Genomic DNA, 57,671 nt, shown 5'->3' with positions numbered 1-57,671 from the left:
CAATTGACCTTGGTTTTTGCGGGTTTCAATCGTGCCGACGCACAAGACAAATGGGCGAGTTAGGTTGTATTTTTGTTGAACTTCGTTGTAAGACGAGGCCGAAATGGAGTTGTTAGCGTGAAAAACCTCGTGACAATCTTGGTAAATGACCTTGATTTTATCGGGCGAAGTACCGTAAAAATCGACGATGTCTCGTTTGGTTTGTTCACTCACGGCCACAATGCAGTCGGCTTCGACGCAGGCTTTTTTGAACTTACGTTGGTAAAAAAAACGGTCGGTGGCGGGGTATAAATGCGGGTAACGTAAAAAAATCAGGTCGTGAATTGTAACGACAGATTTGATGTTGCCTAACCCCTGCGGAAGTTCATTGCTGAGCCCGTGAAAAAGTTGAATGTTATCTCGTTGTACCTCAGACACCACCCCATAACTTCGCCACCAAGCGCCGTACAAGGCGTTGGACGACGCAGGCGTGCGGATGAGCGACGTGGGAAACTCGTCGAAAAGCCCCAATTTTATTTTAGGCGTATAGGCCGTGTAAGTGTGCGTAGGGGCAAAAGTGCGTAGTGCATTGAGCACAAAACGGCTGTAATTGCCCAAACCCGTTCGGTTATTAAACGCCCTTTTGGCATCAAATCCAATCCGCATCAGTGTTTTTTAGGGTCAGGTTTGTGAATATGAGCTACTTCCTGCAAGTCGATAAGCTCGTCGCAGTGGGGACAGCGGACGTATTTGCGGCCTTTATCGCGGCGTATTTGCTCCATAAAACCCGAAGCAACAATACCCGTTGGCAAAGCAAAAAGGGCAATACCGAGCATCAAAACAATGCCCCCAAATAGTTTACCAGCGGCCGTGACGGGGTACATGTCGCCGTAACCCGTGGTGGTCATTGTAATTACGCCCCACCAAAGGGTGGCAGGAATGCTTTTGAAGCGTTCGGGTTGGGCGTTGTGTTCTAAGTAATACATCACACTCGACGAAATGACGAGGGTAAAAACAATGAACGACAAACAAATCAGCAGTTCTTCTTTGGTTTCGTAGAAGACGTTTCGAATCATTTTGAGGGCACGAGAATAACGCGATACCCGAAACAATCGGAATAGCCGAAAGACGCGTAAAATACGAATGATGCCAAAGTCGGAGGTAAGGAGGGTGAAATAAAAGGGAAAAATTCCTAGAAAATCGACAATGGCCCAAAACGAAAAAATAAACTGCAAACGCCCCCGCCAATCGCTTCGGTACCGAGGATTTTCGACGCAGGACCAAATCCGCAGGAAATATTCGATGGTGAAAATACCAACGGAAAAAATCTCGAAATACTGAAAAATGTGTTCGTAGAGGCGATTGTGACGGATTTCGGGGACGGTGTGCAGGACAATGGCGAGGGAATTGAGCACAATGACCGACACCAAACCGAGGTTGATGTACAAGCTCAACCCACGTCGTCCACTGGCCGAGAACTCAAGGGTATTGTAAACTCGTTTGCGGAAAGTCACGGGAAGTACAGTTTTTCCACAAAAATAGCAAGAAGTTGCATCAGGTACTGCCTATTTGACGAAAGATGGCGCGAGGTTGCGCCTCGTGCCGACTATTTTTAGGCTTCCAGTCTGTTGTGTGAAGATGGCTAGAAGCCTGTGAATAGTGAGCACGAGCAGAATGCTCACGCTATTGGGATTTATAATATCTAATATGTAGTGAAAGATGGCGCGAGGTTGCGCCTCGTGCCGCTTATTCGTAGGCTTCCAGCCTGTTATGTGAATATGGCTAGAAGCCTGTGAATGGTGAGCACGAGCAAGATGCTCGCGCTATCGGGATTAGAAGTGATAAGAGAAATTTAAAACCTGCATAGGGCTAATCTCTAATACAAAACTTTTAAGGTTTGTGCTGTAGAGAAATGCCCAACTGCCGCTACTTGTGTAATTGTTATCGGTGACAATTAGTAACCCACCACTATAATGATTTGAACTAAATTCCCGATAGTAAGATGCTAAACTCGCTTCCGTTGATATTGAAAACTGTTTACCTAAATAATAACGAAACCCCAGAATAGCTACCCCCCCTAGTTGCCAACTATGATCTGGGTAATAAAGAGGATTTACTTGAGGTAATTGAATTAGATAGCCTTCTATATTTTCTCTACGAAAGTGGGCATCAATTGCCCAAAATACACTTGAATTTTTAGCAATTTTTTTTTGTCTTTCATAACCCAACCTAAATAAAAAACTAGCTTTTTCAACCCCCAGACCAATATTTCTCGGATCTGTCTTTATATCGGCCCCTATTCTAAATCTAAGAGCACTATTTTTTGATAAAGTTCGCCGAGCAAATATGGAATATTTGGGTAAAGAATTCTTATCCAATAGCCAGAGCAAATCAGTACCTATTTCCCATTTGAGGTTGAGAGTATCTTTACTCTGTGCCCTGAGTTCACTCCCAAACCCAAGGATAAAAAATGCTAGGATTAAAAGGATATTTTTCAAAAAAGAAATGGTGGTTTTAGTGGTGCCTACTTGCTTGTGGGCGTTTGGGCGGTGGCCGTCGTTGTACAACGATACAATGTTAGGAGCTGTCACTGCAAACGACTTGCAGTGGCGTGATTTTTTTTGGAGCGTTTTCATGGTTTGAAATGGTAGATTTTGATAAAAAATAAATGGAAGTAGTGTTGAGAAAACGTTGAAAATGACAATCCAAATATCTTAGTTTGTAGTTGTAATTGCAATATTTTAATATAAAATAAAACAAATAAGCGGCACAAGGTCTTGCCTCGTGCCGCTTATTTTTAGGTTTTCAGCTTGTTATTTTCGTTCAAAAACCTTTTCGCCCGCTACGTAGGTTTTGTTCACTTTTAGCTCACGGAGTTCGTTGGCGGGGGCAGTCATCAAATCTTTTTCAAGGATAACAAAATCAGCAGCTTTGTCTTTTTCGATGCTACCGAGGCGATTTTCTTCAAAATTACCGTAAGCCGACCAAATCGTCATACCGCGCAGCGTTTGCTCACGCGTCAGGGCATTTTCTACTTGATAGCCTCCCGCAGGAAAGCCCTTGGCATCTTGCCGATACACCGCCGAATGGAAGGTATAAAAAGGCGACACGGCTTCCACGGGAAAGTCGGTGCCCAACGCAATTTTCTGATTTTGCTCCATCAAAGTTTTGAAAATATACCCATTTTTTTCGCGGTCTTTGCCCAAACGCTGCCCTGCCCAGTACATGTCGGAGGTAGCGTGTGTAGGTTGGGCAGAAGGTAAAATCGAATAATCTCCAAATTTTGCCACATCGGCCGCGTCCACGATTTGGGCGTGTTCAATCCGCCAACGGCGGTTGTTTTTGCCTTTCAAATACTTAGCGTAGAGGTTTAGCATCAAGCGGTTAGATGAATCCCCGATGCAGTGCGTATTGGCCTGAAACTCGCTATTGGCCAATTGAGAAATCCATTTTTCAAGCTCGGTAGGACTAAAAAGCAGAAAACCCGTTGTTTCGGGGGCGTCGCTGTAAGGTTTGAGCAAACAAGCACCGCGCGAGCCCAACGCGCCATCGGCATAAATCTTAAACGAACGAACGTTCAATCGGTCAGAGACATAAATGCCTTTTTTGAGCATCTTTTCGATGTTTTCTTGACTCACGCTCACCATCGGATACAATCGAATTTTGAGCGTTCCAGCTTTTTGAAGGCTATCAATGTGGTCGATAATATCAGGCGATAACCCCGCATCGCCGACGTTAGTGAGGCCGTATTGAAAACACATCGCCTGCGCTTTGAGAAGTTTAGACGTAATCTCATCTTTCGTGGGCGTAGGGTTAAGGGCGCGAACAAGCTGCTGGGCACGGTCGATGAGCACGCCCGTCGGTTGTCCATTTTTTAGAACCACCAAGCCACCTTCTGCCTTTGTTTCGGCGGTGATTTTCGCCAATTGTAAAGCTTTAGAGTTGACCCAACCCGCGTGCCCGTCGATGCGCGTCAAATAGACAGGGTTGTTGGGAAATGCTTTGTCTAAAATGTCTTTGGTCGGAAATTCCTTTACAGGCCAGTCGTTTTGATCCCACCCACGGCCAATAATCCACACGGCGTCGGGGTGTTCGGCTTGGTATTTTTTGAGGCGTTCGACAATTTCTTCGGGCGACTGCGTGTCCACCAAATCGGCTTGATCAAGCATTTGACCAAGGCCGTAGAAGTGGGCGTGGGCATCGTATAGGCCAGGGTAAACGGCTTTGCCTTGGGCATCGACGAGGGAGTCAGACTGGAACTGAGAAAAGACCGTGGCTGAATCTCCCACGGCCACAAATTTGCCATCTTTAACGGCAAAAGCCGAGGCTTTGGAGAAGGTCGAATCGACGGTATAGACCGCTGCATTATAAACAATTAGGTCGGCTTTCTTCTGGCCTGAACATGCCGCTAAAAAGGCGGCACAGAGCGCGTAAAAGTAGTTTTTCATCGTGTCAGGGTTAAACTGTGCCTAAAGCTACGCTTTAAAAAGCTATTTTTGAAGCAGTGCGAAAGTTTTATCGCAATCCATTAAACGAACTTTCTGCCATTTCTGTTATCGAAAGAATGGCAGTTTGCCCTACATAAAAGCCCACTAATTTCGTTTTTGCTGGTATGAAATACTTTTTTCTTGCGTTCCCCATCGTTTTTTGTTTATCGTTGGATTCGTCTTCCCAAGAGCTACTGACGCTCGAAAATGCCGTTTCTACCGCACTCGAAAAAAGCTATTCCATTAAAGTTGTCCAAAGCCGTGAGGCCATTGCCCATAATGACAACACCCGAGGGAATGCGGGGATGTTGCCCGTGGTATCGGGAACGGCTCTCCAAAACTTTACCCATAATAGCATTAACCAATCGTTTTTTAATAATATCCGTGAGCCGCTGGTGCAGAGCGGAATTGATAACCGTAATAACAACGCGGGAGTGACCATGGTGTGGACACTCTACGACGGGATGGGGATGTTTGCCGCCGCCGACCGTTTGAAAGAGTTTGAAAAGCTGGGTAAAACCAACGTCCAGATTGCGATTCAGAACACAGTTTCGCAGGTGGCCAATGCGTATTATGAAATTGTTCGCCAGAAGCAGCGCCTCAAAGCACTCCAAAATGCGTTGGATATTTCGGCGACGCGCCAAGAGCTTGCCAAAGCAAATTATGAAGTAGGAACAACGTCAAAATCGGAATACTTGGCCGCGCAGGTGGATTATAACCAAGACCAAGCGGCGGTGCTGGCACAACAGCAGGTGATTCAAAACGCTAATGTCAACCTGAATGCGTTACTTTTTCGCGATTTTGAAACCAAATTTGCGGTGATTGATACGATTGTTTTCCGTAATGATTTGGCCTTGGGTGATTTGAAGCAAAAATTGGTCGAAAACCCCAATTTACTGGCGGCGGCTCAAAGCCGTACCTTGGCAAAAATCAACGAAAAAGAAGTTAAATCAACCAAATACCCACAGGTGGATTTGGTGACGGGTTATAATTATACTTCGTTCAATAACGAAGCGGGTTTTGGAGCCCAAAAAGGGCAGTCGCGGGTGTTAAACTACGGAGTGCGCCTCAACGTTCCGATTTATGATGGCTATAATCAACGCCGCCGTGAACAAAACGCTAAAGTCAACACCATCATTACTGAATACCAAGAAGCAGATTTGAAAAACCAGTTGCTGTCGGCCCTTGAGCGGACGTACAACAGTTATCAAAATAGTTTGCAACTGTTTGGTTTTGAGGAGAAAAACTTGAAAATAGCGCGTCAAAACGTGGATTTGGCCTTTGAGCGTTACAAATTTGGAAACTCGACGGCCATCGAATTTCGCGAAGCCCAACGCAACGCCGTTGCCACAGAATCACGCTTGATTGAAGCTGCTTTCAGCGTCAAACTCGCCGAAATCGAACTCCTCCGCCTCAGTAGCTCTATTGTGAGCGAAGTGAAATAATGCGAACTCAAGTTGGGTTGTGAGCAACCCAACACACGAGCCTTCTCAATGCTTACTAAAACGATTCTTAAACGCTAGGAACGGCGTTTCAAAGTAGCGGTACGACAATGCTGATACACCAATGGTAAGCAAGGCCGAAAGTGGATACAGAATCAGGTTGAAGGTAAGCACGGACAGCGTATCGCCAAACGTCCACTGAATGAGGTGGATACTGGCGACAATGAAGGCAGTTTGGTAGATATAAATTCCGTACGAAATCTTGCCCAAATAAGAAATCCAGTTGTACTCTAAGTTGACAATGGAGGCGGGATTGCTCGATACATTGAGGATAAAATAACCAAAAAACAGCCCGTAAAACTCCAAATTTAGGCTGCTCACGTGAACGCCTGTGACAAGGCAAATCAATAAAACAGCATATACCACAAGCTGCATATCTTTGCGGAAAAGCAGTTGTAGTAGCTTTTCTTTTTGGTAATAGACCAACGTCGCACATAGCCCGCCCGTCATCAAGGTAATGATTCGAAATTGGCTGAAGAAGAAACGTGTAATTTCAGGCACGTTGTTTGCATACTGCGTATGACCAACCCAATTGTAATAAATGTAAAAAACGGCAAACGTCCCGAAACAAAAGATAAAGACAGTGATGATGAGGCGTTTCCAGCTAAAGTCTTTGACAATCCAAGGCCAAAGGTAATAAAACTGCTCTTCGACGCCGATGGACCAAGTTTGGGCGGCTAAGTAAGGCGCATTGTAAAGAATAAAACCAATGTTGGGTAAAACAAGCAGGAAAAGCGACAAGCGCCGAAAAACGTTGTGCGCCATGAACGAAATTTCGTTGTTGGGCGGAACAAAAAGGGAAATCTGAGGAAAGACAAAAAATGAGAGCAGTACAATCAGAAAATAAAGTGGCCAAATCCGTAAAATCCGTCTTATGTAGAAATTACGCGTATTGATAAACCCAAATCGGCCTTTCTCGTGTAGCAGTAAATAGGTGATAAGGAAGCCACTAAGTACGAAAAATAAATCGACGCCTAATTTCCCCATGCTCTTAATGAGGTGATTGTCGTAAAAATTCGGAACTTTGAAAACCTCTTTCACTTGTTCGATGTGGTGAATCAAAACCGAAAACGCGGCAATAAAACGAACCCCATTGAGGTTAGGAAAATAGACTGAGGTAGAAACTTTGCTCAAAAGGATAATCTTTTTTGGTTTTTGAGAGTAACCATACCACTCTCAGAATGGCAAAATTAGCTTAATTTGCCCAAGTGATAACTAACGCTATGCAATTTAGAATTTATACGTTGATTGTTTGTTGGTGTTTTTTCCTGCAAAATGCGGTAGCCCAATCACAATACATCCCGCTCAATGATGATTACTACCATCTGATAGATCGGTATGAAATTCGCCGTGGGCGATTGAATGAGGATTTTCACATTGGGGTAAAACCTTTTCAGCGCTCGGCGGTGATTAACTTCTTGGACAGCATCAAGGCAGACCGCACGATGCCGCTCAATGATACTGATTTTTTTAATTTAGATTACCTGCGCCAAGACAGCTGGGAGTGGTCGTCGGACCAAACACCCATGAGCAAAAAAACGTTGTGGAAACGTTTTTACCGCAAACCTTCTGATTTTTACTACGTTCAGAACAAAAACTTCGACCTACACCTCAGCCCCGTCACGCATTTGATTTTGGGAGGCGAAAACAATTCAAAAGATTATTTATGGCTAACAGCACGCGGGGTAGAATTGCGGGGAACTATCGGGAAAAAGCTGGGCTTTTATACCTACGTTAGTGATACCCAAGCGATGTTTCCGCAGTATGTACGTAATTACACGCTAAATGTGCGTGAAATTTATTTAGGTTACCCACTGTATGTGATACCAGGAGAAAGCCTGGTTAAAAGCTTACGTACCAATGGTGTAGATTTTATTTCGGCACGTGGATACCTTACTTTCAATCCGATTAAGCAAATCAATATTCAGTTTGGGCACGACCAAAATGTTATTGGAAGCGGGTATCGTTCGATGCTTCTGTCAAATTGGAGTGCACCTTATTTGTTTTTAAAGGCAACGGCACAATTGGGGCGCTTCCAATACACCAACCTTTGGTGTAATATGTTGTATAACCAAACGCCCCGTACTCCTGAAGAACCGTTAGAAAAGAAATATGCAGCTATTCACCACTTGAGTATTAATTTGAGTAAAAATATCAGTCTAGGAATTTTTGAGGCGGAAATGTATGGTCGTACCAATGGCAAATTGGATGCAAATTATTTCAATCCGATTATTTTTTATCGGTATTTGGAAACGTATCTAGGGAGTTCTGACAATGCTATGCTTGGGTTTGATTTCCGTTGGAATTTCTTGAAAAAATTTGGCTTCTACACGCAATTTATGCTAGATGAATTTAAAACATCAGAGTATTTTGGTAAAAAAGGCTCGTGGGGGAAAAAGTTTGGTTTTCAGGCAGGACTTAAATATGTAGATGCCTTTAAGATTCCGAACTTGGATTTACAAGCAGAACTAAACCTCGCCCGACCTTATACGTATGCGCACAAGTCGGGATACACTAACTATGTCCATTATGACGTGCCCTTGGCGCACCCACTTGGGGCAAATTTTTGGGAAGTCGTAGGACTTGCTCGCTATCAGCCAAGTCGTAGATTAACCCTTTATGGAACGTTTCAGCGCTCGCGCAAAGGAATTGACATTGATGGGCGAAACTGGGGAGGAAGTATTTATCGAAGCTACCAAGATAGTCGTCCGAGTGACGTCAATAATTTTTTGACGCAAGGCACACCCGTCGATGTTACTTTTTCGGACGTACGGGCATCGTACATGCTCAAGCACAATTTCTTTATTGACGGACGAGTTATGCTGCGGAATCAAGTAAGCCCAGCGGCTTCGGTAAACCTCAAAACCAACTTAGCCACCGTTGGTTTTCGGTTCAATCTGCCTTATCGTCAACAGGTGTTCTAAACCCCAAGTCGAACTTTTTTGACGAAAATACGCTTGTTTTCACAACCCACACACTAAAAACCATTGATGTCCATTCTCCGTAAACATATTCTCTCACGACTCGTTTGGGTGTTTATGGCATTGCACATCCTCAACTGTAGTATTGACTCTCCTGACGCCCAGCCTGATTATGTTCCCGAAAACCTCAGCTATAACGACATCGAAAGTGTGGCCGAGTTGATTATCGAGCAAATCATGGGTTTTGATAACATCATTCCAGAACAAGACGAACACGATACCGAAGACGGCGGGAGTATCTCCATCGCCAAAATCCTTTTTTACTGTCAGCCGTTCAGTGTCTTCTCACTGACTACGACCGAAGCCGTACTACCTTCGGCCGAGCGGCCAATTCACTACCGCGATACCTACGCGTCCCAGTTTCACCCCGACATTGTACCTCCACCTCCCAAAGAAATGACTTCGTAAGGCTTTTGGCCTAAAACCAGTCATTCGACTGAGTTAGCTCATTTTCTCATTTTTTTTATAACACAAAAGCATAGCTCAAAAAGCTACGCTCGGTTGTGCTTTTTATCCAACTATTATGAAACCATTCGTAGTGTTGGCGGGTATTTCTACCTGCCTAATAATGCTTTGGTCGTGCGCCAAAGAAACAAAAACCGCCCAAGTTACCCAAGAAATATTGCCTGTGACCCAACCTATTATAGTTGATACGACGTACACGCAAGAGTATGTCGCTTCTATTGCTTCACTCCAAAACGTAGAGGTACGAAGCAAAATCGGCGGGTACATCGAGGCCGTTTTGGTGGACGAGGGCAAACCTGTACGGGCGGGTCAAATCTTGTTCCGTATTGGAAGCCAAGTCTATCGTCAAGAACTTCACAAAGCAAACGCCATCCTCAAAAGTACGCAAGCCGAAGCAAAAACGCTGGCGCTTGAAATCAAAAACACCCGTCTGCTTGTAGAACAAAACGTGTTGTCGAAGGTGGAGTTAGACATTGCGGAATCGAAACTTGAGACACTGAAGGCCAAAATCGAAGAAGCGGAGTCGGACGTTTCCAACGCCCAATTCCAACTGTCGCTTACCGAAATCAAAGCGCCCTTTGGTGGTGTCATTGGGCGGATTCCTAACAAAACGGGGAGTTTGGTGGATGAAGGAACGCTACTTACTACACTCTCCAACAACCAAGATGTGTTTGCTTATTTCAACGTCACGGAAAAAGAATACTTGGATTTTACGGAGCAAAACGAGGTAAATCAACGGCGTCCAGTCAAGCTTTTGTTGGCCAACGGTCAACCCTATTCTCAAACGGGTGTCATCGAAACTGTTGATAGCCAATTTGATAAAAGTACAGGTACGATTGCTTTCCGCGCCAAATTTCCGAACCCTAAACAGGTGTTAAAAAACGGGGCAAGTGGAAAAGTTCAGCTCACCAATACGCTTAAAAATGCGCTGATTGTCCCTCAAAAATCGGTGTTTGAGGTGCAAGACCGAAACTGTGTCTATGTGGTTGATGCTGAAAACAAAATCAGCCAGCGCAATGTGCAAATCATGCAGCGATTACCGCAACTCTATGTGATAGCGACGGGATTAACCGCGACGGACAAGGTTTTGTACGAGGGTATTCAGCGAGTGACCGATGGCGATTTCGTTTCGCCTAAGTTGGTGCCAATGCGTGAGGTCATGGCAGAGATGGGACAAAAATAGTGCGCAATTCAAACCAAAGAAATCCATGTTTAATCAATTCATACATCGACCCGTGTTGTCGGTAGTCATCGCCATGATTATCACCCTGCTGGGTTTGTTAATGCTCACCCGACTGCCCATGACACAGTTCCCGAGCATTGCCCCTCCTGAAGTAAACGTAACCATCGAATATACGGGTGCCAATGCCGAAACGGTCACCAAAGCGGCGCTTGTTCCCATTGAACGGGCTATCAATGGCGTACCAGGAATGAAATACATGTCGTCGGATGCGGGAAACGATGGGGTGGGGGTAGTGCAAGTTATTTTTGAAGTAGGCACTGACCCCGACGTAGCTGCGGTCAACGTTCAAAATCGTGTAGCAGCCGTGATGGGAGAGCTTCCTGCGGAGGTGATTCGGAACGGCGTAAAAATAGCCAAAGAAGAAAATGCCATGCTGATGTACCTCAACATCTACAGCCAAGATAGTACCATGGAGGAAAAATTCCTTTACAACTTTGCGGACATCAATGTCTTGGCCGAACTCAAACGGGTGAAAGGAGTAGGGTATGCCGACATTTTGGGAGCGCGGGAGTACGCCATGCGTATTTGGCTTAAACCCGACAAAATGCTCAATTATGCCATTTCTACGGAAGACGTACTAGAGGCATTGGAAGAACAAAATGTGGAAGCTGCTCCAGGAAAAGTAGGGGAGAGCAATGACAAAACGCCGCAGGCTTTGCAGTATGTTATTAAATACGGAGGAAAGTACAATACGCCCGAAAAGTACGAGAACATTCCCATCAAGTCCAACGCCGATGGGCAGATTTTACGCATCAGAGACGTTGCTGAGGTAGAGTTTGGAACGACGTATTTTGACGTAGAAGCCAAAATCAACGGTCGCCCCACGGCCGCCATCATGCTCAAGCAACTTCCTGGCTCGAATGCCAGCGAGGTAATTGCCCAAGTAAAAGAACGAATGGCCACCATCAAAGAAAGGGTTTTCCTGAAAGGAATGGACTATGAACTAAGCTACGACGTATCTCGCTTTTTGGATGCGTCTGTCCACGAAGTGGTCAAGACTTTGATTGAAGCGTTTATTTTGGTGGCGTTGGTGGTATTTTTGTTTTTACAAGACGTTCGTTCTACGCTTATTCCTACTGTTACGGTACCCGTTTCGTTGATTGGGACGTTTTTCTTTATGCAGTTGTTTGGGTTTTCACTCAATCTTATCACGCTTTTTGCGCTGGTGTTGGCCATCGGAATTGTCATTGACGATGCCATTGTGGTTGTTGAGGCGGTTCATGCAAAGCTAGAAACGGGAAAATACTCCCCCCGAAAAGCCACCGAAAAAGCCATGAAAGAAATCAGTGGGGCAATTATCGCCATTACCTTAGTGATGTCGGCGGTTTTTGTTCCTACTTCGTTTATGACGGGGCCCGTGGGGATTTTCTACAAACAATTTTCGCTGACGATGGCCATCGCGATTGTGCTCTCAGGGGTTAGTGCCCTGACGCTTACGCCTGCGTTGTGTGGCTTGTTTTTAAAGAATACCCACGGCGAACACCGTAGTCAAGGATTCATGGCGCGTTTTTTTGCGGGGTTCAACCGTTGGTACGAAGGGCTTTCGGTTCAATACCAGCGCTTGCTGTCGGTCATCGTCAGCCGCCGAGTGGTGACGTTGGGAATACTGCTGGCGTTTTGTGCTGGGACGGGTATGTTGGGGAAATTAATTCCGTCAGGTTTTATTCCCAACGAAGACCAAGGGACGTTTTATGTGAGTATTACGACGCCGTCGGGCTCAACCCTCGAACGTACCAAGGCCGTAGTAGATGAAGTGCAGCGAGCATGTCAAAGCCTAGAATCGGTGGAGTCTATTTCTACCTTGGCAGGTACCAACATCCTTTCGGATGGAACGGGAGCTACTTATGGGACGTGTTTAATCAACCTCAAAGACTGGGAAAATCGGAAAGAAACGGTGGACGAAGTCATCGAACAAGTCATCGAACGAACCAAACACATCAAAGATGCCCGCCTTGAGTATTTTCCACCGCCTGCCGTTCCTGGTTATGGCAATGCGAGTGGATTTGAATTGCGATTGTTAGACAAAACGGGGAGTGGCGACCTAAAAGCAATGGAGGTTGTCGTCACGCAGTTTATCAAAGACCTCAAAGCTCGTCCCGAAATTGCCTCCGCTTTTACCATTTTTGATGCGAGTTTTCCACAGTACCTTTTGCACATTGACGAAGACAAAGCCGCGCAAAAAGAAGTGACCATCAACAAAGCGATGGGCGCCTTGCAGACCCTGTTGGGAAGTGAATATGCCACCAACTTCATCAAGTACGGACAAATGTATAAAGTAATGGTGCAGGCACTGCCGCAGTACCGAGCCAAACCCGAAGACATCCTCAACCTGTACGTGAAGAATAACAAAGGAGAAATGGTGCCTTTGTCGGCCTTTGTGCGTATCGAACGGGTATATGGGGTCGATCAAGTAACCCGTTACAACATGTACCCTTCGGCAGAGCTAAACGGTGAAGCTGCCGAGGGATACAGTAGCGGAAGTGCCATTGAAGCCGTGCAGGCAACGGCGCGCGAAAAACTCCCAACGGGTTATGACATTGACTGGGCGGGGATTAGCCGCGACGAAGTAGAAACGGGTAACCAAGCCGTTTACATTTTTGCCATTTGTTTGTTGTTCGTGTATTTGTTGTTATCGGCCCAGTACGAAAGCTTCTTATTGCCGCTACCTGTCGTGTTTTCGCTCCCAACGGGTATTTTTGGAACCTTCTTATTTCTGCATTTTTTTGGGTTAGAAAACAACATTTATGCCCAAATCGCGATGGTCATGCTGATTGGGCTGTTGGGAAAAAATGCGATTCTGATTGTGGAGTTTGCAACACTTCGCCACCGTGAAGGTGCTACCGTGGTTGAGGCCGCGATTGAGAGCGCGAAAGCCCGTCTTCGACCCATTTTGATGACTTCCTTTGCGTTTATTGCGGGTTTGTTGCCGCTGATGTTTGCGACGGGGGCAGGAGCTGTTGGTAACCGAACTATCGGCACGGCGGCCGCAGGAGGAATGCTCTTTGGGACTGTTTTTGGCGTGATTGTCATTCCTGGATTGTACGTCATTTTTGGCACATTGGCCGAAAAATTGAAAAAAAATACCAAAAAAGAAGAAAAACCACTTACCGAAGAGCGCCTAAAAAAATGGATATAAAACCAATAAAACTGCTAATCATCCTGCTGTTGGGGGGAGTTATTGCGGGGTGTAAAGTGCCACCTACGGCCAACCAACGCGAATTTAAGGCGCTGCCTGAGACGTTTGTAAGCGGAAAAGACACGGCAAATAGTGCCCAAATTCAGTGGAGACACTATTTTCAAGACACTACCTTAACCGCGCTGATTGACACAGCTTTGGTCAATAACCTCGATGCTTTAACGGCGATTCAACGGATTGAGATGTCCCGCGCCAACGTTAGGGCAATGGAAGGACTACTACGGCCAACTGTTTTTGGGGGAGGTTCGGCGGCGTTACGCCGATTTGGGCTTTACACCATGGACGGAGCAGGAAACGCTACTACTGACATTGTGGAAGGAAAAGTTGTTCCTACCCACCTGCCCGATTTTTTTGTGGGCTTGACGGCTTCGTGGGAGGTGGATATTTGGAAAAAACTTCGAACGCAGCGAGAAGCTGCCTTGGCGCGCTATTTGGCAAGTGTTGAGGCGAAAAATTGGATTACGACCAACTTGGTAGCGGGTGTTGCCAATGCCTATTATGACTTATTGGCACTTGATAACGAGCTAGAAATTATTCGGCAAACCATTGGTTTACAGGAAGAAGCCCTCAAAATTGTAAAAGTCCAAAAGCAAGCAGGAGCGTCCAATGAACTGGCCGTAGAACAGTTTGAAGCCCAACTTCTGAATAGCCAACACGCTGAAGTGGCTATTGTGCAAGCAATTATTGAGACTGAAAATGTCATTCACGGGCTTTTGGGACGTTTTCCACAGCCAATTGTTCGGGATAAAAACCAACTCTCGCGAGCGATTGCCGCGCAGATTCAAACGGGGGTACCGTCAGATTTACTCAAAAACCGACCCGATATTCGGGCGGCGGAGTTAGAGCTTATAGCAACCAAAGCCGATTTGGTGGCAGCGAGAGCGGCTTTCTTTCCGTCGTTTAGTTTGACAGGAATGGTAGGAATGCAGGCATTTAACCCGACATTTTTGGTGAGTACGCCTCAGTCGTTGGCTTATTCGGTCGTAGGAAATTTGGCAGGACCCATTATCAACCGTTCGGCCCTCATAGCACAGTTCAAAGGGGCACAAGCCGTGCAAATTGAAGCGTTGTATAACTACCAAAAGACGATTTTAGATGGGTATATCGAAGTCAACAACCAAGTGGCCAATCTACGAAACTTGGCTCAGATGTTTGACCTTAAAAATCGGGAAGCGCTGTTGCTAACTCGCTCAGTAGAAACGTCTAATAAACTGTATCGGACAGGGAGAGCTACTTACTTGGAAGTACTTTTTGCCCAACAAAATGCGTTGCAGGCGAAGTTGGTGCTTATCAATACCCAAAAACAGCAGCAACAAACGACGGTTAATTTGTACCGTGCCTTGGGAGGAGGCTGGAAATAGCGTTCATTGCCTGTCGGTTATGATTAAATCTGACCGACAGGTTTATTTTTTCCTTACCTTTGTAGCCATGTATAAGTGGCTCATCCTTCCGATTCTCTTCCGTTTTGATGCCGAAAAAGTGCATCATTTTATCTGTGGAACCCTCAAGTTTTTCTTTCAAATTCCAGGGGTTCCGTTTCTTTCAAGGCAATTATTCAACTTTGAAGACCCGTCCTTGGAACGAGAGGTGTTTGGGTTGAAGTTTAAAAATCCTGTAGGATTAGCGGCGGGTTTTGACAAAAACGCCGAATTGGTGGATGAATTGGCGTGCTTGGGTTTTGGTTTTGTGGAAATCGGGACGGTAACGCCCAAACCACAAGACGGCAACGACAAACCGCGTTTGTTTCGTCTCAAACCCGACCGCGCCATTATCAATCGGATGGGTTTCAACAACCACGGTGCTGCCGCCGCTGCCCAGCGCCTTCGGAAGCGAAAAACAAAAATTTTGATTGGTGGAAACATTGGTAAAAATAAACTGACTCCCAACGAAGAGGCGCTCGACGATTATTTGAAGAGCTTTGACACCCTTTATGATACGGTCGATTATTTTGTCGTCAACGTGAGTTCCCCTAATACGCCTGGCTTACGCGATTTGCAAGAAAAAGAGCCATTGATGAAAATTTTGGCGGCGCTCAAGCAAAGAGCCAACGAACTAGCACAGCACACTTCATCACTCATCACTCATCACTCATCACCTGTTGCGAAGCCCATTCTGTTGAAAATCGCGCCCGATTTGACCGATAGTCAGTTGGACGATATTATTGAGATAGTCACCACGACTCAGATAGCGGGCGTTATTGCCACAAATACGACCATCAGCCGCGCCGATTTGAAAACAGACGAAGAGTTGGTGAAAAAAATTGGGGCTGGAGGGTTAAGTGGTGCTCCCCTAACGCATCGTTCTACTGAGGTAATTCGTTATCTTTGTGAAAAATCCAATCGGGCTTTTCCCGTTATCGGAGTAGGAGGGATTTCTTCTCCCGAAGACGCCAAAGCAAAATTGGAGGCAGGAGCAAGCCTTGTCCAAATTTATACGGGCTTCATTTACGAAGGCCCCGCCTTGGCAAAGCGCATCTGTCAATCCCTCGTTTAGTGCTTCACATACCCCATTTGTGCGTCAGCACACCTTCATACTGAGTGAGTTGTGTACTGTAGAATGCTTTTTTTCTACGGTCTCAATAACTGTGTCTATTCTTCGTTAGCATTTTTTGATAAAGTAGTAACTCGAAAAGAATTAGTAACGAAACCCTACAACGAGTATCTAATGGCCAAAAACGTTATTCCTCCCAATTCGTCGAAGCAAGACCGCAGGACGACGCCACCCCCGCCTACCCCACCCAGCGGAGGAGGCAGGCAAATGAAAATTCCGTTTAATCCAAGCCCACGCAGTCGTAAAGTTTGGGGTTGGGTATTGCTATTTTTATCGCTTTATATTTTTGGTGCTTTTGTTTGGTACCTATTCACAGGCGCGGCCGACCAGAGTGTGGTCGATTCGGCTTTTACCACCAAAATGCGGGTATCAGTCAAAGAAACCGAAAACATCATGGGCTTTTTTGGGCTCTTGCTTTCTCACTTCTTTATTTTTCGCTGGTTTGGAATCGCCGCTTTGGGATTACCGTTTCTCCTATTTTTAATAGGGGTAAAAATCGCGTTTGGACGTGAATTATTGCCTTTGCAGCGCACTACTCAGTTGGTATTGATTTACCTGATGTGGCTTGGGTTGTTTTTTGGCTTCTTCGTATTTCAGACCGATACGGCTGGCTCGCTTAGTTTTTTATGCGGTGGCATTGGCTACGAAATCAATGCCCTGCTCAACAAATACATTGGTTTTGGTGGTTTGTTTGTTGTTTTGGGTTTATTAGGGATTATCATGGTCTATTTTCACGGTATTTCTTCTTTTGATGAATTTGCCGAAATGGTTGAAAGCCCCATCAAAAAGCGTGTTCAACCCGTGGATATTGAAGTAGTGTTGGAGGAGAAAGAGGAAGCCGCTGTGCCAAAAGAACGCCCTGCCCCAGCCACTCCGCCGAAAGTGGAAACAAAACCAGCAGATGAGCCTGAAGAAAAAGCACAAATGGTTGATTTTACGGCCAATAGTTCAGTCTCTAAAACGCCAAAGGCAACCCCTAATTTGACACTTATTGTCGAAAATGCCGACGAAGTGGTGGCAGCCAAAGAAGATAGTACAGATGATACGCCAATTTCGGGGACGACGACCAAGATTCCTGTAGTGCCTTTTTCCGATGCTGACAAAGCAGCGGATGAATTGGTGGAGTTACACGGGCCGTATGACCCTACCCTCGACTTGGCCAATTACAAATATCCTACGCTTGATTTGCTGCATAACCGAGGCGAAGGCCAGTCGAAGGTGACGGCAGAGGAATTGGAAGCCAACAAAGACCGAATCGTTGAAACGTTGGCTAATTATGGCATCAGCATCGCAAGTATCAAAGCAACCATCGGGCCGACGGTGACTTTGTACGAAATCATTCCAGAAGCGGGGGTGCGTATTTCTAAAATCAAAAGCCTCGAAGACGATATTGCGCTGAGTTTGGCGGCGTTGGGGATTCGTATCATTGCGCCAATGCCAGGTAAAGGAACGATTGGAATTGAAGTGCCTAACAAAAACCGTGAAATGGTGTCGATTCGGTCGGTATTGGCTAGTAAAAAATTCCAAGAAAGTACGTTTGATTTGCCAGTAGCTTTGGGAAAAACAATCTCCAATGAGTTTTTTATCACCGATTTAGCCAAAATGCCCCACTTACTGATGGCAGGGGCAACTGGCCAAGGAAAATCGGTGGGGCTAAACGTGCTTTTGGCCTCGTTGATTTACAAAAAACACCCTGCTTTGCTCAAGTTTGTGCTTGTGGATCCTAAAAAGGTAGAATTGACGCTGTTCAACAAAATTGAACGCCACTTTTTGGCCAAACTCCCCAACAGCGAAGAGGCGATTATTACGGATACCAAAAAGGTGGTTTATACCCTCAACTCGCTTTGTATTGAAATGGATACCCGTTACAATTTGTTGAAAGAAGGGGGTGTGAGAAACATCAAAGAATACAACGCTAAGTTTATTCAGCGGCAGTTGAGCCCCGAGCGGGGTCACCGTTTTTTGCCTTATATCGTATTGGTAATTGATGAATTAGCCGACTTGATGATGACGGCGGGCAAAGAAGTAGAACAACCAATTGCTCGTTTGGCGCAGTTGGCGCGTGCCATCGGAATTCACTTGGTGGTAGCTACGCAGCGCCCATCGGTCAACGTCATTACGGGCTTGATTAAGGCCAACTTCCCTGCCCGTCTTTCGTTTAGGGTTACGTCGAAAATTGACTCACGAACGATTTTGGATACGGGAGGTGCCGAACAACTCGTCGGGATGGGGGATATGTTACTTTCGACGGGCTCAGACATGATTCGCCTTCAGTGTGCTTTTGCCGATACCGACGAGATTGATGAGGTATGTGAATTTATTGGTAGTCAACGTGGCTATCCTTCGGCCTATCATTTGCCTGAATTTAGCGGTGATGACGATGAAGGAGGCAAAGAAACGATTGATTTGGCCGACCGCGACCCGATGTTTGATGATGCCGCACGCGTGATTGTCGTGAGCCAACAAGGAAGTACGTCGCTGATTCAGCGTAAACTAAAGCTAGGGTACAACCGCGCAGGGCGTATCATGGATCAACTCGAAGCCGCAGGAATTGTGGGGCCATTTGAAGGCAGTAAAGCCCGTGAAGTGCTCATAACTGATATCGCAACCCTTGAGCAAATGCTTAAAAACATGGGGTAAAGTCTTATTGTCTCGACAGATAGCAGTGTTCTGCCGACCAATTATTATTGAACACAATGCGACTTGTTGTAACTTTGCTCCATCAAGTTTGGTTATATAGGCGTGCTGTTTTAAACGTTTTCGATGAAAAGCCGTCTATATAGCATCTATAACAAAAACAGATATTAAATGAGAAAAGCCCTAGTTGCAACGGCTCTTTTGATGAGCCTTTTCGCGAATGCCCAAAATGACAAGCGTGCTGCGACCATTTTGGATGCAATGAGCAATAAGTACAAGACGATGACGTCGTTCAAAGTTGCGTTTACATACATCAATGAAGGAACAAAAGAAACCCTAAAAGGGGATGCCACCGTGAAAGGAACGAAGTTCCGTTTGAAAATGGCAGGTCAAGAGATTTTCAACGATGGAAAAATCATGACTACCTACATCAAAGAAAGCAACGAAGCAACTGTTAATAACTACGACCCGAAAGAAACGGGGGATATTGACCCAACGAAGGTATATACTATCTATAAAAAAGGGTACAAATACACCTTCTTGGAAGAAGTAACCGAAGCTGGCAAAGCCTACGAAGTAGTAGAACTTACACCTGAGAAAAAAGATTCGAAAGTGGCCAAACTTCAAATCAAGGTCGATAAAAAAGATAAGTCAGTGAAAAGCTGGAAAATCTTCCAACGCAGCGGGCAACGCCTTGGTTTTAAAGTAGATAGTTTTGTACCAAACGTCAAAGTGGACGACAAGTCGTTTGCCTTTGACGCTTCAAAATACAAAGGGGTAGAGGTAATCGACCTCCGATAAGTAAGAATAAGATTCGTCTTATAGACCTTTATAGACCTTCCAAGTTTTTGAAACTTGGAAGGTCTTTTTCGTTGGAGGGTCTTTTTGTTGGCAAGGACTACACAGCGACTAATTCCGAGGAGGTTTTCCACCCGTAAGTAGCCCTTGAATACGTTCTAACGTTTTCTTCTCTCCCGTCAATGATAAGAAAGCTTCGCGCTCCAAATCAAGGAGGTATTGTTCGGTGACGTTTTGAGGATAGCTCAAGTCGCCACCACAAATCACGTACGCCAACTTATCGGCGATTTTGGCGTCGTGCTCTGAGATGTAATTCGCCATGCGCATACTTCCAATTCCCGCTTTAAACAAAGCTAAGCCCGTTTTTCCCTGTACTTTGATGTCGGTGCGGTGTTTCGGTTGCGTGTAACCGTTTTCGGCCAAATCTACCGCTGCTTGTTTGGCTTCGGCAATTAAGCGGCTGCGGTTAAGCACAATTTGGTCACGGTCGGCTTTGATGTAGTTCATTTCCACTGCCTCTTGCGCCGAGGTCGAAACCTTCGCTTGTGCGATGTTCATGAAAGCAGTTTGTAAAATGTTGAGCTCAGGGTCGCCTGCTTGGTACAAGTCTGAGCAACGGAGTGCCATTTCTTTAGTGCCACCTCCCGCAGGAATCAATCCTACTCCGAGTTCTACCAATCCCATATACGTTTCGGCGTGAGCCACGACTTTGTCGGAATGTAAGTTTAATTCGCAACCACCTCCGAGCGCCAACGAGTGGGCCGCCGTTACGACAGGAATCGACGAGTAGCGTGCGCGCATCATTGTTTGCTGGAATTGCGCAATCATGAGGTTGATTTCGTCATATTCTTGCTCAATGGCAAACATAAACAACATGGCCAAGTTGGCTCCCGCTGAGAAAGCTTCGTTAGAGTCATTTCCGACGACCAAGCCACGGAAATCTTTTTCGGCAATGGCGTACGCGCGATTAAGCCCTTCGACGACCTCGGCGCCGAAGGTGTTCATTTTTGAATGGAATTCTACGCCCGCAATGCCGTCGCCGAGGTCGTAAATCGACGCTCCAGCGTTTTTCCAGATGATGTTTTGTGATTTATTTTCAAGAATGATAAACGACTCTTGGCCTGGAATGGCTTTGTACGATTTAGAAGGAATATCGTAGTACAATTTTTTGCCATCCTGAACCTTATAGAACGTTTCATTCCCTGCTTCCAGCATTTCATATACCCACGGGGCAGGGTTGAGCTGAAGCGACTCCATGATGCCTACCATGTTCTTAACCCCAATGGCATCCCAAGTAGTAAAGAGTCCCATTTCCCAACCAAAACCCGCACAGATAGCTTGGTCAATGCGGTAAAGCTCATCCGAAATTTCGGGGATACGATTGGAAGCATAGCGGAAACCGCTCGCAAACGTGCGACGATAAAACTCACCCGCTTTGTCAGTTCCTTTTAATAAAACACTAAATCGCTTTTTGAGGTCGTCAATGACTTTGGTTTTTTCAAGGGTTTCAAACTTGACTTTCACTGAAGGCTTGTACTCTAACGTGTTTAAGTCAAGGGCTAAAATGAGCGTTTTTCCTTTTTCGTCTTTTGATTTTTTGTAGAAACCTTGGCCAGTTTTATCGCCTAACCATTTGTTTTCCATCAGCTTGGCCATAATCGGCGGAAGTTCAAAGGCGGCCCTTGATTCATCGTGCTGCATTTGCACGAGGTTATTACAAACGTTGACCGTCGTATCCAAACCTACCACGTCCGACAAACGGAACGTACCAGATTTGGGGCGACCTACCACGGGACCCGTCAATTTATCAACTTCTTCGACTGTAAGACCCATTTCGGCCGCCACGCGAATCGTTTCTACGAGTGCATGAATCCCGAGACGGTTGGCAATAAAGCCAGGGGTATCTTTACAAAGTACGGTAGTTTTGCCCAAATACAAGTCTCCGTAGTGCATCAAGAAATCGAGGATAGACTTGTCGGTTTGGGGACCTGGAATCACCTCAAACAATTTGAGGTAACGAGGAGGGTTAAAAAAGTGCGTTCCGCAGAAATGCTTTTGGAAATCATCGCTGCGGCCTTCCGACATCAAATGAATCGGAATCCCTGACGTATTTGATGTAATGAGTGTTCCAGGTTTGCGAAGCGCATCTACTTTTTCAAACAACGACCGTTTTACGTCCAAACGCTCCACAATCGCTTCCAATACCCAGTCGTAATTTTTGATTTCGGCGAGGTTATCGTCAAAATTACCAAGTTTGACCCGACTCGCAAATTTGGCACTGTACAAGGCCGCAGGGCTTGCTTTTAGGGTATTTTGGAACGCGTCGTTCACAATACGGTTACGAACCGCAGGGTGTTCGAGCGTCAAACCTTTGGCTTGCTCGGCCGCGTTGAGTTCTTTGGGAACAATGTCTAACAACAATACTTCTACGCCGATGTTGGCAAAGTGGCACGCAATACGCGACCCCATGATGCCTGAGCCTAACACGGCTACTTTCTTAATGCTACGGTTCATTGTATCTAAATCAGTATGTGTTGAATGAGATATTTTTGGTGAACCAAAAGTAGAAAAAAATAGTATGCAAGCATAATATTTTTAAAAAATATCTCTGACAACTACTTCAAGTAGCTAAGAATCCAACGGCCCGCACACCAAGTTCATTTGTTGGCGGTATTCGTCGGGGGTGAGAAGGGTATGTTGGTAGAAGGTTTTGAGGAAGTTGCTGTGCGAAAGATACCCCAAGTGAGACGAAATATTTTCGAGACATATTTCGATGTTATTGGGATTGGCAAGAATTTTCTTGGCTTCCTGAACGCGGTAATAATTGATAAGTTCCAAAAAATCTTGTTCGATGGTTTCGCGAAGCGCTTTGGACAACAGCGATGGGGCCACGTTGAGGCGAAGGGCCAGCGAGTCGAGCGAAAAATGCGGAGAGAGGTAGAGCTTTTCTTGATTCAACAAAAAAAAGAGCCGATGAACGAGCTGACTGGGACGTTCTTGGGTGCGTTCTCTGAGAAAACCCAGTGACACGCGCCTGAACAAATGCCCAAAATGAAATCGCTCCCCCGTCATAATGCTGCTCATTTTGTAATAAGATGCAAAATGCTAGGGGAACGTTGCATGAATGGGCTATTTCATTTAAAAATCTTGATAAAACAAGGCTGCTAATAGGTGTTTGGAAACCTTGTGCAAACATCAGAATTTTTCATAATTCTGAGATTATTGAGGAAGTTAAAGAATGTTAAATGGGTAAAATAGCCGTAATTCGTACATTTGAATAAAAATACCAAATCAACTTTTACCTTCAATGAAGCAGATTCTCCTCATGGATGGGCCAGACCACAAAGGGCTCATCTACCAAGTTACGCATGTGCTGTACAATCACAACCAAAATATTATTAGTCAGGACGAATACGTCAGTCCGTCGGGTCAGTTTTTTATGCGTACTGAATTTGAGGGAGAGGGAAATCCGAAAAGTATATTGGATGATTTAACGGCGACGCTTCCTGCGGGACTTAACTTGCGGTTGAACCCCAAGAAAAAGAAAGACGTGGTGTTGTTTGTGACCAAAGAGCATCATTGCCTTGGGGAGTTGTTGATACGGTACGCTTTTGATGAACTTGACGCAACGATTCAGGCGGTGATTAGTAACTACAACGTCCTTCAGCCGCTAGTCAGTAAGTTTGGGATTCCGTTCCATTTTATTTCGCACGAACACAAAACTCGGGAAGAGCACGAGGAGGCAATTTTACGCACGCTCGACATCTATCAGCCTGAATATCTGGTGTTAGCTAAATACATGCGCGTGTTGACCTCTGACTTTGTAAAACATTACCCCAATCGAATCGTCAATATTCACCACTCGTTTTTACCTGCCTTTATTGGGGCTAATCCATACCGACAAGCGTATGACAGAGGCGTAAAAATCATTGGAGCTACGGCGCACTTTGTAAACGATAATTTGGACGAAGGCCCCATCATCGCTCAGGATGTGAAGGAGGTTGATCACCGTTTGAGCGCTTTTGACATGGCAACGCTTGGAAAAGATACCGAAAAGTCGGTGTTGTCGAAGGCATTGAAGCTGGTTTTCAACGACCGTGTATTTATTCACGGCAACCGAACGATTATTTTGTAAAATAGTATTAAAACGGTATTTTTTCTACTTTTTTATGGACGTTTCCGTATCTTGCGACGTATTTGACCCTAATAACAACTAACCTCCCAGCAATTAAAATGCAAAAACTCCAAACCCTAGACTACTTAGTCTTTCTAGTGTATTTTGTCGTAGTCGCAGGCTACGGTTACTGGATTTACCAACGAAAAAAATCAGCTGAAGCAAGTACAACCGACTTCTTCCTCGCCGAAGGTTCACTGACTTGGTGGGCGATTGGTGCTTCTCTCATTGCCTCCAACATCTCGGCCGAGCAGTTTATCGGAATGTCTGGGAATGGATTTTTGATGGGACTTGCCATTTCTACTTACGAGTGGATGGCGGCGGCAACGCTGCTGGTCGTGGGGATATTCTTTATGCCTATCTACCTCAAAAACAGGATTTTTACCATGCCTCAGTTTTTGAATCAACGCTACAATACCACTGTTAGTTTGATTATGGCAATTTTTTGGCTGTTTTTGTACGTATTGGTGAACCTAACTTCAATCCTGTTTTTAGGAGCTTTGGCGGTATCAACCATCTCGGGAATTGACTTTACGCTTTGTATGTGGTGCTTGGCCATTTTTGCCGTTTTAATTACGGTAGGAGGGATGAAAGTAATTGGTTATACCGACGTAATTCAGGTATTTTTCTTGATTTTAGGAGGCTTGGCTACGACGTATCTTGCCATGGATTTGGTGTCTCAAGAGTTTAATGCGCCAGGTTTGGCAGGGGCATTTAAAACCATGATGGAACATTCGGAAGACCACTTCCACATGATATTTAAAGAAGGACACCCCCAATACATGGCACTTCCAGGTCTTACGGTGCTTATTGGCGGAATGTGGATTGTGAATCTTAACTATTGGGGATGTAACCAGTACATTACGCAACGTGCCCTTGGTGCCGACCTCAAGACAGCCCGTGAAGGGATCTTGTTTGCGGCATTTTTGAAGCTTTTGATGCCAATCATTGTGGTTTTACCAGGTATTGCTGCTTATACGTTATATCAGCACGGTTTGTTCCAAACCGAAATGCTTGAAGGTGGAGAGCTAAATCAAGACCGCGCGTATCCAGTATTACTTAACTTGTTGCCAGTAGGTTTGAAAGGACTTTCGTTTGCAGCGCTAACGGCGGCGATTGTGGCGTCGTTGGCAGGAAAAGCAAACAGTATTTCGACCATTTTCACGTTGGATATTTACAAAAAATACATTACGCCAGAAGCTGATGAGAAAAAGTTGGTATGGATTGGTCGGGTGACAATTGTAGTAGCGATGATCTTGGCCATTGTGATTTCTCCTTACATGGGTATTGATAAAAAAGGTGGATTCCAGTTTATTCAAGAAATGACAGGATTGGTTTCGCCAGGGGTATTTGCCGCTTTCTTGTTAGGCTTCTTCTGGAAAAAGACTAACTCAGCGGGTGCTATGTTTGCGATTGTGGGCGGTTTCTTGTTGGCGTTCTCGATGCACAACAACTGGCTTCCTGGGGCAGATTGGTCAACCGTTCCGTTCCTCGACCGCATGGGAATCGTGTTCCTTATTTGTGTGGCAGTAATGATTGCCCTGGGACTTTGGAAACCAAGCGACAAAGGACTTGAAATTGATGCGTCGATGTTCCGCGTAAAAGGAACATTTGCCGTTGGAGCAGCGATTGTAGTAGTTGTTGTCGCTATTCTTTACACGGTATTCTGGTAAATCAATAATTCGTTTTTTCTAAAAATCCCCTGTTAGCCAGTCTAGCAGGGGATTTTTTAATGTGGGTATATTAAACCTATTCCGTCCGAGTGGTTCTAAGAAAAAAACAGTTCAAGGAAAACACTATGGAAGCAAATTCACACCAGCGTCAGCTTCAACATTTTTTTTGGCGGGCAGGATTTGGGGCTTCTCCCGATGAGGTAAAAGCAGCGCTCTCGGCCCCGAGGCAACGGGTTATCAAGGATTTTATTCGAGATAGCAAAGAGGTTCACGACTTCAATGTCGTTGAGCCAATGCCCTATTTTTCATTGCGGAACGATAAACGCGACATGAAAGGCAGTCCGACCCAAGAACTTGACGGAATCAAAGACAAGTTAAAGGCCGTAGCCGAAGAGCGCCGAGAAAGCATCGGAAATCTAAACGATGCGTGGGTGGCTCGGATGGGGCAAGGAACGGGGGCTTTTCGGGAAAAAATGACCTTCTTTTGGCATAATCACTTCGCTTGTCGTAGTAGAATGGCATTGTTTGTTCAGCAGCAGAACAATACGTTGCGCCGCCACGCGCTCGGCAAGTTTAGCGATTTGCTGATGGCTATTTCCAAAGATGCGGCCATGCTTCAATTTTTGAATAATCAACAAAATCGTAAAAAAAGCCCCAATGAAAATTTCGCCCGTGAGGTGATGGAATTGTTTACACTGGGGCGCGGAAATTACACCGAAAACGACGTGAAAGAGGCGGCAAGGGCGTTTACGGGCTGGGGTTTTAACGGCTCAGGCGAGTTTGTATTTCGGCCACTATTCCACGACGAAGGGGGTAAAACTATATTTGGGAAAACAGGCAATTTCACGGGCGAAGACGTGGTGGATATGCTGCTGGCCAATCCTAAAACGGCGAAGTTTATCTCTACCAAACTGTACCGCTATTTTGTCAATCAAAAAGTAAATCCCGAGCACGTTGAGGCATTGACAAATCGCTTTTTACGCACTGATGGTGACATTTTGGAGGTCATGGAGTATGTATTTACTCAGGATTGGTTTTACAACCCTGCCAATATTGGGGCGCAAATCAAGTCGCCCGTGGAGTTACTAGCGGGAATGCAGCGGACGCTTCAGATGGATTTTGTGGATAAAACGCCCGTCTTGTATGCCCAAAAGCTATTGGGACAAACGTTGTTCAATCCCCCCAACGTGGCGGGCTGGCCATCGGGAACAGCCTGGATTGATAGCTCAAGTTTGCTGACCCGAATGCAGCTGCCAAAAGTGCTCTTTCGCAACGAAATGCTGGCGGCAAGCGTAAAAGAAAGCGGGGATGCGAACGAAGAAACGGTGAAACGGAAAAATAAATTTGAGGTAACGATGAATTGGGAAAAGTTTGCCTCCTTTTTTGATTCTTTTTCTGAACAAGAACTTACCGAAGCGCTGGCATCACATTTGATACAAGTACCTATTAACAGCTCTTTATTAAAACAAATTGATAAACAAGGAAATGCGTCAAGTCGTGTCGAACGAGTGAAACAGCTGACGGTAGCGCTGATGTCAATTCCTGAGTATCAAGTATGTTAAACACACTATCTAACTACCACCAGCACCATGAAACGCCGCGAATTTTTAAGAAATACGACTTTTACGACCGCAGGCTCGTTATTAGTCCCTCAGTTTTTGAAAGCCTACGAAACGCAGTACTCTGCACCTTCTACGCTCAACGAAAAAGTGGTTGTCATCATCCAATTATCGGGAGGAAATGATGGACTGAATACTGTGGTGCCGTTTCGGAATGATATTTATTACCGTGAACGGCCGTCTATCGCCATAAAATCAACGAATGTACTGCGCTTGAACGACGACATTGGGCTGAATCCCGCCCTGGAAAAAATCAAAGAATTGTACGACAACGGGTTGGTGTCGATTATCAACAATGTAGGCTATCCTAATCCTGACCGCTCGCATTTCCGTTCGATGGATATTTGGCAAACGGGAAGCAGTGCCAGCGAGTATCTATCAACAGGCTGGATTGGACGTTATTTAGATGCACAATGTGCGGGTCAAAGTGCCAAAATCGCTCCGCACCAAGCCCTCGAAATCGACGATACGTTAAGTTTGGCGTTGAAGGGGAAAGATTTGAATGGGCTGGCACTTCAAAATCCTGAAAAGTTGTTTTCCCAAACCCAAAACGGTTTTGTAAAGGCTAATTCAAAACTAACCCCTGCCCACGACCACGAAAATGTGGCGTATCTGTACAAAACCTTGGCAGAAACCGTTTCGTCGGCCGAATATGTTTACAACAAAGCCCAAATACATAAATCTAGTAAGTTATATCCGACAACTGAGTTGGGAAAAAGCCTCAAAACCATTGCGGAGCTGATTACCTCGGGCGTAAGCACCCGGGTGTATTATGTATCGTTGTCGGGTTTTGATACGCACATTCGTCAAAACGACCAACAAGACCGTCTGTTGCGTCAGTATGCCGAAGCCGTGGGTGTATTTGTGGATGACTTAAAGTCGAATAATCGCTTGGATGATGTGATGGTTATGACGTTCAGTGAGTTCGGGCGTCGCGTCAAACAAAATGCTTCCAACGGTACTGACCACGGTACGGCCAACAACGTATTTGTCATTGGGGGGCCACACCGCACGAAGCCAGTATTGTCAGAAGCGCCTGATTTGACAGATTTAGACAACGGAGATTTAAAATACAAAATAGATTTTCGTCAAATATACGCTACGTTGCTTGATGATTGGCTCAAAGCGGATTCTCGATTGGTTCTCGGCCAAGCGTTTGAACCTGTGCGATTGTTTGGGTAAATTACAGCACCATGACAAACGTGGTGCCCTCGCCAACTTCTGAGGTAGCTGTCAGTGAGCCACCATGTTGCTGTAAAATTTGCCTTGATAGGCTCAGACCAATCCCTGAGCCTGTTTTTTTTGTGGTATAAAATGGAATAAAAATACGCTCCAATGCCTCAGGCTCGATGCCCGAACCATTATCGGCGACTTCAATGTAGGTTCGTTGGTTGATGTCCGAATGGGCTTTGACGGTAATCAGAGGCTCGGGGTTGCCCTGCAAAGCCTCGATGGCGTTTTTAATGAGGTTGATGATAACTTGCTCAATCTGATCCGCATCGGCATTGAGAAGAAGGGTGTCGGGAATGACACTCACTTTTAATTGTACCGACGATTCTTGTAAGCTTTTTTGGAACAACTGAACCACCCGCTGAAGAAGTTCTTTGACCGAAATTTCGGCAAAAGTAGGTTTGGGTAACGCCGTAAAGTCGCGGTAAGCATTCACAAACTGAATAATCCCTGTACTGCGCTTTTCAATGGTTTGCAGTGCTTCGGTCAAATCTTGAAGTCCTTCGTTTTCAGGGATTTCTGGTTGAATATCTAGCTGGACAATCTCTTTCATGGTGCCAACTAACGACAAAATCGGTGCCAACGAGTTCATAATTTCGTGCCGAAGTACGCGCGTCAGGTTTTGCCAGGCTTCTACTTCTTTCTGTTGTAATTCAGACTGAATGTTTTGAAGAACCACAATCCGAAGGACTTTGCCCCGTAGCTGAATTTGGGTTGCTTGTACCGAAAGCGATTCATCGTCGGGGGTTTCGTAGAGTTGTTTTACGCCCGTTTTGATGTTTGCTATAAGCGAAAAAAGCTGAGGGTGAGGTTCTTGTAAATCTTCAAGTTGGCGAAGACGATAAATACTTAGCATTTTTAACGCAGCACTGTTGACCAGTTCGACGCGGCCGTCGCTGCCAAAACTTATCAAACCCGTATTGATTTGCTGAACGATGGTGTTGAGGTACTGCAAATTGGCTTCCTTTTCGGCCCGAGCGACACGGAAGGCTTCGAGTACTTCGTTGAATTGCTGATTAATTTCCCGAAAACTAGCCCCCATTTTGTCGTCGGAACGAAACTTTACTGCAAAATCAGAGTAACGAACCGATTCAAAAAAGCGGGAAAGTTTTCGGTTAATGTTCGTGACATAGTGGTACAAGTTAAACATGGCGGCAGCGCCCAATAACCCAAGCAGGGATACGGCCGTCCATTGTTCTTTGTTACCAAAATACACTGCCAACCCTACAAAAAACACAAGTAGGACGATGCGCCAAAGAATACCAATAGAGAAATGTCTCATAGTCCGTATTTTTCCATGCGCCGATACAACGCTTGCCGTGAAAGACCCAATTCGCGCGCTACTTCTGTGATATTGCCGTTGTATTTCTTCATGGCCTTCACAATCAGTTGTTTTTCCATTTCTTCCAACTGAAACGTTTCATTAAACTGCGATGCTTCGGTAAAGGCATTTTGGAAGAAATCTTCGGGTTGGAGGGTGGAGTTTTGGGTCAAAATAATGGCTCGCTCTACCGCACTTCGCAATTCGCGCACATTTCCAGGCCAATTGTAGCGTTGGAGCTGTTTGACGAGTGCCGCACTGAATGCTGTCACTACTCGTTTGTACTGATGACGGTATTGTTTTAAGAACAACTCGGCCAATGGAACAATGTCTTCGGGGCGTTCGCGAAGCGGAGGAAGGCGAAGCTCAATGGTATTGATACGGTACAGCAAATCTTGACGGAAAGTGCGCTCGGCTACCATTTGGGCGAGGGGCTGGTTGGTGGCACAAATCACGCGGACGTCGATTTGCTTGGGCTTGTTAGATCCGACGCGCGTCACGAGGCGGCTTTGCAAGACTGAAAGCAATTTGGCTTGCATGGGAAGCGATAAATTTCCGATTTCGTCCAAAAACAACGTTCCGCCATGGGCTTCTTCAAACCGTCCTGCGCGGTCTTCTTTGGCGTCCGTAAACGCTCCTTTGACACTTCCAAAGAGCTCACTTTCAAATAAACTTTCGGGAATAGCCCCCAAATCGACGGTAACGAATGGCTTTTCGGTACGGTTTGATTTTTGGTGAAGAAGTTGGGCCAAATCACTTTTTCCCGTCCCGTTTTCTCCTAAAATCAAGACTGTTGCATCGGTAGAAGCCACGCGCTCGACGGTAGCGTACAGCTGCTGCATGATTGGGCTAGTTGCCAAAAAAGCAGATTGGGTCGGTTTGTTGACGTTTTTGGGCGGCGCAGTGGGCGTGGCGGAGGTAGGTTGCACATTGGCATGTGCTTTATTTTCTGCCCGTTTTTGGACGGCAGCTTGCAGCGTAGCCAGCAATTTGTCGTTTTCCCAAGGCTTTAAAACAAAATCCATCGCCCCCGATTTCATGGCTCGAACGGCCATTTCTACGTTTCCGAAAGCCGTAAAAAGTACGACTACCGCCAACGGATCTATGTCTAAAATACGGTCGAGCCAGTCAAACCCCTCTTTGCCACTGATGACGTCGCGGGTGAAGTTCATGTCCAGCAAAATCGCGTCATAGTCGCCATTGGTGACCAAAAACGGAATTCGTTGCGGATTTTTTTCTATATCTATTTGGCTAAAATGGCGTTTGAGCATCAATTTAGCGGCGCTTAGTACATCTACGTCGTCGTCAACAATGAGGATTTTGGCTGAAAGCATGGGGTATTTATACGATTGTTGTTTACAGAGGGTTTCAAACTCTAACGGAGTTTACCCAATAAGAGTGCCAAGTTACAAAATCCCTCATAATCAATCAGTAAGAAAATACGTACTTTTTAATCCTGTCCACCGCCGTACAATGCTTGTCCGAAAACGGACAAAATTAGAAATGGCATTTTTGAATAATTGTCTAAAATTCAACTACTTATGGTTCTGGCACGGGTATTGGATAAAGAGAGGTACAGTACTCATACAGCCATAAGAACACATACAATTGAAGGATTTTAGTTTAGGTTAGAGAACCGTGAGCCAGACAAGGCGTTGTTTTTAACAGCCATTATTGTTTAAAAAAATTAAATTCATCAGAATTAACAAATGCACCCATGGAAGTCAAACATCCACTTAGCAACCAAACTTCAAACAACAGTACACAAGGATCAATGGATCGCGTTCGGAAAAAGAAATTTTGGAATACACAGCGTATCATTTTGGTGGTAGGCGGGAGCGCCATCATCGCCTTCATCGGATACCAAGTATTCTTTTCAGATAAACGTTCAAAACTCAACGTAGAAGCCGATAAACTGACGGTATCAAGCGTCTCAACGGGCTCGTTTGATGAGTTTATTGTGGTAACGGGGGTAATTCAGCCGCTCAAAACGATTCGCCTTGACGCGATTGTGGGCGGATACGTGAAGGAAAAAATAGTAGAAGGTGGCAGCATGGTAAGCCAAGGCCAAGTGCTTTTGCGCCTTGAAAACCAAAACTTGAAGCTCAACTTCTTGCAATCGGAAACCGAAGCGAGCCGATTGGTCAACGACCTTCAGAATACGCGTCAACAGTTGCGCGTCAACCGATTCAATATGCGTCGTACGCTCAATGAACTCGATTTTAAAATTGACCAAGCCAAAGATATTTACGACCGTAACCAAAAGTTGTTCAAAGACAAGGTCATTCCCGAATCTGACTTTTTGAAGTCGAAACGCGATTATGAATTGTTGGTAAAGCAACGTGACATTGAAACGGAGTCGCAAAACTACCAAGAAGAAAACGCCAAAATGCAGATTTCGCAGCTGGAGGGAACCTTGGTGCGTACGCAGAAAAACGTAGAGCTGTGGCGTCAAACCCTTGATAACTTGGTCGTAAAAGCCCCCGTGAGCGGGATGTTGTCGTCGATTGACGTAGAAGTAGGTTCAAACATTAGTCAAGGACAAAATATTGGCCAAATTGATGACTTGGACGGTTTTAAAATGCGCGTAGCGATTGACGAACACTATATTTCACGGATTTTTGTGGGGTTAATGGGACATTTTGATTTCAATGGTAAAGAGCATAACCTCCAAATCACGCGCATTTATCCTGAAGTACGCAATGGCCGTTTTGAAGTAGATATGAGCTTCCCCAAAGGAGCACCAGAAGGCATCAAACGTGGGCAATCGACCCCGATTCGCTTGGACTTGGGTAAGGCCGAAAAAGCGATGTTGCTACCAGTCGGTGGGTTCTTCTCCGATACGGGTGGAAACTGGGTGTATGTCTTAGACAACAGCGGCAAGCGTGCAAGCAAACGCAACATTACCCTTGGTCGCAAAAATCCAGAGTATTACGAAGTACTCGAAGGTTTGCAGCCAGGCGAGAAAGTAATCACCAGTTCGTATGCTAACTTTGGAGACAAAGAAGTACTAGAAATGAAATAACTAAGCCCCCAAACCCCCGATGGGGGCTTCAACAGCCAAGTCTCGGGGAAAATAAACACACAAAAACGCTTACCCTGGCGTTTCTCCATTGGGGGAGTAAAGGGCCTAACATGATCAAAATAACCAACCTTCAAAAAATCTTCTCAACTGAAGAAGTTGAAACTACAGCCCTGAACGGAATAGACTTGGAAGTAAAAGATGGCGAGTTTGTGGCCATCATGGGGCCATCAGGCTGTGGAAAATCTACGTTACTAAATATAGTGGGCTTGCTCGACAATCCTTCGGGAGGAAGCTACGACTTCCACGGAACCGAAGTGGCTACCTTGTCGGAGCGCCAACGGGCACAACTACGCAAAGGAAACATCGGGTTTGTGTTCCAAAGCTTTAACCTTATCGACGAACTTACGGTGTATGAAAACGTTGAGCTTCCGTTGCTTTACTTGAAAGTACCTGCCAACGAACGCAAAGAGATGGTCGAAACCGTATTGACCCGCATGAACATTATGCACCGTCGCAATCACTTCCCTCAACAACTATCGGGGGGGCAACAACAACGTACGGCGATTGCGCGGGCGGTCGTTGCCAAACCCAAACTAATTTTGGCCGATGAGCCTACGGGTAACCTCGACTCTGCCAACGGCGAAGAGGTAATGAAACTCCTTATTCAACTCAACGACGAAGGAACGAGTATCGTCATGGTAACGCACTCTCCGTACGATGCGGGCTTTGCACACCGTATCGTCAACTTGTTTGACGGTAAGGTAGTGACCGAAAAAATGCGCGTGTAGGCATCTATGCCTATCCATTATATTTTTGAGTGAAGGGCACTGAGTTATTACAATTCGTTGCCCTTTCTATTGCCTTTTACCCATACAGCTATGATAAGAAATTATTTCACGATTGCATTCCGCAACCTGCTCAAAAACAAGGTTTATTCGTTTATTAATATCATGGGGTTGGCCCTTGGTATGGCTTGCAGCCTGATGATTATGCTTTGGGTGCAAGATGAAATACACATGGATGGTTTTCACGCCAACGGCGCTCGCCTCTATCGCGTGATGGAAAACCAATATTATTCAGGAAAAATAGAGACTTATCCTTCTACGCCAGGGATTTTGGCTGAAAACATCACCAAAGACATCCCCGAAATAGAAATGGCAAGCCAGTTTTTGTGGGAAGAACAGCCGCTATTTTCCGTAGGAAATACCTTTGACAAGGAAAAAGGACGTTACGTTCAAGGCGATTTTTTGCGTTTGTTTAGTTTTCCCCTAGAAAAAGGCGACGCTAAAACAGCCCTCAAACGTCCTGATGGCGTGGTGATTTCAAAAAAATTAGCTCAAAAGTATTTTCCTAACCAAGACCCCATTGGCAAAATCATCAAGGTGGACAACAAAGATGCGGTAATGGTAACGGGAGTACTCAAAGAAATTCCCAAAAATAGCTCAATACAATTTGACTTTTTGATGAGCTATGACCGCTGGCAAAAAACCAACGCATGGTCGAAAGAGTGGGGGAATAACGGCCCGCGTTGCTACGTGTTATTGGCCAAAAATGCGTCTTTGGAGAAAGTAAACGCCAAAATCAAAGGCTACATCAAAACGAAAAATAAAGACAGCAACGTCGAATTGTTTTTACAATCATACCCCGAATCGTACTTGTATTCAAAATGGGATTCGGGAAAGCAAGACGGTGGGCGCATCGAATACGTGCGGATTTTCTCGATTGTTGCCATCGTTATTTTGCTCATTGCCTGCATCAATTTTATGAATTTGGCGACGGCACGCTCCGTCAAACGTGCCAAAGAAGTAGGCGTTCGGAAAGTAATTGGTGCTATTAAGGGTGTTTTGGTGGGACAGTTTATGGGAGAAGCCATCCTGATTACGTCGTTGTCGCTGCTGATTTCGATTGTGTTGGTCTTTTTGTTATTGCCAACATTCAACCTTCTTACCGAAAAAGAACTGACGCTCAACTTCACCGACCCGCGCATTCTAGCCACTTTGTTGGGCTTGACCGTGTTCACGGGCTTAGTAGCGGGTAGTTACCCTGCGCTTTTTATGTCTTCGCTCAACCCCGTAGTGGTGCTCAAAGGTTCATTGAAGTTTAAACCGAGCGCTACTTATTTCCGTAAAGGCTTGGTGGTGTTTCAGTTTGCGTTGTCGATTATGCTCATTGTGGGCATGGTGATTGTACATGAACAATTGGATTATCTTCAAACCAAAAATTCGGGATACGACCGCGAAAACCTGGTGTATATGCCGTTAGAGGGCGACTTACAGACCAATTTCTCTTCGTTCAAACAAGAACTTCAACGTCAGCCAGGCATTAAGCACGTTACGCTCTCGCAGGCCAATCCGTTGGAAGTCGGCTCATCGACCCAAGGGGTGACGTGGCCTGGTAAAGATACAACGCAGCTATTGTTGTTTGCCCAAAATGCCATTTCGTACGATTACATCCAAACCATGGGCATTCAGCTGGTAGGCGGACGTGATTTTGGCGAGCAATACGGCATGGATACGACCAACTACATCATCAACGAAGCAAGTGCCAAAAAAATGGGGTATAAAGACCCCGTTGGCAAAGAAATGACCATGTGGGGACGCAAGGGAACCATCGTGGGCTTGATGAAAGATTTTCACTACAACTCGTTACACTCTACCATCGAACCCTTGATCTTACGCTTACAACCCAAAACCGAAAATTGGGGGGTAGTGATTGTGAGGGCAGAGGCTGGTAAAACCAAGGATGCGTTGGCGAACCTTGAAAAAACATTCAAGAAGTTTAATCCGAGTTTCCCGTTTAAGTACTCGTTTACCGACCAAGAATACGCCAAACAATACAAAAGCGAAGAGGTGGTCAATCAACTGTCGAATTTCTTTGCCTTTTTGGCCATTTTTATTTCGTGTTTAGGGCTGTTTGGGTTGGCTGCTTTTACTGCCGAACAACGTACCAAAGAAATCGGCGTGCGAAAAGTGCTCGGCGCCAGCGTGACCAACTTGGTAGGTATGCTGTCGGCGGAGTTTATCAAATTGGTGTTGGTAGCTACTTTCATTGCCTTTCCTATTGCCTGGTATTTCTTAAAAGGTTGGCTCGAAAAATACGCCTATCGCATCGAAATCGAATGGTGGTATTTTGCCTTGGCGGCCATTGTGGCGGTTTTTATTGCCCTGCTCACCGTGAGTTCTCAGGCCATTCGTGCCGCTTTGATGAATCCTGTAAAATCATTGAAAACCGATTAACCTTTTTTGCTATGAAAGCTTTATCAATTGTAGGGTTATTGTTTGTGAGTTCAATGGCCCTGGCCCAACAACACCGCTCTATCAGTAGCAGTATTGATGACAATGGTCAAACGATGTCAATACGGGTCAAAGGAACAATAGACGGTCGGGCGATTCAGTATGACCGTACCTTCGACGTCGCTCATTTGAGCAAAACCGAACGCAAAGAATTGCGTGATCATGTGCTGGATTCGTTGGGAATTCAATCCCCTACGCCTCCTGTACCTCCCACACCGCCGACTCCTCCCACTCCACCTACACCACCCGTACCCCCAACTCCTCCGACCCCACCCACTCCGCCAACGCCCCCAAGTGGAGTCGAGTTTTCAGATGGGTTCCACGGAAGTGGCCATACCATTCCTAAACCATTGAAAGATGGGTTTGAAAAAGAGGTAAAATATAACTCGGAAACGGGCGAGCTTTTTATGCGTTACCGTTTTAATAAAGACGGTGAAGAAGTGATTTATGAGCGAACAATCAATGCCGCTGATAAATCGGAAAAAGAACGCAAAAACATCATTGAAAAAATAGAACAAGAATTGGGCTTGAAAAAATAGCCTTGGGTGTTTGAAGAAGGCTCAACCTTTGTTTTTGAGGTTGAGCCTTTTTTGGAAGTATTAATTCTACAAAAGTTGAAGTAATACGGCTCCCTCCTTTTGGAATAATAATATTCAACTATGAAACGAACGTATTTAGGCGAGTTTGAAGAAGTGGTACTCTTGACCGTAGCTATTCTTGGTGAAGGAGCCTACGGGATAGCAATCACCGACGAGTTAGACCGACAAACGGGACGAAATGTGAGCATTAGTGCGGTACATGCGGCTTTGCATCGGCTTGAAGAAAAAGGAATGCTATCGTCGAAAATGGGGGATGCAACCGCCGAACGTGGTGGGCGCCGTAAGCGCCTGTTTAGTGTGACTGTGCTGGGGAGTAAAACCTTACAGGAAGTGCGCGAACAACGAAACCGTTTGTGGGATGCCATTTCACCCCAGACGTTACCTGCATTGGGAATCTAACCTGATAATTTATGCAAAACCATCCACCCCGTTGGGCCGACCGCCTGCTCGAATTCTTTTGCGCGCCTCACCTTTTGGAAGAAGTGCAGGGTGACTTACATGAGCGTTATCAGCGACAATTAGCCTTGTTTGGGGCGAAAATCGCTCGCCGTCAGTATGTATGGAATGTGTTGAGTTTTATCCGACCATTTGCCTTAAAACGTAAATCAACTTCGTATTCAATCCCTTTTATATACAGCCCAATTATGATACTCAATTATTTAAAAATCGCTTTTCGGAATCTTGTTCGCCACAAGATGTTCAGTTCGCTCAATATTCTCGGTCTGACCGTCGGGACGGTGTGCTGTTTGTATATTTTGCTGTACGTCAAAGACCAGTTTGGCTACGATAATCACCACAAAGACGCCGAGAACATTTACCGACTTCAAACAAACATTTTACACAACGGTGGCGATGATCCGATGTTCAACAGCGGAACGAGTTCGCCCATCATCTCGCCTACCATGAAAAAGGATTTTCCCGAAGTGGTGGAATATACGCGGGTGCTCAATTTTTTTACCGCAAAAAATAACCTTTTGGGGGTAGAAGGGAAAACCGAAACGTTTATTGACGACAAAGGCTTTTTGGTGGACTCTACGTTTTTCAATGTCTTCACATACCAATTTGTAGAAGGTGCACCAGAACACTCATTGGATGCACCTTATACCGTGGTGCTTTCAAAGACGATTGCTGAAAAGCTTTTTGGCCAAGAAAAAGCCATCAACAAACGCATCAAAGTGGGTAACAATCTCAATACTACTACCCTCACCGTGACAGGTGTGTATGACGATAGTTTTGGCAAATCGCACCTTCGTCCCAGCTTTTTGGTAAGTCTAAACAGCGGTGGGCTTGGGGAGTTTGCCCGAAATAACACCGAATGGGGCGGTAATAACTTTATTTATTCGTACGTAAAGCTCAAACCCAACGTCAGCGCCGAAAGCGTTAACGCCAAAATGCCTGCGCTTTTGCAGCGATATGGTGGAAAAAGACTTGCAGAATTGGGGATGAAAAAGACCGTTGTTCTGCAAAAAATGACGGATATTCACCTCTATTCCAAAGGAATCACCAATCAAGCGGGTAAGGTCTCAGACATTTCCTTTTTGTATATTTTATTGACCATCGCTGCTTTTATTCAACTGATTGCCTGCATCAATTTTGTTAATCTTACCACGGCACGTTCGGTGCGCCGCGCCAAAGAAGTAGGTGTTAGAAAAGCCGTCGGTGCCTTTAGGTCGGTGTTGATTGGCCAGTTTTTGGGCGAGTCGATGCTGATTGCTTTTATCTCTATTTTCTTGGCTTTGCCAATTGTTAAGCTTCTTTTGCCGTTTCTAAACTCGCTTACCGACAGTACGTTAGCACTTAATATTACCCAAAACCTTGATATTTTATTCATAACGGTGCTGGTAGCGTTGGCGACGGGTTTGTTAGCGGGCATTTACCCTGCCATTTATTTATCAAGTTTTAAACCCGTAAGTGTGTTGAAAGGAACGTTTAAGTTCAATCCCGCTTCGGTCGTTCTTCGCAAAGGCTTGGTGGTGTTTCAGTTTTCGATTGCCATTGTGCTCATTATCGGCGTGTTGGTGATTTCGAAGCAGTTGGATTTTATGCAAAACAAAGATTTGGGTTTTGACAAAAAACAGAAAGTGGTGCTGTCTTTGTCCAACGAAAATGCTCAAAAGCACTTTACGGCGCTGAAAAATGAATTATTGACCCAACATCAGATTAAAAATATTGGAGGAGTACGGTATTATCCTTCGCAGCAGTTTTTGCAGGATATGTTGGTTTTCAAATCGGGGGGCACAATGGACAAAGGCGTTTTAATCAAAAACAACGTCGTTGACGAAGGCTTTTTCAAAACCCTTGGTATCAAGCTCATTGCAGGGAGAAACTTCACGCCAGCTGATACCAATAACCAAGTGATTTTGAGCGAGAAAAGTGTAAAAGACTTGAACTTGACGGTGGAGACGGCCGTGGGTACGCAGGTATTTACGGGGACGAGAGAGAATATCGAAGCTTACAACGTCATTGGGGTACATAAAGCGTACATCAACAATTCGCTCAAAGACGAAATGACACCCGTGATGACGCATTATAGTGCGCAACCTGAGTACATGGTGCTTGATGTGCAAGCCGAGAACTATGAAAGCCTGTTTGCCAACGTAGAAAAAATCTGGAAAAAACTCATCCCGACCGTACCGTTACAATATTCGTTTCTGGACGAAGACATTCAGAAGCAGTATTCAGAGGAAAAAACGCTCCGTAAAATTATCAATTCGTTTACGCTGATTGCCATTCTTCTCAGTTGTTTGGGGTTGTTTGGGCTGGCCATGTTTACCGCCGAGCAGCGTACCAAAGAAATCGGCGTTCGGAAAGTGCTGGGTGCCAGTGTGGTCAGTATCACGACGTTGCTTTCCAAAGAGTTTCTAAAACCCGTTTTGATTGCGCTCATCATCGCCTCTCCGCTGTCGTATTATGCCATGAATAAATGGCTCGAAGGTTTCGTGTATCGCACCGAAGTGGGTTGGGAGAGTTTTGCCGTTGCGGGCATTGCGATTGTGACTATTTCCTTGTTTACGGTTAGCTATCAGACCTTAAAAGCAGCGTTGGTAAATCCTGTGACTACGTTGAAATCGGAATAAATTATATGCACAACCATCCGCCTCGCTGGGCTGAACGCCTGCTCGAATTTTTCTGCGCGCCTCACCTGCTGGAAGAGGTACAGGGAGATCTGCATGAGCGTTTTCAGCGCCAGGTTGGGCTATTCGGGGTAAAAATAGCGCGCCGTCAGTATGTGCTGAACGTCCTGAGTTTTATCCGTCCGTTTGCTTTGAAACGTAAACCATCACCCTATCCATTCACTTTTTCATACAGCCCTTCTATGTTACGTAATTATTTAAAAGTCGCCTTTCGAAACCTCACCAAAAACGCGGGGTATTCGGCCATCAATATTGGCGGATTGGCTGTCGGTATGGCCGTGGCCATGATGATTGGCCTGTGGATTTACGATGAATTGTCGTACGATAAGTACCACCAACACTACAACCGCCTTGCGCAGGTGATGCAGAAACAGACCTTCAACGGCAGCAAAATAACTGGAAGTGCTATCCCAATGCCATTGGAGCCAGAGTTGCGTGCAAAGTACGGTACTGATTTTAAGCATTTGGCCATGGCTACTTGGCAAGGAGACCGTATTCTGACGTATGGCGAAACCAAGATTACGCGCTCGGGCAACTACATGGATGTGGATATGCCCAGAATGCTTTCGTTGAAAATGCTTAAAGGAAATCATGAAGGATTGAAAGAATTGAATTCGGTGCTTTTGTCGGCTTCAACGGCCAAGTCTCTTTTTGGAACCGCTGAGCCGATGGGCAAACTGATGCGGATTGATAACAAGTTGGACGTCAAAGTCACGGGAGTGTATGAAGATTTGCCGCATAATAGCCAATTCCGCGACCTCACGTTTATTGCCCCGTGGAAACTCTACGTTTCTTCGCAAAAATGGGTACAACGTGCGCTCGACGAAGGGCAGTGGGGCAATAATTCGTTTCAGTTGTTTGCCCAAATTACCGACTACGCTGATATGGACAAGCTAAGTGCCAAAATCAAAAATGCGAAGTTGGACAAAGTTGACAAGGAGGAAAAGAAATTTAAGGCGGAGATTTTTCTGCACCCGATGAGCGATTGGCATTTACGCTCTAATTGGGAAGAAGGGGTACAAACGGGTGGTTTTATTCAGTATGTGTGGTTGTTTGCCATTGTTGGGCTGTTTGTGTTGCTGCTGGCCTGTATCAATTTTATGAACCTAAGCACCGCCCGCTCCGAAAAACGGGCCAAAGAAGTAGGGATTCGTAAAGCAGTAGGGTCGATTCGCGCGCAGCTAATCAATCAATTTTTCAGCGAATCGTTTTTGGTGGTAATTTTTGCCTTTCTAGGAGCGGTGCTGCTGACGTTGGCTGTTTTGCCGTTGTTCAACGAAATTACTGATAAAAAAATGGTCTTCCCGTGGGCTGAACCTATATTTTGGCTGGTAAGCGTAGGTTTTATTGTTCTCACGGGGGTGTTGGCAGGAAGTTATCCCGCGCTGTATTTGTCGTCGTTTCAACCCGTGAAAGTACTCAAAGGTACTTTTAGGGCTGGCCGCTTTGCCTCGGTGCCGCGTCAGGTGTTGGTGGTAGTGCAATTTACGGTGTCTATCACGCTGATTATCGGAACGTTGATTGTCTATCGTCAGATTCAACATACCAAAAACCGCCCCATGGGTTACGACAACAACGGCCTGATTATGATGCAAATGATGTCTCCCGATTTTTATGGAAAGTTTGATTTGCTTCGTACGGAGCTGAAAAACAAAGAAGCGATTGTAGAAATGGCCGAATCATCAAGTCCACTGACGGGGGTTTGGTCAAACAACGGCGGGTTTGAGTGGAAAGGCAAAGATCCGAGCCTCCAAGCAGAGTTTGCGACGATTTGGGTCACGCACGATTTTGGTAAAACAGTAGGCTGGAAATTCAAAGAAGGCCGTGATTTCTCTCGGAGTTTCTCCACCGATACGGCAGCGATTGTCATCAACGAAGCCGCTGTGAAATTTATGGGGTTGAAAAACCCATTGGGAACGGTTGTTCAATGGGGACAAGGAAAAGACGCTGGGCATTTTACCATCGTGGGAATTATCAAAGACATGCTCATGGAGTCGCCGTATGAACCAGTGAAGCAAACCATTTATTTTATGAACTATGAAAACGTGAATTGGATGACGATGAAACTCAATCCAGCGCGTAGCGCCTCCGAGTCGGTGGCGATGATTGAAGCCACGTTCAAAAAATACCTTCCCGCCGCTCCGTTCGATTATAAATTTGCCGACCAAGAGTTTGGTAAAAAATTCCAATCGGAAGAACGTATTGGTAAACTTGCCGCCATTTTTGCTTTGTTGGCCGTTTTTATCTCGTGTTTAGGGTTGTTTGGATTGGCGTCGTTTGTGGCGGAGCAGCGCACCAAAGAAATTGGCGTTCGCAAAGTGCTTGGCGCTTCGGTACTTAACCTGTGGGGAATGCTTTCCAAAGACTTTGTTGTATTGGTGATTATTTCGTGCCTGATTGCCATTCCGATTGCCTATTATTTCTTGAGTGACTGGCTGCAAGATTATAAATACCATACCGAAATTTCGTGGTGGATTTTTGTGATGGCTACGCTAGGAGCGTTGGCTATTACTCTGTTGACGGTTAGTTATCAGTCAATTAGTGCCGCGATGGCGAATCCTATAAAATCGTTGAAATCGGAATAAATTTATTGTCGCGTAGAGACGTTGCATTGCGGTGGAGACGTTGCATTGCAACGTCTCCACATCATTATCACAACAATATGATACGAAATCATCTAAAAATTGCCTTGCGGAATCTTTGGAAAAACCGCCTTTTTACGGGTATTAACTTACTCGGAATGTCTATCGGCATGGCTTGCGTAGTGGTGCTGGTATTGTTTGCCCAAAAAAGCCTCACTTTTGATGCTTTTCACGAAAAATCTGACCGCCTTTTTTATGTTCAAACGGAATCGGAAGGTAAAACCCGTACCAACACGGTCTATCCTATTTTGGGACAATTACTAAAAGATTATCCCGAAATCGAAACAGGAACCCACGTTCAGTCGTGGTATTGGCCGTGGATGCACCACGCCACCAAAGACGTGCAGCCGCGCTCGCTGTTTGTTGATTCGACTTTCTTTGATGTTTTTAGCTTCTCGCTCAAATACGGAAATCCTGCTACTGCCCTGCGCGACAGGAATTCGCTGGTGATTGGTGAAAAAACGGCTTTACATCTTTTTGGGGAGGGAAATCCCGTCGGGAAAACGATTGTGCTTGATGATACACTCCCCATGAAAGTGTCAGGCGTATTGGCCGAACTACCTGCTAATTCGTCACAGCAATTTGAAGCGTTGCTACCGATAGCGATTTTGGAGCAGCAACCTTCGTTTAAGGAAAGTGCCGATTGGTACAATACGTTTGCCAATGTGTTTGTGGTACTCAAAAAAGGGGCAAACAAAGCGGCTTTAGAAGCGAAGCTACCGACCTTGGTCAAAACCCATTTTTCGCCCGATTCCCAAAAACAAACCTTACACCTAAGTGCTTTTACCCACTACATTCATGACCAAAATCCAACGTTTAAAAACTTGATTTATGGCGCGGTGGGTATCGCCGTTTTTCTATTGCTCATTATCAGTATTAACCTCATTAACCTCAACATGGCGTCGGCGTTGCCTCGGGTCAAAGAAGTGGCCGTGCGACAAGTGGTAGGAGCGAGTAGGGGCATTGTGTTGCGGCAGTTTTGGACTGAATCGGGCATTGTAATGCTGCTTTCGTTGCTATTGGCGAGTGCGTTTGCGGTGTACTATTTGATTCCGTCGTTCAATGAGTTGCGTAAACAAAACATGCAATTACACGTCTCTTGGACGGACTATCCGACGGTTTTAACCATTGTAGGAATTACGTTGTTGGTGACGTTCATTGCTGGTACGTACCCCGCGCGTTATTTGATGAGCCTCAACACCACTGATGCCGTCAAAGGAAAGCTATCGGCCGACCCTCGCCAAGGACGTTTGCGCCAAAACAGCCTCATTGTCCTTCAATTTGTGTTGGCGGTGGTGCTTATTGTCGGAACAATTGGGCTTCGTCAGCAGGTGAGTTTTATGAAAAGTGCCGACCTTGGTTTTGACCGAAAAAATGTATTGGTGTTCCAAACCGATTTGTCGTATAAGAATGAAACCACGGCGGTGTCAGAAGGGCGCGTGATTTTGGACCAATTACGCCAAAATCCCAATGTGCTTTCATTTACAACTTCGGAGGTGGTACCGATGCGCTATTGGCAAAACTTCAATAGCTATTATCCCGAAGGAAATGACGCCAAGAAAATTGGCCTTCGGCACGTAAGTGGGGGAGAAAAGTATTTTGAAACCCTCAAAATCCCGATGATTGAAGGGCGCGGCTTTCGCGACAACTCGGCCGACTCGGCCAATAACGCAGTGGTCATCAATGAAGCTGCCATGAAAGCATTTGGGTGGCGCACGGCCGTGGGTAAACGTATTCGTCAAAACAACAACGAAGCGGTTTATACGGTGATTGGGGTGACGAAAGATTTTCACTATCAAAGCCTCAAAGACGAAGTGGAGCCGTTGCTGCATTGGTACGGTGGAAAACAACAACTTTCAAGCTACCTGACGGTGCGCTTGACCGACGAAGCAAAAGGCAAAGAACTCGTGAGCCAACTCGAAGCACGTTTTAAAAAGATTCCTGCCCGACGCGGTTTAGACCATTTTTACCTCGATGAGGAAGTAAATAAAGTCTATGAATCAATTAGTAACATTTTGCAGATGACGGGTTTTGTTACGTTGATTGCCATTTTGACGGCCTGTGCAGGGATTTTTGGGTTGATTTCGTTGGTGGCCAAACAACGTACCAAGGAAATCGGTATCCGAAAAACATTAGGAGCGAGTGTTGCTAACATCACAGCCTTGCTTTCGGCTGATTTTATGAAATTGGTCGTTATTGCCTTGTTGATTGCGTTGCCTATCTCGTATTGGTTGGGGAAGAAATTGCTTGATTCCTTTGCCTACCGAGTCGATGTGCAGTGGTGGTATTTGGGGCTGGCTTCGTTTTTTGCCTTGGCCATTGCCCTTTTCTCGGTTATTTTTCAGGCCATTCGTGCGGCATTGGCCAACCCTGTAAAATCGTTGAAATCGGAATAAGTTCATTGTCCACCGTAGGACACTATTTGTCCGTAAACGGACAGATTAATTCACAAAAAATGCCTTTAGATGCGTCTGAAGGCATTTTTTGTGTCTTGGCAAACTATTTGTACGATAAAATATAAACTAATCATAATACCCATGCGTCGAACCTATTTAGGCGAATTTGAGGAAGTCGTTTTGCTGATGGTAGCCATTCTCGATGGAGAAGCGTATGGCGTCACGGTCAGTCAGGCGTTGGAAGAGCACACAGGGCGGGTGGTGACGTTTGGGACGGTTCATAATACACTCATTCGATTGGAAGAAAAAGGTTTTGTTAGCTCTGAACTCGGCGGTGCTACCAACGAACGTGGCGGGCGGCGTAAGCGCCTTTTTCACGTAACTGCTTTGGGGAATCGTGCTTTGCAAGAAATCCAACAACTGCGCCAACAACTTTGGCAACTCCTCCCACCGACTAAATTGCAATTGAACAGCCTATGAAAACCAACGAACTTCACCCGCCACAGTGGGCTAGTCGCGTGTTGAGGTGGTTTCATCCCGAAGATACCCTCGAAGAAGTGGAAGGTGATTTGGATGAATTATACGCTTACTGGTATAAGCGAGCAGGAAAACGCCAAGCAACGTGGCGGTATCTGCTCAATGTTGTATCGGTATTACCACCTTTTGTACGTCGTCGTCAACGAAAACAATCCCATAACAACCCTTTTTTAATTCAGCCATCTATGTTACGCAATTATTTCAAAATCGCCTTTCGTACCTTGGCACACAACAAGGTGTATTCAGTGATCAATGTCATTGGGTTGAGTATTGGCTTGGCAGCAGCCATGCTGATTATGCTCTATACCAAAGACGAGGTCAGTTTTGATCAGTTTCATTCCAACAACCCCCACATCTATCGCATTACGAGCAAACAGTTTACGCCTGCGGGGGTTTTTCAATCGTACAATACCCATACGGGGTACTTACAAGGGCCAAAGTTTGCAGCGGGTGTTCCCGAAATTAAATCATTTGTGCGTTATAAAAGCGACCGAAACGACATCAAAACAGGAACAGAGATCAAAAGTTTTGAATCTTTTTGGGCTGATAGTAGCTTCTTTTCCGTTTTTTCCTTTCCGCTTGTAAGTGGTAATCCCGCCACGGCCTTGAGGGAACCGAAGTCAGTGGTGCTTTCGGAAGAAATGGCCGAAAAACAGTTTGGAACGACCAATGCCTTGGGAAAAATCCTCTTTGTACGAAGTTCTTATGGGGATTCAAAAGAATTTGAACCTTATACCGTAACAGGAATTGCCAAAAAATGCCCGCAAAACTCTTCGATTAAGTTTGACTTCCTTTTTCCCTATGTGGTAAGCAAAGAAGAGATGGCCAATGAAAGCAATTGGTTTAATTTCTTCCAAAATACCTTTGTGGTGCTTCAACCTAATGCTGACCTGAAAAAAGTAGCGGCCACGATGAATCGCGTTTTTCAAAAAGATGCCAAACAAGCGATGGAAGAAGAAGTAAAGCGGTTTGGGCCTCAGAGCAAAATGGAATACATGTTGCAAGCATTTACCGACATGCACCTAAACAAAGACCAGCCTGCTCAAAATGGCTTGGTGGACGGCAGTAATCCGATGTTTTCGTACATCCTCTCGGGGATTGCGCTGTTTATTTTGCTCATTGCGTGCATCAACTTCGTGAACTTAACCGTGGCACGCTCCCTCAAACGAGCCAAAGAAATTGGCGTTCGTAAAGTTGTCGGTGGGGGGCGTGGACAATTGATGATGCAGTTTTTGGGTGAGTCGTTTATTCTGTGCTTTTTGGCGTTTGGATTTGCCTTGTTGTTGGTACAAATGGTGCTACCGACTTTCAATGAGCTTGCTAATAAAGCATTGGCATTTTCGTATTTGTTTGATGCTAAATTGATTGCAGGGTATTTAGCTTTGTTTGCTGCTACTGGGCTATTGGCGGGCTTTTATCCTGCGTTGGTCTTGTCTAATTATAATCCCGTTCAAACCCTTTACAGCCGATTCAATCTTTCGGGTAAAAATTACCTTCAAAAAGGCTTGGTGGTCTTGCAGTTTGCGTTGGCTTCGTTTTTAATCATTGCTACGCTTACGATTTATTCTCAGTTCAACTATTTGACCAGCAAAGACTTAGGGTATAACGACAAGGGTGTTGTCATGGTGAGTAAATCAAGCTTGAGTCGCAATGAAGCAAAGGTGTTGAAAGATGAGCTATTGAAAAATCAGAATATACTAGATGTCGCTCCCAAAAATGGCGGAAACTGGTACACCATTGCCAAAGTAAACGACCAAACGGAGATAAATTTTGCCTACGAAACGGTCGATGCTACGTACTTTCCGTTGTTACAAATCCCGATTATTAAAGGGCGAAACTTTTCGGTGGAGTTTAACTCTGATTCTACGTCGTCGATATTGGTTAATGAGACCTTTGTAAAGAAAGCAGGTTGGACAAACCCGTTGGGCCAAATCGTGGACTTTTGGTACAATGAAGGCGAAAAATACAAGGTGATTGGGGTAATTAAAGATTTTCATTTTGAATCACTTAGCTCCGAAATAAAGCCGCAGCTGTTTACGATGAAGCCAGGGAATCAGTACGGAAAAGTGTTTATCAAAATCAAAGAAGGAAGCGAAACGGCAAGCCTGAGCCATCTTGCCAAAACGTACAAAAAACTCTTTCCGACAAATCCGTACGAGTACAAATTTATGGACGAAGAAAACGAAAAACGCTACGAATCAGAAGCCAAATGGAAGCAAATCATGCTCTTTGGGGCGATTTTGACGATATTTATTTCGTGCATTGGCTTGTTTGGACTGGCGACCCTTTCGGCCGAACGCCGTACCAAAGAAATCGGTATCCGCAAAGTATTGGGCGCGTCGGTAGCAAGTATCACGACGCTACTTTCGGCTGATTTTCTAAAACTGGTTAGTTTATCGTTCGTTTTTGCCTTTCCTGTAGCCTATTATGCCATCAAACAGTGGCTCGAAAATTATCCTTACCGCATCGACATTAGCGTTTGGACGTTTGTAATTGCGGCGGCATTGTCGATTCTAATCGCTTTTTTCACCGTTAGTTTTCAATCCATCAAAGCTGCTTTAGGCAATCCTGTGAAATCGTTGAAAGCAGAGTAGGGGGATGTGAAATTTGTAATCGTGAGAGCTTCCAAGGCTGACCGTGGAAGCTCTCACGATTATCGAAAAACGGATTTTAAGTTAACCTCAACCCCCGTTATTGGGTCTTTGAGGGTATCATTAGAGGACAAAATATGTAACTCGCCATCGGGAAGAAGAAGGTGCGCAGTCCTAAATAAAGGCACAATAATCCATACGATTTGAACACCCGCGGGGAAATATTGTTTAAAGGCTTTGTCTGTTAGCTCATTGAGAGCTTGCTTGGGTGAAAGAATCTCAATGGCAACGATAGGAGGTTGGGTAAAAAAAACGGTATCGTTATACCAATCAATAGGTAAATTATGGTAGATACAAATGTCGGGTTTACATTTTCCTGTTGATAGTTCGAGCTCAAGCTCAGGAAAAGTATCAAATTCATCATCGTATTTATCGAGCGCAACGCACAAACGATTGATAATTCGCGAATGATTTAAGGACATAATGTCTTCTGTTTGATATTGCTCAATAAAATCAATAGATTCCGCTTCCATAACAATTTGATTTTTTACCAAATATACAGAATTAACGAAATTTATTTCGACTCCTTCCAAGTTTTCCAGTTTTGGAAGGGCTTACACAAACACTTAACATTTTTTAACGGTCGTCAGTGCAAGGTTGTGAGTATCTTCGACATAAAATAACGCTACTGCCATTTTATGCTCAAAAATCACCTCACCATTGCGCTCCGCAACCTCCGTCATTATCAGACGTACACTACGCTTAACGTCTTGGGAATCACCGTCGGAATGTCGGGAGGAATCCTGATTTTTCTCTTTATTTCGTACCACCTCAGTACCGATCGTCATCACCAAAAATTCGACCGTATTTTTCGGATTGTGGTAGATTTGCACTTAGAGGACGGCTCCGTAGAAACTTACCCCGAGGCACCACTTCCTATGGCGAAGGCGCTACGAGAAGGTTTTTCTCAGGTAGAGCAAGCTGCTTCGTTGAAGACGCTACGTGAGCTGACCGTAAGTCTTCCCAGCTCTAAAAACGGGAGTTCTCAACGTTTTTTAGAACAAAATACGGGTGCGCTCATCGAATCAGAATGGTTTGATGTTTTTGATTATCAATGGCTTAAAGGAAACCTTAAGACGTCTCTTCGCGAACCAAATACGGTGGTACTTACCGAATCTTGGGCAAAAAAATACTTCGGTAACGAAGAGCCAATCGGTAAAGTGCTGGACTTGAATCACTTGACAAAAGTAAAAGTAACTGGTGTTTTGGCTGACCCACCGCGCACTACCAATAACGATGTGCAGTTGTTTATTTCGATGGGCACGTTCTCGCATCTACTCCCCGACCAAAACCTGAACGATTGGTGGGCACTCAACTCCACCGACCGCGTTTATCTTACGCTCAAAAACCCAAGTTCGGCGGCTCAGGTGGCAGCGGCCTTCCCTGCGCTTGCTCAAAAACACTATGGTAATGATGCCTCGGTTTTTCAGTTTCATATTCAACCATTGTCGGAGGTGCATTTCGATGTAAAACGAACGGGTGGGGCATTGATTCAGCGCTCGTTGTTGTGGTCGCTAGGGTGGATTGGCGCGTTTTTGATTCTAATTGCCTGCCTCAATTTTATCAACTTAGTCACGGCGCAGTCGTTGAGTCGGGCCAAAGAAATTGGTATCCGCAAAACGTTAGGAAGTAGCAAATGGCAAGTAATGCGCCAATTTTTGCTGGAAACTGCGCTGATTGTGACAACGGCGGCGGTCGGGGCTGTGCTTTTAGTAGTGCTTATTTTACCTTTTGTTAATCAATGGTTAGGATTGAATTTGTCATTTACCTTCAATGCCCAAGCGACGCTATTTTTGACGGTACTTTTGGTAGTCATCATCGGACTGGCGGGTGGGTATCCCGCGTTTATGATGTCGGGCTTTAGCCCTTGGCACGCATTAAAAGGGAAAGGGGGGCTGCCGAAAAGGGGAGGTTTTTCCCTACGGCAGTCGATGATTGTGGTGCAATTTGCCATTTGTCAAGCCTTACTTATTGGTACAATGGTCGTAACGAGGCAAATGAAGTACGTGGAGCAGTCGAATTTGGGTTTTAAAAAAGATAACGTATTGGTTATCAACCTGCCCGATCCTTCCCCAACGGCCCTCACAGCGTTTAAAAACGGATTGCTTCAATACCCCGAAATACAGTCGGTAAGTGCGGCGTATCGACCACCTTCAGCTTCGGTAATGAACGGTGGCTCGTTCAAATTTGACAATCGTGCTCAATGGGAAGTTTTCCCAATACGAGAACGACTGGGAGACGCCGATTATCTCAAAACCTATGGGCTGGAATTGGTAGCAGGAAGGAACGTCTTGGCGTCGGATACCATTCGGGAGTACGTAGTCAACGAAGCGTTGCTCAAAAAACTAAACATCAAACACCCTAACGACATTTTAGGTCATAACATAGAAACCTACCTGTCGCCCGTAGCTGCGCCCGTGGTGGGAGTGGTCAAAGATTTTCATTTACGCTCATTACGTGAGCAAATTGAGCCTTGCGTGATTTCCACCCAAACTGCTCGTTATCGAAAAGTAGGCGTACGGGTTGCGGCAGTTTCTCCCTCCAAAACCCTTGATCACGTTCGGCAAACGTGGCAAAAAATCTATCCGAATGAGGTGTTTAGCTACGAATACCTTGATGAACAGTTGGCAAAATTTTACGAAACCGAACAATTGACGGTTCGGTTGGCGAGTGTTTTTTCGGTAGTTGCCATTCTCATTGGATGTTTGGGATTGTACGGGCTCGTTTTGTTGGTCGTGGCTCGGCGCACCAAAGAAATTGGCGTTCGGAAAGTACTCGGTGCCTCGGTCGCAAGCATTGTAAGGCTCCTTTCTATCGACTTCTTAAAACCTATTTTGGTAGCTATTGTACTGGCTACGCCTGCGGCTTGGTACCTCATGAATCAGTGGTTGGCCGATTTTGCCTATCGCATCGAAATGGACTGGCTCATCCCGACCTTGGCAGCACTCTTAACGGTGGTAATTGCGTTCTTTACCCTCAGTTTTCGTAGTACTAAAGCCGCCTTGTCCGACCCAGTAGAAGCACTGAAAGTAGAGTAGAAAAAGGTAGGGGGGTAAATATGCAAGGGGCAAACCGAAAAACGCTAAATCCAAAACACTAAACTGACTGTCCGAAGGCGTACTAAAATTTGTCCGCTTTTGGACAGTTTGCGACGAATAAAAAGGCTGTCTCAAAAGCTTAGTATCACCAAATTATATTCGGTACTTATTCAACCTCACCCCTTAAATCCCCCTCTCCTTGCTGGAGATGGGGACTTTTAAAGCCCTTCTCATGGAAGGAGAAGGGCTGGGATGAGGTTGAAACCAAAGAATATTTTATAACCTGTTACTTTTGAGATAGCTTTTTCTATGATTGGCAAGGTATTTTACATACGGAAATAGATGAAATAAAAATTACTCATGCGAAGAAGTGATTTAGGAGAATTTGAAGAGGTGGTACTCTTGACCGTAGCGGTTCTTGCCCCCCATGCCTACTCGGTGTCTATTGCCGAAGAATTGGAACAAGAAACGGGACAAACCGTCAGCACTGGAGCGGTTCATGCCGCTTTGCAGCGGCTCGAACAAAAAGGCTACGTGACTTCGCTTTTGGGCGAAGCTACTGCTGAACGCGGCGGGCGGCGTAAACGCTTATTTACCGTGACAGCCCTGGGTGGAAGAGTCCTAAACGACGTACGCCAAGTCCGAAACCGGCTTTGGGAGCGCATTGTGCCGCAAGTGACTTTAAAATGGAGCTAATTCTTTGGCCACAATGAAAACACTAAAAAATAAAAGCCCTTTTCCGAGGCTCGATGAGTTCCTGCATCGCTTGGTGGCTCCGCACCTTCGGGAAGAAATCATGGGTGATTTGCACGAACGGTATCAACGCCGTACGCAGCGTTTGGGAGAAACAAACGCCCGCCAACGCTATTGGCGCGATGCCCTGACGTACGTTCGATGGTCAAACATCAAACGGAAGCCCAATCCGTATCCAACAACCTATTTATACAGCCCTACTATGTTACGCAACTATTTCAAAATCGCTTTTCGTAACCTGTTGAAACACAAAGGTTACTCCTTTATCAATGTTTTTGGACTCGCTACGGGCATGGCCGTGGCGATGCTGATTGGCCTGTGGGTTTGGGACGAACTGTCGTTCAATAAAAACCACAAAAACTACGACCGAATCGCTCAAGTATGGCAGTTTGTGAATTTTGACGGGACGATTTCTTCGTACAACTCTGTCCCCATTCCAATGGCGGAGGAATTGCGCAGCAAGTACCCTGATTTTCAGGCGACCAGCCTTTCCACTTATACCCGCGACGTGATTCTGGCGGCAGGTGATAAAAAATTAACCAAAAGTGGTAATTATGTACAGCCAGCTTTTGTCGATATGATGTCTTTCAAGATGTTGGCGGGTAGTGCCGACGGATTGAAAGACATCCATACTATTTTCCTTTCTGAGTCGGTGGCAAAAGCATTTTTTGGTACCGAAAATCCGCTGAATAAAATCATTAGGATGGGCAACAAAACTGACGTGAAAGTGACAGGAGTGTATGAAGATTTGCCGTATAACAGTGCCTTTCGCGACGTACTCTTTCTGGCACCTTGGGAGTTGTTTGTGGCCAACGATGCTTATGTCAAAAGAGCGTTGGACGAATGGGACGAGAATTCCTTTCAAGTATTTGCGCAATTGAAAGAAGGACCAAGTGCGGAGGCGGTTTCGGCCAAAATCAAGGATATTCGCATGAAACGCAAAGACCCGCCAGGCTACAAACCTGCCTTTTTCTTACATCCGATGGAGCAATGGCATCTATACACTGACTTTAAAGACGGGAAAAATGCGGGTGGCATTGTTTACTTTGTCTGGCTTTTTGGCGCCATTGGGGTGTTTGTTTTGCTATTGGCCTGCATCAATTTTATGAACCTAAGCACTGCCCGTTCCGAAAAACGAGCCAAAGAGGTGGGCATTCGTAAGTCGGTTGGTTCGGTACGTGGACAATTGATTTTTCAATTTTTGAGTGAGTCGTTTGTCATTACCCTCATTGCATTTGTGTTGGCATTGCTTTTTGCCCAGCTTGCTCTTCCTTTTTTCAATGAAATCGCAGATAAACGAGTTTCTATTTTATGGGCGAACCCTTGGTTTTGGCTGTTTGGGTTAGGTTTTAGCTTACTTACGGGGTTGATTGCGGGCAGTTATCCAGCGCTTTATCTATCTTCCTTTCAGCCGATTAAGGTATTGAAAGGCTCTTTCAAAGCATCGAGATTTGCTTCCCTTCCTCGCAAAGTATTGGTGGTTTTTCAGTTTACGGTTTCAGTTACTTTAATCATTGGCATCATCACTGTTTTTCGGCAGATTCAACACGCCAAAGACCGCCCTTCGGGTTATGAGCGTAGTAGTTTGGTAGAAATCAACATGAACACGCCCGAACTCTACGCACATTATGAAGCCTTGCGGAATGATTTGCTTAATACGGGTGCAGTAGTCGAATTTGCGGAGTCGGGTGGTTCTATTACAAGTCAGTATGGCGGAACCACCAATATTTCTTGGAAAGGAAAAACGCCGAATACCCAACCTTTGTTTATGGCGAACCAAGTTACCCATGATTTTGGCAAAACGGTAGGTTGGAAAGTGATAGAGGGCCGTGATTTTTCAAGAAAGTTCTCCACGGATTCTTCGGCTATGATCATCAACGAAGCGGCATTGAAGCTAATGGGCTTCAAAAACCCCATCGGCGAAATCGTCCAAAGTGGTAAGGAATATAAAGTAATCGGAGTCATTAAAAACATGATTCGACAATCGCCTTTTGAGCCTGTTAACGCTGCTTTTTATACCATTAATTACAACGCAGTCAACACGATTAGCTTCAAACTTGCCCCTCAATTGGGGACAAGCAAGGCACTTGACAAAGTGGCTGACGTATTTAAAAAATACAACCCCGAAGCGCCGTTTGAGTATAGTTTTGTGGATGAAGTCTATGGTCGGAAGTTCAGCGACGAAGAGCGAATTGGTAAATTAGCGGCCTTCTTTGCCCTTTTAGCGATCCTAATTTCGTGTTTAGGGTTGTTTGGGTTAGCCTCGTTTATTGCCGAGCAACGTATCAAAGAAATCGGCATCCGAAAAGTATTGGGGGCTAGTGTGGCTGGGCTTTGGCAAATGCTTTCCAAAGATTTTGCCTTACTGGTGTTGATTGCTTGCTTCATCTCGGCGCCAATTTCCTACTATTTGCTCAACGATTGGCTACAGCATTACGAGTACCGTACCGAATTATCTTGGTGGGTATTTGTGGCGGCAGGTTTGGGGGCTATCGCAATTGCCTTGCTGACGGTCAGTTACCAAGCCATCAGGGCTGCGCTGATGAACCCTATAAAATCATTGAAGACGGAATAGAATATGAAATATCAACCGCCTGCTTGGATTGACAAATGGCTTAGTCGCCTGCTCGCACCACATTTGCGAGAGGAAGTGATGGGCGATTTGAATGAGCGTTATCAACGCCGTAGCCAACGTTTGGGGGAAACGAACGCCCGTCAACGCTACTGGCGCGATGCCCTGACGTATGTTCGATGGTCAAACATCAAACGGAAACCTAATCCGTATCCAACAACCTATTTATACAGCCCAACAATGTTACGCAATTACCTAAAAATCGCATTTCGTACCCTTACCCGTCACAAATTGTACACGGCCCTCAATGTGGCTGGCCTGACTTTCGGAATCACTTGTTTTCTGATTATCGGCTTGTATTTGTTTGATGAATTAACTTTTGACCAACAGCACCGCAATGCGTCGCGCATTTACCGAGTGCTCGAACACAAAAAAACGAAAACCGATGACCTTACGGTGGCAGCCGTAAGTTATAAATTAGCCGAAGAATCAAAGAAAAGTATTCCAGAAATCGAAACAACGGCGCGCATGACCAGTTTTGGGCGCGATAATCTGTCGAATCCTGAAACCAAAAACAAGGTTCACTTGACCATCAACTTGGCCGATGAAAATTTTATGAAGGTATTTGATTTTGAGTTGATTTCGGGGGAAAAACAAACGGCGCTCAAAGAGCCTAATTCAATTATAATTGTGGAAGATATTGCCAAAAAGCTGTTTAATAGCACTGATGTTGTTGGCAAAGCCCTTCGATTTGATTTTACGGAAAAGCCCTTTAAAATCACGGCCGTCATTAAAAATCATCCGAGTAATTCAAGTTTCGATTTTGAGTCTTTATTATCCGAAAGTACTTTCAACGACGATGCCGAGTTTCAGCAATCGAATGCGTCTGACTGGTCATCGCACGATTATACGGTGTATGCTTTGCTGAAAGAAAATACCGAGCCGCAAGCCGTGGGTACTAAAATGAATGCCTTGGTGGCAGCCAATTATAAACCTGAAGTAGGGACAATGACCGATTATTCGTTGCAGCCCCTTACCGAGATGCGCTTGCATTCTGACCATATTGCCAGAGGTTCTACCAGCTTAGGTTCGGGAAAAGGCAGTATTTTATACATCAAGATTTTTGGAGCAGTAGCGCTGTTTGTCCTGCTGATAGCCTGTATCAATTATATGAATCTGACGACCGCGCGCGCTTCCAATCGTTCTAAAGAAATTGGCGTTCGCAAGGCCAACGGTGCTTTTCGCAGCCATTTGATTAACCAGTTTTTGTTAGAGTCGTTGCTCGTAACGTTACTTTCCTTCGCATTGTCGATTGGGCTTGTCAATCTTCTTTTGCCGTCTTTCAATGCTTTTACGGAAAAACAGCTTTCGCTCGGCTTCCATTCCGATTACCGTATTTGGCTATACACGATTGTCGCGGTGGTGCTAACGGGTTTGATTTCGGGGAGTTATCCAGCATTTTTGCTATCACGTTTCAGCCCGCTTGCACTTTTGAAATCACTCAAGCTACAAAATAAAGGTGATTTGTCGCTGCGCAAAGGATTGGTGGTTTTTCAGTTTACAATTTCTGTCGTAATGATTATTGGAACAATTGTCTTGTTCCGACAAATCCAATACGTCAGTAACAAAGATTTAGGGTTTACAAAAGAATTGCTGTTGGTGGTGGATATAAATTCGGGTGATGTCCGAAAAAATGCCCAAACCATCAAGAACGAAATCAGTAAGATTGCGACGGTGAAAAATACCTCGGTGATGTCGCGGGTGCCAGGGGAATGGAAAAATATTCCAACCGTTAAGATTCGCCCAGAAGGAGATAACGACGAACATAAAATTTCGTATTTGTTGGGAGTGGATGAAGATTTTGCCACTACGTTTGAAGTAAAGGTCGTGAACGGGCGCAATTTCATGGGGGCAAACGATTCCACTTCGATTATTTTAAATGAGACTGCTGCCAAGATGTTAAACATAAAAGAAGCCGTGGGGCAATTGGTAGAAATCCCCGAACGCTCGATGGGAGGAAGCTACAGTCTTCTTAATTCAAGAGAGACCTTTCGCGCGCGCGTAATAGGTATAGTAAAGGACTTCCATTTTCAGTCGCTGCGCGAAAAAATAGCGCCTATGGTTTTGGCGTATCAAAACAACCCCGTGCATTCGATTGACTACTTCACGTCAAGAGTTACGGGGAATGATATTCCGACGACTTTGGCCAAGATCAATGACGCCTTGACAAAAATTGACCCTGCGCATTTATTGGAGTATCATTTTTTGGACGAACAATTGGCGCGCTTCTATGCCGATGACCACCGCCGCGAAACCATGCTGATTTGGGCAGCCCTTGCTACTATTTTTATCGCTTGCTTAGGGCTGTTTGGTTTGGCTACCTATACCGCCGAGCAACGAATCAAGGAAATTGGGGTCCGAAAGGTGCTTGGAGCAAGTGTCGTTAATCTCACAGCATTACTTTCCAAAGACTTTTTAAAGTTGGTATTAATTGCAAACGGTATTGCATTTCCTCTAGCGTGGTGGGCTACGGGGCTGTGGTTGCAAGAATTTGCGTACCATATTACAATAGAATGGTGGATTTTCTTGGTAGCAGGAGGGTCAGCAATATTTATTGCACTACTTACAATCAGCTATCAGGCTATAAAAGCAGCCTTAGCAGACCCAGTTAAGAGCTTAAAAACAGAATAAACAGAATAAAAGGAAAACGGGGCAGATTAAAATGAAAATATCTGCCCCATTTATAAACCTTATCCAAGAATAACTTGCAAATTTCTGAGAAGGCAAAAAATGGCTTTTAGCCCTAAAATCAAGAAAAGAAGGTAGAGCGAGCACGTTTTGCGGTATTTTGGTGAAGAGCTGGGGTTTTTTTTGTAGATACAATGAATTGGTTGATAGGCAATTGTGAATTATTTTGAAAAATAGTTGTGTAAATATTTGGAAAGTGCTGATAAAAGTGGGACTTTTGCAACCCCAAACAACGAGGGCGGGGTTTAAAGTCCAAATAAAATTTTGAAAAGTAAAAAAAATCAAAAATAAATTTGGATATTAAAATAAAAAGTGAGACTTTTGCAACCCGAAAGAAATGAAGGGGAGCTAATAAAGGAGAAGAGATTTTGAAGGTTGAAAAAAAAGTTCAAAATTTTTTTGGAAATTAGAAAAGAAAGTCAGACCTT

37 protein-coding genes (1 of these 37 running past the window's edge) are annotated in these 57,671 nt (G+C 45.1%); 27 read left to right on the top strand and 10 right to left on the bottom strand.

The window, feature by feature from the left end; translation table 11 throughout:
- The 4 genes from AC23P2_RS28510 to AC23P2_RS28495 form a co-directional block, all read right to left on the bottom strand.
- Positions 1-645, bottom strand: the 5' portion of a protein-coding gene (locus tag AC23P2_RS28510) for a glycosyltransferase family 4 protein (protein WP_487776352.1). It extends 477 nt beyond the left edge of the window; only the first 645 of its 1,122 coding nucleotides appear in the window; its start codon is at positions 643-645; its stop codon lies off the left edge, out of view.
- Entirely contained in the window at positions 645-1,493 is an 849-nt protein-coding gene (locus AC23P2_RS28505) for an ion transporter (protein WP_487776351.1), read from the bottom strand. The genes AC23P2_RS28510 and AC23P2_RS28505 overlap by 1 nt, the downstream gene beginning before the upstream one ends.
- A 318-nt stretch (positions 1,494-1,811) precedes the next feature.
- A complete protein-coding gene (locus AC23P2_RS28500) occupies positions 1,812-2,615 on the bottom strand; it encodes a hypothetical protein (protein WP_487776350.1) in 804 nt (267 codons plus the stop codon).
- A 177-nt stretch (positions 2,616-2,792) separates the two neighbouring features.
- Positions 2,793-4,427 carry an amidohydrolase gene (locus tag AC23P2_RS28495; RefSeq protein ID WP_487776349.1) on the bottom strand — a complete coding sequence of 545 codons (1,635 nt, stop codon included), beginning with the start codon at positions 4,425-4,427 and terminating at the stop codon, positions 2,793-2,795.
- A 164-nt stretch (positions 4,428-4,591) separates the two neighbouring features.
- Here AC23P2_RS28495 and AC23P2_RS28490 point away from each other — a divergent pair, with 164 nt between their 5' ends.
- On the top strand, positions 4,592-5,911 hold the full coding sequence (locus AC23P2_RS28490; RefSeq protein ID WP_487776348.1) for a TolC family protein: 1,320 nt from the start codon (positions 4,592-4,594) through the stop codon (positions 5,909-5,911).
- A 45-nt stretch (positions 5,912-5,956) separates the two neighbouring features.
- Here the strand turns inward: AC23P2_RS28490 and AC23P2_RS28485 are convergent, their stop codons facing one another.
- Positions 5,957-7,102 (bottom strand): acyltransferase family protein, encoded by a 1,146-nt coding sequence (locus AC23P2_RS28485; RefSeq protein ID WP_487776347.1) that lies wholly within the window; start codon positions 7,100-7,102, stop codon positions 5,957-5,959.
- A gap of 89 nt (positions 7,103-7,191) precedes the next feature.
- On the opposite strand from AC23P2_RS28485, the gene AC23P2_RS28480 reads away from it, so the two are divergent.
- From AC23P2_RS28480 to lolA1, 8 genes are all read left to right on the top strand, one after another.
- Positions 7,192-8,892 carry a hypothetical protein gene (locus AC23P2_RS28480; protein WP_487776346.1) on the top strand — a complete coding sequence of 567 codons (1,701 nt, stop codon included), beginning with the start codon at positions 7,192-7,194 and terminating at the stop codon, positions 8,890-8,892.
- A gap of 66 nt (positions 8,893-8,958) precedes the next feature.
- Complete coding sequence (locus AC23P2_RS28475; RefSeq protein WP_487776345.1) at positions 8,959-9,357, top strand: hypothetical protein; 399 nt, start codon at positions 8,959-8,961, stop codon at positions 9,355-9,357.
- A gap of 115 nt (positions 9,358-9,472) precedes the next feature.
- Positions 9,473-10,597 (top strand): efflux RND transporter periplasmic adaptor subunit, encoded by a 1,125-nt coding sequence (locus tag AC23P2_RS28470; RefSeq protein ID WP_487776344.1) that lies wholly within the window; start codon positions 9,473-9,475, stop codon positions 10,595-10,597.
- Positions 10,598-10,622: 25 nt separating this feature from the next.
- Positions 10,623-13,793, top strand: a complete 3,171-nt coding sequence (locus AC23P2_RS28465; RefSeq protein ID WP_487776343.1) for an efflux RND transporter permease subunit — start codon at positions 10,623-10,625, stop codon at positions 13,791-13,793.
- Entirely contained in the window at positions 13,784-15,214 is a 1,431-nt protein-coding gene (locus tag AC23P2_RS28460) for an efflux transporter outer membrane subunit (RefSeq protein WP_487776342.1), read from the top strand. Before AC23P2_RS28465 ends, AC23P2_RS28460 begins: the two co-directional genes overlap by 10 nt.
- A gap of 67 nt (positions 15,215-15,281) precedes the next feature.
- Entirely contained in the window at positions 15,282-16,346 is a 1,065-nt protein-coding gene (locus AC23P2_RS28455; protein WP_487776341.1) for a quinone-dependent dihydroorotate dehydrogenase, read from the top strand.
- A gap of 171 nt (positions 16,347-16,517) precedes the next feature.
- Positions 16,518-19,043 carry a DNA translocase FtsK 4TM domain-containing protein gene (locus AC23P2_RS28450; protein WP_487776340.1) on the top strand — a complete coding sequence of 842 codons (2,526 nt, stop codon included), beginning with the start codon at positions 16,518-16,520 and terminating at the stop codon, positions 19,041-19,043.
- A 168-nt stretch (positions 19,044-19,211) separates the two neighbouring features.
- On the top strand, positions 19,212-19,841 hold the full coding sequence (lolA1, locus tag AC23P2_RS28445; RefSeq protein ID WP_487776339.1) for an outer membrane lipoprotein periplasmic chaperone LolA1: 630 nt from the start codon (positions 19,212-19,214) through the stop codon (positions 19,839-19,841).
- A 108-nt stretch (positions 19,842-19,949) separates the two neighbouring features.
- On the opposite strand, the gene AC23P2_RS28440 is transcribed toward lolA1, so the two are convergent.
- Positions 19,950-22,352, bottom strand: coding sequence for a 3-hydroxyacyl-CoA dehydrogenase/enoyl-CoA hydratase family protein (locus tag AC23P2_RS28440; RefSeq protein WP_487776338.1), 2,403 nt, complete (start codon positions 22,350-22,352; stop codon positions 19,950-19,952).
- Positions 22,353-22,466: 114 nt separating this feature from the next.
- Positions 22,467-22,922 carry a helix-turn-helix domain-containing protein gene (locus AC23P2_RS28435; protein WP_487776337.1) on the bottom strand — a complete coding sequence of 152 codons (456 nt, stop codon included), beginning with the start codon at positions 22,920-22,922 and terminating at the stop codon, positions 22,467-22,469.
- A gap of 241 nt (positions 22,923-23,163) precedes the next feature.
- On the opposite strand from AC23P2_RS28435, the gene purU reads away from it, so the two are divergent.
- The 4 genes from purU (at position 23,164) to AC23P2_RS28415 (ending at position 28,486) form a co-directional block, all read left to right on the top strand.
- Positions 23,164-23,973, top strand: coding sequence for a formyltetrahydrofolate deformylase (gene purU, locus AC23P2_RS28430; protein WP_472492538.1), 810 nt, complete (start codon positions 23,164-23,166; stop codon positions 23,971-23,973).
- A gap of 98 nt (positions 23,974-24,071) precedes the next feature.
- Positions 24,072-25,685, top strand: a complete 1,614-nt coding sequence (locus AC23P2_RS28425) for a sodium:solute symporter family transporter (protein WP_472492514.1) — start codon at positions 24,072-24,074, stop codon at positions 25,683-25,685.
- Between the two features lie 125 nt (positions 25,686-25,810).
- Positions 25,811-27,247: a DUF1800 domain-containing protein gene (locus tag AC23P2_RS28420; RefSeq protein ID WP_487776336.1), complete on the top strand. Its 1,437-nt coding sequence runs from the start codon at positions 25,811-25,813 to the stop codon at positions 27,245-27,247.
- Between the two features lie 27 nt (positions 27,248-27,274).
- Positions 27,275-28,486, top strand: a complete 1,212-nt coding sequence (locus AC23P2_RS28415; protein ID WP_487776335.1) for a DUF1501 domain-containing protein — start codon at positions 27,275-27,277, stop codon at positions 28,484-28,486.
- 1 nt (position 28,487) lies between these two features.
- Here the strand turns inward: AC23P2_RS28415 and AC23P2_RS28410 are convergent, their stop codons facing one another.
- Positions 28,488-29,816 carry a sensor histidine kinase gene (locus tag AC23P2_RS28410; RefSeq protein ID WP_487776334.1) on the bottom strand — a complete coding sequence of 443 codons (1,329 nt, stop codon included), beginning with the start codon at positions 29,814-29,816 and terminating at the stop codon, positions 28,488-28,490.
- Positions 29,813-31,189, bottom strand: coding sequence for a sigma-54-dependent transcriptional regulator (locus tag AC23P2_RS28405; protein ID WP_487776333.1), 1,377 nt, complete (start codon positions 31,187-31,189; stop codon positions 29,813-29,815). The genes AC23P2_RS28410 and AC23P2_RS28405 overlap by 4 nt, the downstream gene beginning before the upstream one ends.
- A 440-nt stretch (positions 31,190-31,629) precedes the next feature.
- Between AC23P2_RS28405 and AC23P2_RS28400 the strand changes: the two genes are divergently transcribed.
- From AC23P2_RS28400 to AC23P2_RS28355, 10 genes are all read left to right on the top strand, one after another.
- The gene (locus tag AC23P2_RS28400) at positions 31,630-32,880 is read left to right on the top strand and encodes an efflux RND transporter periplasmic adaptor subunit (RefSeq protein WP_487776354.1); all 1,251 of its coding nucleotides are present in this window, start codon (positions 31,630-31,632) and stop codon (positions 32,878-32,880) included.
- 110 nt (positions 32,881-32,990) lie between these two features.
- Positions 32,991-33,668, top strand: coding sequence for an ABC transporter ATP-binding protein (locus AC23P2_RS28395; RefSeq protein ID WP_028523031.1), 678 nt, complete (start codon positions 32,991-32,993; stop codon positions 33,666-33,668).
- A 90-nt stretch (positions 33,669-33,758) separates the two neighbouring features.
- A complete protein-coding gene (locus AC23P2_RS28390; RefSeq protein ID WP_487776332.1) occupies positions 33,759-36,116 on the top strand; it encodes an ABC transporter permease in 2,358 nt (785 codons plus the stop codon).
- A gap of 11 nt (positions 36,117-36,127) precedes the next feature.
- Complete coding sequence (locus tag AC23P2_RS28385; RefSeq protein WP_487776331.1) at positions 36,128-36,712, top strand: hypothetical protein; 585 nt, start codon at positions 36,128-36,130, stop codon at positions 36,710-36,712.
- A gap of 120 nt (positions 36,713-36,832) precedes the next feature.
- Positions 36,833-37,171, top strand: coding sequence for a PadR family transcriptional regulator (locus tag AC23P2_RS28380; RefSeq protein WP_472492524.1), 339 nt, complete (start codon positions 36,833-36,835; stop codon positions 37,169-37,171).
- 11 nt (positions 37,172-37,182) lie between these two features.
- The gene (locus AC23P2_RS28375) at positions 37,183-39,849 is read left to right on the top strand and encodes an ABC transporter permease (RefSeq protein WP_487776330.1); all 2,667 of its coding nucleotides are present in this window, start codon (positions 37,183-37,185) and stop codon (positions 39,847-39,849) included.
- A gap of 5 nt (positions 39,850-39,854) precedes the next feature.
- Positions 39,855-42,491 (top strand): ABC transporter permease, encoded by a 2,637-nt coding sequence (locus AC23P2_RS28370; RefSeq protein WP_487776329.1) that lies wholly within the window; start codon positions 39,855-39,857, stop codon positions 42,489-42,491.
- A 77-nt stretch (positions 42,492-42,568) separates the two neighbouring features.
- The gene (locus AC23P2_RS28365) at positions 42,569-44,944 is read left to right on the top strand and encodes an ABC transporter permease (protein ID WP_487776328.1); all 2,376 of its coding nucleotides are present in this window, start codon (positions 42,569-42,571) and stop codon (positions 44,942-44,944) included.
- Positions 44,945-45,085: 141 nt separating this feature from the next.
- A complete protein-coding gene (locus tag AC23P2_RS28360; RefSeq protein ID WP_028664150.1) occupies positions 45,086-45,424 on the top strand; it encodes a PadR family transcriptional regulator in 339 nt (112 codons plus the stop codon).
- Positions 45,421-48,075: an ABC transporter permease gene (locus tag AC23P2_RS28355; protein WP_487776327.1), complete on the top strand. Its 2,655-nt coding sequence runs from the start codon at positions 45,421-45,423 to the stop codon at positions 48,073-48,075. The genes AC23P2_RS28360 and AC23P2_RS28355 overlap by 4 nt, the downstream gene beginning before the upstream one ends.
- 59 nt (positions 48,076-48,134) lie before the next feature.
- On the opposite strand, the gene AC23P2_RS28350 is transcribed toward AC23P2_RS28355, so the two are convergent.
- Complete coding sequence (locus tag AC23P2_RS28350) at positions 48,135-48,605, bottom strand: Uma2 family endonuclease (protein ID WP_487776326.1); 471 nt, start codon at positions 48,603-48,605, stop codon at positions 48,135-48,137.
- Positions 48,606-48,770: 165 nt separating this feature from the next.
- Between AC23P2_RS28350 and AC23P2_RS28345 the strand changes: the two genes are divergently transcribed.
- From AC23P2_RS28345 to AC23P2_RS28330, 4 genes are all read left to right on the top strand, one after another.
- Positions 48,771-51,170, top strand: a complete 2,400-nt coding sequence (locus AC23P2_RS28345) for an ABC transporter permease (protein ID WP_487776325.1) — start codon at positions 48,771-48,773, stop codon at positions 51,168-51,170.
- 360 nt (positions 51,171-51,530) lie between these two features.
- Positions 51,531-51,866, top strand: coding sequence for a PadR family transcriptional regulator (locus AC23P2_RS28340; RefSeq protein ID WP_028523021.1), 336 nt, complete (start codon positions 51,531-51,533; stop codon positions 51,864-51,866).
- Between the two features lie 13 nt (positions 51,867-51,879).
- Positions 51,880-54,498: an ABC transporter permease gene (locus tag AC23P2_RS28335; RefSeq protein WP_487776324.1), complete on the top strand. Its 2,619-nt coding sequence runs from the start codon at positions 51,880-51,882 to the stop codon at positions 54,496-54,498.
- Between the two features lie 3 nt (positions 54,499-54,501).
- Positions 54,502-57,186, top strand: a complete 2,685-nt coding sequence (locus AC23P2_RS28330) for an ABC transporter permease (protein WP_487776323.1) — start codon at positions 54,502-54,504, stop codon at positions 57,184-57,186.
- Positions 57,187-57,671 lie beyond the last annotated feature (485 nt).

The sequence above is a fragment of the Runella sp. R0.1_18 genome (assembly GCF_057652155.1).
Note: the sequence above shows the minus strand (reverse complement) of the source record. Positions and strands in the feature narration are given on the sequence as shown.

Bases quoted from the DNA above. Each gene is read 5' to 3' on its own strand.
- AC23P2_RS28500 (WP_487776350.1), bottom strand. From the start codon at position 2,615: ATGAAAACGCTCCAAAAAAAATCACGCCACTGCAAGTCGTTTGCAGTG.
- AC23P2_RS28495 (WP_487776349.1), bottom strand. From the start codon at position 4,427: ATGAAAAACTACTTTTACGCGCTCTGTGCCGCCTTTTTAGCGGCATGT.
- AC23P2_RS28490 (WP_487776348.1), top strand. From the start codon at position 4,592: ATGAAATACTTTTTTCTTGCGTTCCCCATCGTTTTTTGTTTATCGTTG.
- AC23P2_RS28480 (WP_487776346.1), top strand. From the start codon at position 7,192: ATGCAATTTAGAATTTATACGTTGATTGTTTGTTGGTGTTTTTTCCTG.
- AC23P2_RS28475 (WP_487776345.1), top strand. From the start codon at position 8,959: ATGTCCATTCTCCGTAAACATATTCTCTCACGACTCGTTTGGGTGTTT.
- AC23P2_RS28470 (WP_487776344.1), top strand. From the start codon at position 9,473: ATGAAACCATTCGTAGTGTTGGCGGGTATTTCTACCTGCCTAATAATG.
- AC23P2_RS28465 (WP_487776343.1), top strand. From the start codon at position 10,623: ATGTTTAATCAATTCATACATCGACCCGTGTTGTCGGTAGTCATCGCC.
- AC23P2_RS28460 (WP_487776342.1), top strand. From the start codon at position 13,784: ATGGATATAAAACCAATAAAACTGCTAATCATCCTGCTGTTGGGGGGA.
- AC23P2_RS28455 (WP_487776341.1), top strand. From the start codon at position 15,282: ATGTATAAGTGGCTCATCCTTCCGATTCTCTTCCGTTTTGATGCCGAA.
- AC23P2_RS28450 (WP_487776340.1), top strand. From the start codon at position 16,518: ATGGCCAAAAACGTTATTCCTCCCAATTCGTCGAAGCAAGACCGCAGG.
- lolA1 (WP_487776339.1), top strand. From the start codon at position 19,212: ATGAGAAAAGCCCTAGTTGCAACGGCTCTTTTGATGAGCCTTTTCGCG.
- AC23P2_RS28440 (WP_487776338.1), bottom strand. From the start codon at position 22,352: ATGAACCGTAGCATTAAGAAAGTAGCCGTGTTAGGCTCAGGCATCATG.
- AC23P2_RS28435 (WP_487776337.1), bottom strand. From the start codon at position 22,922: ATGAGCAGCATTATGACGGGGGAGCGATTTCATTTTGGGCATTTGTTC.
- purU (WP_472492538.1), top strand. From the start codon at position 23,164: ATGGATGGGCCAGACCACAAAGGGCTCATCTACCAAGTTACGCATGTG.
- AC23P2_RS28425 (WP_472492514.1), top strand. From the start codon at position 24,072: ATGCAAAAACTCCAAACCCTAGACTACTTAGTCTTTCTAGTGTATTTT.
- AC23P2_RS28420 (WP_487776336.1), top strand. From the start codon at position 25,811: ATGGAAGCAAATTCACACCAGCGTCAGCTTCAACATTTTTTTTGGCGG.
- AC23P2_RS28415 (WP_487776335.1), top strand. From the start codon at position 27,275: ATGAAACGCCGCGAATTTTTAAGAAATACGACTTTTACGACCGCAGGC.
- AC23P2_RS28410 (WP_487776334.1), bottom strand. From the start codon at position 29,816: ATGAGACATTTCTCTATTGGTATTCTTTGGCGCATCGTCCTACTTGTG.
- AC23P2_RS28405 (WP_487776333.1), bottom strand. From the start codon at position 31,189: ATGCTTTCAGCCAAAATCCTCATTGTTGACGACGACGTAGATGTACTA.
- AC23P2_RS28400 (WP_487776354.1), top strand. From the start codon at position 31,630: ATGGATCGCGTTCGGAAAAAGAAATTTTGGAATACACAGCGTATCATT.
- AC23P2_RS28395 (WP_028523031.1), top strand. From the start codon at position 32,991: ATGATCAAAATAACCAACCTTCAAAAAATCTTCTCAACTGAAGAAGTT.
- AC23P2_RS28390 (WP_487776332.1), top strand. From the start codon at position 33,759: ATGATAAGAAATTATTTCACGATTGCATTCCGCAACCTGCTCAAAAAC.
- AC23P2_RS28385 (WP_487776331.1), top strand. From the start codon at position 36,128: ATGAAAGCTTTATCAATTGTAGGGTTATTGTTTGTGAGTTCAATGGCC.
- AC23P2_RS28380 (WP_472492524.1), top strand. From the start codon at position 36,833: ATGAAACGAACGTATTTAGGCGAGTTTGAAGAAGTGGTACTCTTGACC.
- AC23P2_RS28375 (WP_487776330.1), top strand. From the start codon at position 37,183: ATGCAAAACCATCCACCCCGTTGGGCCGACCGCCTGCTCGAATTCTTT.
- AC23P2_RS28370 (WP_487776329.1), top strand. From the start codon at position 39,855: ATGCACAACCATCCGCCTCGCTGGGCTGAACGCCTGCTCGAATTTTTC.
- AC23P2_RS28365 (WP_487776328.1), top strand. From the start codon at position 42,569: ATGATACGAAATCATCTAAAAATTGCCTTGCGGAATCTTTGGAAAAAC.
- AC23P2_RS28360 (WP_028664150.1), top strand. From the start codon at position 45,086: ATGCGTCGAACCTATTTAGGCGAATTTGAGGAAGTCGTTTTGCTGATG.
- AC23P2_RS28355 (WP_487776327.1), top strand. From the start codon at position 45,421: ATGAAAACCAACGAACTTCACCCGCCACAGTGGGCTAGTCGCGTGTTG.
- AC23P2_RS28350 (WP_487776326.1), bottom strand. From the start codon at position 48,605: ATGGAAGCGGAATCTATTGATTTTATTGAGCAATATCAAACAGAAGAC.
- AC23P2_RS28345 (WP_487776325.1), top strand. From the start codon at position 48,771: ATGCTCAAAAATCACCTCACCATTGCGCTCCGCAACCTCCGTCATTAT.
- AC23P2_RS28340 (WP_028523021.1), top strand. From the start codon at position 51,531: ATGCGAAGAAGTGATTTAGGAGAATTTGAAGAGGTGGTACTCTTGACC.
- AC23P2_RS28335 (WP_487776324.1), top strand. From the start codon at position 51,880: ATGAAAACACTAAAAAATAAAAGCCCTTTTCCGAGGCTCGATGAGTTC.
- AC23P2_RS28330 (WP_487776323.1), top strand. From the start codon at position 54,502: ATGAAATATCAACCGCCTGCTTGGATTGACAAATGGCTTAGTCGCCTG.